Raw genomic sequence first — 53,556 nt, forward strand, 5'->3', positions numbered from 1 at the left:
CCAGCACGCCCCGCACGGTGGTGCGGCTGACCTCCAGCGCCTCGGCCAGCTCGGCCTCCGAGGCGCACCACGGCCCGAGCGGCCGCGCCGCCAGCACGGACAAGCATTGGTTGGTGGCCCGCTTATGGACCGTGTTCGCCCGCATCCCGCCCTCCGGAAGAAAGCGATTCCAGCACGCCGGCTGCGACCCGTCCATCCGCCTTGGTTCGGTTTTTCGCACATAAAAAACCGTTTGACAGGCGGGATGGGGCAGTTCTTTATGCATGATAATACATAAGACCCACCCGGTGAGGACACGCCCTTGACCCCGATCGGCAGCATCTCCGCCTACGCGGCGCGTCGCGCATGAGCGCCGTCCCGACATCCCGAAGGGTCGTCCAGTTCGGCACCAGCCGCTTCCTTCAGGCCCATGCCGACCTGTTCATCCACGAGGCGCGCGAGGCCGGCCAGGCGGTCGGCCCTGTCGCGGTGGTGCAGACCTCAGGCAGCGCTGCCCGCGCCGGGCGCGTCGCCGCCTTCGGGGCGCCGGGCGGCTACCCGGTCATCATCCGCGGCATCGCGGACGGCGTTCCGGTCGAGCGGCAGGTCACCGTCACCAGCATCGATCGCGGGCTCTCGGCGACGACGGACTGGGACGCCGTGACGGCCCTGTTCGTCGAGGAGGCCGAGATCGTGCTGTCGAATACCGGCGATACCGGCTACGCGATCGACCCGGCCGATCGCGGTCCGGGCCTGATCGCGGCGCATCCGCCGGTCTCGTTCCCGGGCAAGCTCACCCAACTCCTGTATCGCCGCTGGCAGGCGGGCGGGCGGGCGCTCACGGTGCTGCCCTGCGAACTCATCAACCGCAACGGCCGGGTGCTCCAGGGCCTCGTCCTCGACCTCGCCCGCGAGGCAGGCCTACCGGAGGCGTTCTCCGCGTGGCTGCGCGAGAGCACGATCTTCACCGATACCCTCGTCGACCGCATCGTCTCGGAGCCGATCGAGCCCGTCGGCGCCGTGGCCGAGCCCTACGCCCTGTGGGCGATCGAGCGCCGGCCCGGCCTCGTGGTCCCTTGCGAGCATCCCTGCATCGTGGTCGCCGACGACCTCGAACCCTACGAGCGGCTCAAGCTCCACATCCTCAATCTCGGCCACACGTTCCTGGCCGAGATCTGGCAGCGCGAGGGCCGGCCTGCCGCCGAGACCGTGCGCGAGATCCTGGCCGAACCGGCGATCCGGGCCCGGCTCGACGCGCTCTATCGCGACGAGGTCGTGCCGGGCTTCTCCGCCCGCGGGATGGGGCCGCAAGCGAACGACTACGTCGCCGCCACCCTCGACCGGTTCCTGAATCCGTATCTCAACCACCGCATCGCCGACATCGCCCAGAACCACGTCCAGAAGATCGAGCGGCGGGTCGACGCCTTCCTGGCCTGGGTCGAGGAGGCGGGGACCAGCCTGCCCGCTCCGGTCCTGCGGGCGCTCGCCGCCGCCTATCCGACGCCGGGCGCGGCATGACCTACCAGTTCGACTTCGCGTCCCTGCTGCCGTACTGGCGCGACTTCGCCGCCGGCGTCTGGCTGACGCTCCAGCTGTCGGGCGTGGCGACGGTTCTGGGTTTCATCGGCGGCGCGCTCTGCGCCATCGCCCGGGCCGACGGGCCGCCCTGGCTCCAGCGGGTCGTCGGCGCCTATGTCGAGGTGATCCGCAACACGCCGCTGCTCGTCCAGATCTTCCTGGTCTATTTCGGCATCGCGGTGCTGGGCCTGCGGGTCGACGCCACCATCGCGGCGGTGCTGGCTCTCGTCGTCAACGTGGTGGCCTATACCTGCGAGATCATGCGCGCCGGGATCGAGAGCATTCATAAGGCGCAGGTCGAGGCCGGCGAGTGCCTGGGGCTCAACCGCCGCCAGATCTACTGGCACGTGGTCTTACGCCCGGCGATCGAGCGGGTCTACCCGGCCCTCGTCAGCCAGTACGTGCTCTTGATGCTCGCATCCTCGATCTGCTCGCAGATCTCGGCCGAGGAGCTGACGGCGGTGGCCAACCGCATCCAGTCCGACACCTTCCGCAGCTTCGAGACCTACATCGTCGTCGGCCTCGTCTACCTCGCCCTGTCCTTCGTGGTGCGCGGAGCCTTCTGGGGCTTCGGGCAACTCGTCTTCACCCGCCGGCGCAAGCTCGGCACGGCGCTCTAGCGGGGAGGGGATCGATGCCCACTTTCGGACCCCAGCACCTCTGGTTCCTGCTCCAGGCCGCCGGCTGGACGCTGGCGCTCTCCGCCATCGCCTTCCTCGGCGGCGGCCTCCTCGGATTCGGCGTGGCACTCGCGCGCATCTCCCGCAACCGCGTCCTGCGCGGCCTGGCCACGGCCTACGTGCAGGTGGTGCAGGGCACGCCGCTCCTGATCCTGCTGTTCATGATCTATTTCGGCCTTGCCATCGCGGGCTTCGACCAGCTGCCGGCGCTGATCGCGGCGGGCGCCGGGCTCACCATCTACGCCTCGGGCTTCCTCGGCGAGATCTGGCGCGGCTGCATCGAGGCGGTGCCGAAGACCCAGTGGGAGGCCGCCGAGTGCCTGGCCCTGTCGCGCTGGCAGCGCCTGACCCGGGTGGTGCTGCCGCAGGCGATGCGGCTCGCCACCGCTCCGACGGTGGGCTTCTTGGTCCAGATCGTCAAGAACACCTCGCTCGCCTCGGTCGTCGGCTTCGTGGAATTGTCGCAGGCCGGCAAGCTCATCAACAACTCGATCTTCCAGCCCTTCATCATCTTCGTGACCGTGGCGCTGTTCTACTTCGCCATCTGCTATCCGCTGTCGGCCTGGAGCCGCGGGCTGGAGAGGAGGCTCAATGTCGGCCGTCGTTAAGCTTGCCAACGTCCACAAGAGCTTCGGCCCGCTGAAAGTCTTGGACGGCGTCTCGTTCGAGGTCGGCCGCGGCGAGGTGGTGGCGCTGATCGGCCAGTCCGGTTCCGGCAAGTCGACGGCGCTCCGCTGCATCAACGCGCTCGAGACGATCGAGGAGGGGGCGATCGAGGTTTGCGGTCACGCGATCCATTCGCCCAACCTCGACAAGCGGGCGCTGCGGCTCTCGGTCGGCATCGTCTTCCAGAGCTACAACCTCTTCCCGCACCTGACGGCCCTTCAGAACATCATGCTGGCGCCGACCTGCGTGAAGGGCCTCAAGCGGGCCGAGGCCCGCGACCTGGCGATGGCGTGCCTGACCCGGGTCGGCTTGGCCGAGAAGGCCGAGCACTATCCCGAGCAATTGTCGGGCGGGCAGCAGCAGCGGGTCGCCATCGCCCGGTCGCTCGCCATGCAGCCGCAGGTGATGCTGTTCGACGAGGTCACCTCCGCCCTCGACCCGCAGCTGACCTCGGAAGTGCTGAAGGTCATGGAGGATCTCGCCCGCGGCGGCATGACCATGATCCTGGTCACCCACGAGATGGGCTTTGCCCGGCGCGTCGCCGGCACCGTCATCTACATGCGCCAGGGCCGGGTCTGGGAGACCCTGGCCGGCCGCGACCTCGACGACCCACGCACGCCCGAATTGCGCGACTTCGTCGGCAGCGGGCTGTGATCAAGAAGGAGTTTTGGGGATGAAGCGCAGGACCTTCCTGGCCGGCGGCCTCGCGGCCGCGTCCACCCTGGCGATGCCGGCGCTCGCCGACACGCTCGACACGATCAGGAGCCGCAGGAAGCTGCTCGTCGCCCTCGATCTCGGCTCGCCGCCCTTCGGCATGACCGATGCCGCGATGCAGCCGACCGGCTCCGACGTCGAGACCGCCCGGCTGCTCGCCGCCGACTGGGAGTTGCCGCTGGAGATCGTGCAGGTCACGAGCCCGAACCGGGTGCCGTTCCTGCTCACCGGCAAGGCCGACATGGTCATCGCCTCGTTCAGCGTGAACGAGGAGCGCCAGAAGGTGATCGACTTCTCGGACCCCTACGGGGTGATCCAGGCGGTGATCGCCGGCCCGAAGGACCGCGAGGTCAAGGATTACGCGGCCGTCGTCGGCAAGCGCCTCGGCACCACCCGCGGCAGCACCAACGACAAGGAGGCGACCAATCGCGCCCAGGGCGCCCAGATGGTGCGCTACGACGACGACGCCACGCTCATCACCGCGATGGTCTCGGGCCAGGTCGACATGGTGGCGACCTCGCCGCAGGTCATGAACACCGCCAATGCACGCAAGCCCCCGGCGCCGTTCGAGACCAAGATCGTGATGCGGACGTTCCCCTACGCGATCGGCATCCGCAAGGGCGAGGGCAAGCTCCAGACGGCGCTGAACGAGTGGGTGCACAAGAACCTGCGCAACGGCAAGCTCAACACGATCTACAAGACGTACTACGGCAGCGACCTGCCGCCCGAGATGCTGGCGTAGTCGAGAGGGCACTTCCACTCCCCAGGCGATCCCGGGCTTGCCCGGTATCGCGGCAAGTTGTGGGGAGGGGTTAGGGGTGGGGGTGGTGCAGAAGGCACCGCTGAGCCTTATCCGGCACCACCCCCACCCCCTCACCCCTCCCCACAAGGGGGAGGGGAGAAGCCTCATCTTCGCACCACCAGCCCTTTCCCAAATCTCTACCCTCGAAAGACCCATCCCATGAAGGTGCTCCTCTGCGACGAGCCGGGCCGGCTGCGGCTGACCGAGCGGCCGGAGCCGGTCCCGGCCGAGGGCGAGGCGCTGGTGCGCATCCGCCGGGTCGGCATCTGCGGCACGGATTTCCACATCTACCAGGGCAAGCACCCGTTCCTGCAATATCCGCGGGTGATGGGCCACGAGCTCTCCGGAACGATCGAGCAGGCGCCGGCCGGCAGCGGCCTCACGGCAGGCCAGAACTGCTATGTCGTGCCGTATCTCTCCTGCGGACACTGCGTCGCCTGCCGCAAGGGCGTCACCAATGCCTGCCAGAACATCAGCGTGCTCGGCGTCCATTGCGACGGCGGCATGGCCGAGTTGATCAGCGTGCCGGCGCAGAACGTGGTGCCGGTGGGTGATACCCCGCTCGACGATGCCGCGATGATCGAGTTCCTGGCGATCGGCGCCCACGGGGTGAAGCGCGGCGGCATCGCGGCCGGGGATCGGGTGCTGGTGGTCGGGTCCGGGCCGATCGGCATGTCGGCGGTGATCTTCGCCAAGGCGCGCGGCGCCCACGTCACCGTCATGGACCTGCGCGAGGACCGGCTGGCCTTCACGCAAGCTTCGCTCGGCGCCGACGCGCTGCTTCTCGCCAACGACGAGGCCGAGGCGAAGGCGGGCGCCGCCACGTCCGGCGACTTCTACGATTGCGTGATCGACTGCACCGGCAACCGCGCCGCGATGCAGCGCGGCTTCGGCTTCGTCGGCCATGGCGGGCGCTACGTGCTGGTGAGCGTGGTGCGCGACGACATCGTGTTCTCGGACCCCGAGTTCCACAAGCGCGAGACCACCCTGTTCGCCAGCCGCAACGCCCAGCCCGACGATTTCGCCGAGGTGGTGCGCCAGATGCAGGCCGGCCGGGTGCCGACCCAGGCGCTCCGCACCCATCGCGGCGCGCTGGCCGACGGGCCGGAGCTCTTTCGCGACTGGCTGCGGCCGGAGGCGGGGGTGATCAAGGCGATTCTGGAACTCTGACCGACCTGCACCGCAGAGCGCACTTCCATCCCACCCGCGACCTCATCCCGAGGTGCGGGCGGGATGGGCCATGTCGATCGGTGAAACAGACTCTCAACCCAGGTGAAGGCACCGGCCCGCGCCTTCGGGCATGCCGGCGGCATGGACCGACGACACCTCGCGACCGGAGACGGCCGCCTCTCCCCCTCCGACCTGCGCCTCTGGATCGTGCTGGCCATGGCGCTGGTCTTTCTGGCGCTGGGCGGCGTCTTCCTGGCGGCGCCCGCGCTCGGCGCGCTGATCTACGGCGTGCCGGAGCCCGAAGGGATCGGCCGGACTTATCTCAGGGCGATCGGCGCGCGGGACGCAGCCCTGGCGCTCCATCTCGCCGGCCTCGGCCTGCTCTCGACCCGGCGCGCCGTGATGATCGTGCTGGCGGGAAGCCTCGCGATCCCGGCCTGCGACCTCGCCCTCATCCTGTCCGCCGGCACGGCGGCCTGGTGGCAGGTGGCCCTGCACGGGATGAGCGCCGGGGTGCTGGCGGTCATCGCCCTGTGGATGCTGGCCCCGGCGCCCCGCCAGGATCACTCCGCGTAATCCGGCTCCTCCCGGTCGAGCCGCCGGCGGATCGAGGCGAGGTGGAGGCGGGCCGATTCCGGATCGCCCTCGCGCATCTGGCGGGAGGCCGCCTCGGCGATGGCGGACGCGACCGGCAGGACCGAGCGGCCGGTCGAGAGGGCGAGCACCTGCACCTCCGCGGCACGCTCCAGGTAGTAGAGGTCGTCCCAGGCCTCCGCGATGGTGGGGGCGAGCACCATCACGCCGTGGTTCTTCATGAACACGATGTCGGCCTCGCCGACGCTGTCGGCGATGCGGTCGCCCTCGGCGGAATCGAGGGCGAGCCCGTTGTAGTTCCGGTCGAAGGCGGTGCGGCCGTAGAACTTGAGCGAGGTCTGCCCGGCGAAGATCAGCGGATCGCCCTCGGTCATCGAGAGGGCGGTGGCGTAAGGCATGTGGGTGTGGAACGCCACCCGCGCCCGCGGGATGCGCTGGTGCAGGCGGGCATGGATGTAGAAGGCGGTGGCCTCCGGCTGGCCCTCGCCGGAGACGACGTTGCCGTGGAAGTCGCAGACCAGGAGCTTCGAGGCGGTCAGTTCCGCGAAGGCGTAGCCGTAGGGGTTGACGAGGAAGAGGTCGTCGTAGCCCGGCACCATCGCCGAGAAGTGGTTGCAGATGCCCTCTTCGAGGCCGTGGCGCGCCGCCATGCGGAAGCAGGCCGCCAGATCCTCCTTGGCGCGGCGCACCTCGGGCCCGGCGAGGTCGGGCTGGTTGAGGCCGTCCGGAATCCGCTCGCCGGCCGGCGCGCCCAATGCGTGAGCCATGATGTGCGTGTCTCCTTCGTCGCGGCGGATCCTGGGGAAGCCGGCCCCGCTTGTCCATGAGGATCGAGGCTTCACGAGGCCTCGGAGCGTGTTCGATCGGGTGCACCCGTCGATCTGGCACCGACATCGCCACCTCACCCCATCATCCTGGGGCCGCGCAGCGGAACCCGGGAGCCATAACCGCTGACGATGCAGGATGAAGCGGAATGCGTACCGCCTTTCCCTTCCACGTCGGCGGCTCTGGATCCCGGGCTCCCGGCTGCGCCGGGGCCCAGGATGACGATGGAGGGTTCAAGGTCGGTCCCCTCGATCGAACAGGCCCTCGGACGATCAGCGCGCCTTCACGTGCTCCAGCAGGGCAGGGGTGGCGTAGCCGTCCGCCGGCAGACCGGCGGCGATCTGGTAGCGCCGCACCGCCTCGCGGAGCTTGGGGCCGGCCCTTCCGTCGAACGGGCCGTCGTAGAGCGCGCGGGCGGAGAGCCCGCGCTGGAGCGCGGTGAGCCCGGCCTGGTCGAGGCGCGGCCCGGTCGGCCAGGGCGCGGCGAGCGGCGGTCCGCCGGCGATCCGGTCGGAGAAGTGGCCGACCGCGAGCGCGTAGGAATCCGAGGTGTTGTAGGCGCGGATCGCCTCGAAATTGGCGGTGATCAGGAAGGCCGGCCCGCCGACGCCGCCAGGCAGGAACAGGCTCGCCTCGCCCTGATCGGGCAGGGGCGCGCCGTCGAGGGTCCGCACGCCGCGGCCGGCGAAGTCTGCGAGCGGTCCGCGGTAGCGCGCGAGGTCGAACCCTGCCGGCAGGGTCACGGCGACGCCCCAGGGCAGGTCGCGGCGCCAGCCGGCCTGGTTGAGGAAATGCGCGATCGAGGCGAGCGCGTCCGGCGCCGAATCCCAGATGTCGCGCCGCCCGTCGCCGTCGAAATCAACCGCCGCCTTCAGGTAGGCCGAGGGCAGGAACTGCGTCTGGCCCATCGCGCCGGCCCAGGAGCCGCGCATCCGCTCCGGCGTCACGTCGTGGTGCTCGAGGATCTCCAGAGCGGCCAGGAGTTCATCGCGAAAAAGCTCGCCGCGATGGCGCGCCTCGGCCAGGGTGGCGAGCGCCCGGATCACCGGCATCGTGCCGGCGCTGGCGCCGAAATCCGATTCGATGCCCCAGAAGGCGAGCAGGACCGGGCCGGGCACGCCATACTGCGCCTCGATCGCCGCCAGGGTCTCGGCGCGGCGCGCGGCTTCCGCCCGTCCGCGGGCGATGCGGCCGGGCGAGACGGCGCCGGTCAGGTACTCCCAGACCGGGCGGCCGAACTCGCCCTGGCGGCGCAGGCGCGCCAGCACCGCCGGGTCCGGGGTGACGCCCCGGAACGCGGCGTCGAAGGTCGCCCGCGACACCTTTCGCGATTGGGCCGCCGGCCATAATTCCTCGACGAAGGCCCGGAAATCGCCCGCGCCGACGGGCGCGGCGAGGACCAGGACGGCGCCGAGGGCCAGAACGCTGCGCAGGACGAACCGGGTCTGGGGCATCGATCAGACCCGGTTGCGCCGGCCCAGAGCCTCTTCCCAGGCCAGCGCCTGGGTGACGATCTCGCGCAGGTCGTCGTGCTGCGGCACCCAGCCGAGTTCGGCCCGGATCCGGTCGGCTCCGGCGACGATCCGCGACGGGTCGCCGGCCCGGCGCGGCGACAGCTTGACCGGGAAATCGACGCCGGAGACCGACTTCACCACGTCGATCACCTCCAGCACCGAATAGCCGCGGCCGTAGCCGCAATTGAGCGTCAGGCTTGTCCCCCCTCCGCGCAGGTGGTTGAGCGCGACGAGGTGGGCTTGCGCCAGGTCGGAGACCTGGATGTAGTCGCGCAGGCACGAGCCGTCCGGGGTCGGATAGTCGGTGCCGAACACTTCCAGCTGGCCGCGCTTGCCGAGGGCGGCTTGCGTGGCGACCTTGATGAGATGGGTGGCGTTGGGGGTCGACTGGCCCGAACGCCCGCGCGGATCGGCGCCCGCCACGTTGAAGTAGCGCAACACCACGGTGCTGATGCCGTGGGCGCGGGCGGCGTCCTCCAGCATCCACTCGGTCATCAGCTTCGAGCGGCCATAGGGGTTGATCGGGTTCGGCGTCAGGTCCTCGGGCACCGGCACGACCGACGGCTCGCCGTAGACCGCGGCGGTCGAGGAGAAGATCACGTGGCGCACGCCCGCGCCGATCGCCGCCTCGATCAGCGCGCGCGACTTGACCGTGTTGGCGAGGTAATAACCGAGGGGATCGGAGACCGAATCCGGCACCACGATCTTGGCGGCGAAGTGCGCGAGCGCGTCGATCTTGTGCCGGCGGATGGTCTCGGCCACCAAGGTCTGGTCGGCGACGTCGCCGCGCACCAGCGTGACTTCCGGCGGCAGCGCCCAATCGAAGCCGGTGGAGAGATCGTCGAGGACCACGACTTCCTCGTGTCCGGCGTCGATCAGGGCGAGCACCATGTGGCTGCCGATATAGCCCGCGCCACCCGTGACAAGTACCGCCATTCCGTCCGCTCCCCGGCGTGAGACGGGTTGATCCATATCCCGCAATGCTTCAGCGTCAATTAAGCTGTCCGGTGGCAAGGGTGCCCGGGGGAGGATGTCCGCCGGGCGTGAGATGCCCGGGGATGGCCGTCCCCGCCGGGCGGTCCGGCAGCTCCTCGGTGTTCACTGGATCACGCACGATGAAACGCATTCGCAAAGCCGTCCTCCCGGTCGCCGGTCTCGGCACCCGTTTCCTGCCGGCGACCAAGGCGGTGCCCAAGGAGATGCTGACGGTCGTCGATCGTCCGGTGGTCCAGCACGTGGTCGACGAGGCCCGGGAGGCGGGAATCGAACATTTCATCTTCGTCACCGGCCGCGGCAAGGCGGTGATCGAGGACCATTTCGATATGTCCTACGAGCTCGACCGCACGCTGCAGGAGCGCGGCAAGACGGAGGCCTACGAGGCTCTGAAGAAGGACCTGCCCGCCGCCGGCCAGACCAGCTTCACCCGCCAGCAGGAACCGCTCGGCCTCGGCCACGCGGTGTGGTGCGCCCGCGAGATCGTCGGCGACGAGCCCTTCGCGGTGATCCTGCCCGACATGCTCAGCCGCGGCAGCATGGTGCAGATGCTCAAGGCCTACGAGCAGCACGGCGGCAACATCATCGCCGTCGAGGAGGTCGCCCCCGACCAGACCCACCAGTACGGCATCGTCAGCGTCGGCCAGGAATACGGCGACACCTTCGAGATCACCGGCATGGTGGAGAAGCCGGCGAAGGGCACCGCGCCGTCGAACTACATCATCTCGGGCCGCTACATCCTCCAGCCGGAGATCTTCTCGATCCTCGAGCGCGGCGAGCGCGGGGCGGGCGGCGAGATCCAGCTCACCGACGGCATGAAGCGCCTGTCGGAGACGCAGAAGTTCTACGGCATGCACTATCGCGGCAAGACCTACGACACCGGCTCGAAGCTCGGCTTCCTGGTCGCCAACCTCGCCTACGGCCTGGAGCGGCCGGAGCTGCGCGACGCGCTCAAGCAGGAGATCGAGGCGCTGCTGGCGAAGGGCTGACGCGGATCCGGCCTCCCCCCGCACCTGAGCCGGGGGCGAGGCCGCTCTCCTCTGTTCGCCCTATTCGTCGTCGAACCAGTTGCGGCCCGGCTCGATGCAGCGATAGCCGACGAGGCATTCCGGCGTGTCGCGGGTCGGCACGAAGGCGTTCTTCGTAATCTGCGTCGGCTCGCAGAAGCTGCGGTCGCGCACGAAGCGGTCATAGGCGTAGCCGCCGGTGCCGAGCACCGCCGCCCCTTGCGCGGCGAGAAAGCCCCGCGCTTGGCCGCAGGTCATCGCGAGCGTCGAGGGACGTCCTTGCGCGAGCGCGACGGTGGGGACCGTCGCGAGGGCAAGGGCGGCGAACGGAATCAGGACTTGTCGACGATCGGCGGACACGCACGGCGCTCCCGGGGGCAGGAGCGCGGCCAACGCCCGGGGGCCCGGCTTCGATCCACCGCCCTACTGCGTCAATTGCCCCACGCTCAGGATCGCCCCCATCACCGAGATGATCAGCCCGCCGATCAGCCCGCCGATCGCCACGGTCACCAGGGGGGTGAGCAGGGCGAGCAGCCGGTCGATGCGCTGGCGGGTCTCGGTCTCGTGCATCTCGGCGGCGTGGATCAGCACGCTGCCGAGGCGGTTCACCTGCTCGCCGCTCGCGATGAGATTCAGGGTCGAGGCGGCATAGGGCTTGAGCGAGGACAGACCGGAAGCGAGGCTGCCGCCTTCCGCCAGCCGCCGTCCGGCCTCGTCGAGGGCATGGCGAAACACCCGGTTGCCGGCGAGCGGCCGCGTCGCCGCCACCGCATCGGGGATCGGCACCTCGGCAGTCAGCAGGGTGCCGAGCACCCGGCAGAACCGGCCGCACTCGATGCCGACCACGATCTCGCGCACCAGCGGCAGGCGGAGCGCCAGTTGCGCGCGGGACGCCGCGAAGCCGGGCGTCCGCCACGCCCGGGCAAGCCCCAGGATCAGGAGCGCGAGGCCGCCCAGGAGGAACGGCCAGGTCGTCGAGAGCGTCTCGCCGAGCCAGGCGGCGGCGCGGATCGCGAAGGGCGGCGCCTGGCCGCTGCCCTCGAAGAGCGGGGCCAAGGCCGGCACCAGCACGCCGACGATCATCGCCACGGTACCGATCGCCATCGCGACGAGGAGCGCCGGGTAGATCATCGCCGAGATCAGGTGGCGCTTGACCGCGTCGCGGCGCTCGATCGACGCGGTGAGCGAGCCGACCACGTCGACGAGGGTACCGGTGGCCTCGCCGGCACGCACGATGTCGACCATGTCGCGCGGGAAGGCCTGCGGATGGGCCGCCATCGCCCGCGACAGGGAGGCGCCGGCCACGACCCGTTCCAGGAGGTCGGAGAGGACGGGCTTCAACGCCGGCCCGGCCTGGCGCTCGACGAGGCGCAAGGCCTTGTCGACCGTGAGCCCGGCGCCGACCAGGGTGCCGAACTCGCGCAGGAACGCGACGCGGGCGGCGTCGTTGACGCGGTCGCGCCCGAAGAGGTCGCGGCGCCAGAACGGCGCCGGGCCGGCCGCCGCCTGGGCGATCTCGTAGACCTGGAGCCCGTCGGCGCGGAGCAAAGCCACGGCGCGCTGGCGGGTTTCGGCCTCGATCCGGCCGGCACGGGAGCGCCCGTCCGCGGCATAGGCCTTGTAGGCAAAGCGCGGCATCTACAGCGTTCCTTCCAGCACCCGCCCGACCTCGTCGAGGGTGGTGTCGCCGTCGAGCACCCGCGCCCGGGCGCTGTCGGCGAGCGTCGTCATGCCGGCTTTGCGGGCCCGGTCGGTCAGGGTCTGCTCGTCGGCGCGAGTGGCGATGAGCCCGCGCAACTCGCCGTCGAGGGTCATGATCTCCGAGGCGACCATGCGGCCGCGATAGCCGGTGCCGTTGCAGGCCGGGCAGCCGCGGGCGCGCTTGAGGCTCAAGGGGGCGTCGGCCGGGACGCCGAGGCGCAGGCGCTCCTGCGGGCTCGCCGGAATGGCCTCGGCGCAGGCCCCGCAGAGCCGGCGCACCAGGCGTTGCGCCACCACGCCGTTGAGGGTCGCGGCGATGAGGTAGGGCTCGATGCCCATGTCCATCAGCCGGGTCACCGTGGCGGGGGCGGAGTTGGTGTGGAGCGTCGAGATGACGAGGTGGCCGGTCAGCGCCGCCTGCACGGCGATGCGGGCGGTCTCGCCGTCGCGAATCTCGCCGACCATCACCACGTCCGGGTCCTGGCGCAGGATCGAGCGGAGCGCCGCCGCGAAGTCGAGGCCGATGCCCGGATGGGCCTGGACCTGGTTCACCCCCGCCATCCGGTACTCGACCGGATCCTCGACGGTGACGACCTTGAGGTGGGGGCCGTTGATCCGGCGGAGCGCCGCGTAGAGCGTCGTGGTCTTGCCCGAGCCGGTCGGGCCGGTGACGAGGACAAGGCCGTTCGGCCGGCCCGTCATCGCGGCGATCTCCTGGATCGCCGCCGCGTCGAAGCCGAGCGCGGAGAAATCCTCGACCCGGCGCGAGCCGTCGAGGACGCGCAGGACCACGCTCTCGCCATGGGCCGTCGGCAGGGTCGAGACGCGGATGTCGACCTCCTGGCCGCGATCGGGGGCCTGCATGCGCCCGTCCTGGGGCAGGCGCCGCTCGGCGATGTTGAGGCCGGCCTGGATCTTGATGCGGGTGGTGAGCGCGAGCTGGACCGATTTCGGCAGCCGCTCGGATTCGACCAGCACGCCGTCCACGCGGTAGCGCACCCGCATGTCGGCTTCCTCCGCCTCCAGGTGGATGTCGGAGGCGGACAGTTCGAAGGCCTTGCGCACCAGCCGGGCGGCGAGCCGGACGATCGGCGCCTGGCTCGCCACGTCGGCGAGCCGCGCGAGGTCGTCGTCGCTCCCCGCCTCGCCCTCCTCGGCGACGTCGCCGTAGACGGCGCGGTGGGCCCGCTCGAAGCTGCCCGGGCCGACGAGGCGGAAGGCCACCCGCCGGTCGACGAGGTGCTCCAGCGCCTGCCCGGTCTCGGGCTCGAACGGATCGACGAGGGCGACGACGAGGCGGTCGGGCTCGGCGGCGAGCGGCAGCACCCGGGCGCGGGCGCAGTAATCGGGCGAGAGCAGGTCGGCCAGAACCGGCTCGCCCGGCAGATCCTCCTGGCGCAGGATCGGCAGGCCGGTCGCCTCCGAGAGGGCGGTGACGAGCGTCGCCTCGTGGACGAGGCCGAGTTCGGTGAGCAGCAGGGGCAAGGGGCGTCGCCCGGGCCCGTCGAGGGCGGCGAGCGCCCGCTCGTGGCCGGCTTCGTCCAGCACCTCGCTCTCGGCGAGCCGGTCGACGAAGGCGCGCAGGTCCGCGGTGCGGCTGCGGGCCGCGTCGCGCCGGTCGGCCCGCGCCCGCCGCGGCCGGGTCTTGCCCGCCCAGATGCTCAGCATCGTCCTGCCCCAGAGAAGACACGAGAGAAGTGGATCCGGCGCCGCCCCGCCGGGGCCATTCTCGCGCGGCGTCCTTAAGCGGACGGAAATATCGCTGCGTTAGACCGGTCCGCGACGCCCCCCGACGACTGCGCGGGCGCCGGAGCCGACCCGTCTTGCGTGCGCCATCCGCCTCGTCTCCAGGCCTGCTCTCGTCCAAGGGCCTCCTCTCGTCGCTCGAAGCCTCGTGGCGCCAGGGCGTCGATGCCGCCTCCCATCTCCTCGGCCTGACCGAGGCCCGCACCGACCGCGAGCCGGCCGTGCTGACGCTCCGGCTCGGGGCGCCGCACGAGGCCGGCCTGACGGTCGTCGACCGGCGCGACGGGCCCGACCGGACCTACCGCCTCGACCTCCAGGCCGACGACCTGCCTGAGCAGATCGCCGCCATCCGGGGCGGCCGGCCGGAGGGTCGGGCGAAGGTCGTCGTCGATCCCGCCGCCTGCTTCATCCGCACCCTCGACCTGCCGAGCGCCGCCCTGCCGCGGATGCGCGCGGTGCTGGCGCAGGAACTGGAGGCCGCGACCCCGTTCCGCGCCGATCAGGTCTTCAGCGACTGGTACGTCGAGGGCGAAGACCCGGAAACCCGCACCCTGCGGGTGCGCCACGTCGTGCTCAAGCGCGCCCGCCTCGGCCCCGTGCTGGCGGCTTTGGCGGGGGCGGGTCTGACGGCGAGCGTCGTGGCGGTCGGCCCGGCGGAGGACCGGACGATGCCGGTCGACCTCCTGTCGAGCGGGCACCACGCCCTGCCGGGCCTCTTGCGCAGCAGCGGCAACCTCGCTCTCGTGGCGGCGACCGGCCTCTTTCTCCTCGGCGCCTTCCTGGGCCTGCGCCAGCACCAGGCGGCGACGCTCGCCGCCCTCGACGACGCCTTCGCGACCGCCCGCCGGGCGGCGTCCTCCGGCCTTCCGCCCGCGGTCCAGGCCGGCGCCGCCGCGATCCTGGCCGAGCGCGGCCTTCCGCTCGCGCGGATCTGGGATGCGGTCGCGGCCGCCCTGCCGGACACGGCCTCGGCGCAGTCCTTGCGCCTCACCCGCGAGGGGATGGAGCTGACCCTGCTGGCGCCCGACGGGCCGGCGGTCCTCGCGGCTTTGGCGCGCCTGCCGGGTTTCGGCGCGCCGGAGCTGCGCCAATCCTCCCCCGTCGAGGGCGGCCAGCACCTCGTCGTCGCGCTGCCGCGCCGCGTCGCGGGAGCCCGGCCGTGAGGGCGGTCCTGCCCGCCGCCGGGCGGCCGCTGCTCCTCGGCCTCGCCGGTCTCGGGCTGGCCGCCGCCCTCGGGACGGGGCCGGTGCTCGACGCGCTGGCGGCGCAGGACGACATCGCCATGGCCCGCGACCGGCTGGCCCGGGCGCAGGCCGCCGCTCTCGCGCCCCCGGCGCCGGCGCCCTTGAGCGCTGCGGACGAGGCCGGCCTCGTCGCCGCCTTCCAGTCCCGCCTCACCGCGCTGGTGGCGGAGCGGAGCGTCGCATTCGACGGGGCCGGGATCCAGCCGGACCTGAGCCGACCGACGCTGCCGCGCCTCTCGGCCTCCTTACGCGGCACCGCGGAGGGCCTGCACGGCCTGCTCGACGCCCTCGAGACCGGAATCCCGCTGGTCGTGCTGGAAGAGGCCGAGATCAGCGTCGAGCGCCCGGCCGATCCCGAGATCGGGCGGGCGACCGTGCTGCGCCTGACCCTCACGGCCCGCGGCGTGCTGCCGCCCGCCCCGGCCGCCAAAGCAATCCCGTGAGCAAGACCACGCCGTGACGGAGCGCGCCGTGAGACGGACCGTCCCCCATCTGCGGGCGACCCTGGCGGCGACCGGGCGCGGACCCCGCATCGCCTGCGGGCTCGCCGCCATCGTGATGCTCGGGGCGTTTGCCTGGCCGATCGATGGCGGGCCCGCGCCCCTGCCGCGCCGCGCGGTGGCCGCGATGCCGCCGACGGACGAGACCGCGTTGCAGCGCCCGCTCTTCGATCCCGGTCGGCGTCCCTGGACCGCCCGGGGCCCGCGCGACATCCTCTTCGGCGATCCGCCGCGGCCGGTCCTGACGGTGCGCGGCATCCTGCTCGACGGCGCGGTCGCCCGGGTGCTGATCGACGACGGCAGCGGCAGCCAGGCCTGGCTCGCCCGCGGCGAGGGACGGGGCGACTGGCGGGTCATCGCGGTCGGGCGCGACGAGGTCACCCTGGTCCAAGGCGAGCGCCGCTATGTCGCGACCTTCCTGGGCACCCCGACGACCCTGCGGCCCGTGGGCGCGAAGCCGGTGACGGAGGCGGGGCCATCCTTGCGGCGGTGAGGGCTGGGGGGCACACGCCTGATTTTCGAAGAGGATCGTCCTCGAACAACCCTGCGCAGCGGGGAGCGTCGACCACGAAATAGTCTGTTCGAGACTTAACGCTCGGGGCCGTCGCAGGTCAAAGGAGAGCGTCTCTCTCGATCCCGGACCCTACCGAGACCATCCCCCTCAATCCAGCATCCGCCGCAAGATTCCCTCCGGGCCCTGATGCGCCGCCGGCAGGGGCGGGGGCGGCAGGACCGGGCGCACCGGCATCATCGTGCGGAACTGCTGGCGGAAATCCTCGGCGATGCGGTCGGCCTCGGCGGTGCCGCGGATCACCCGGGGGCGGATGAAGACCAGGAGCTCGGTCCGGACCCGCTGGTCGACCCGATTGCGGAAGGCCGGGCCGATCACCGGCAGGTCGCTCAGGACCGGCAGGTTCTCGTTGGTGATCTGCGCCTTCTCCTGCACCATGCCGCCGATGGCGAGGCTGTGCCCGTCCCGCACCGCGACGCTGGTGGCGACCCGGCGCTGGCGGATCGTCGGCGAGTCGATCGTCGAGGTCGTGGTCGGGACCACGTCGCTGACCTCCTGGTTGATGTCGAGCACGACGAGGCCGTTCTTGTTCACCCGCGGCGTGACCGACAGGATCACGCCGGTATCCTTCATCTCGATCTGGTTGAGGATCGGCGCCCCGGCGACGAGGGCGCTCTGGCCGGTCTGCTTGATGATCGGCACCTGGTCGCCGACCTGGAGCTTGGCGGTGCGGTTGTCGAGCACCGTGATGTTGGGCGACGAGATCACGTTGACCCGGGTCACGCCCTGGAGCGCGTTGAGCACCACGTTGAAGTCGGTCCCGGCGAGCAGGTAGTTGAAGCCCGGCACCCCGCGCATCGCCGCGGTGATCAGGCCCGCGGTGCCGTTCGTCACCGCCGCCTTGTCGGTGTCGGTGCTCGCGAGGTTGAAGCGGTCGCCGCGGTTCTTGAGGAACCACTGCACGCCGAAGGCCAGGCTGTCGTTGAGTGTCACCTCGGCGATGACCGTCTCGAGCAGGACCTGGGTCGGCATCGCGTCGAGGCGGCCGAGGATGCGCAGGATCTTGTCGTACTGGTTGCGCGTCGCCGAGATCACCAGGCTGTTGTTGGCGTCGTCCGCCACGATGCCGATGGCGTCGCGCCGCATCCCGGCGCCGCCGCCCGCGAAGGTCGTGTCGAAGCCCCCGCCGTAGCCGCCACCATAGCCGCCCCCGCCATAGGCGCCGCCACTGGAGCCACCGCCGAACAGGCCCCCTCCGCCGGCACCGAGCCCGCCGGACATGCCGCCGAGGCCCGCCCCGCCGGCCCCGGCCTCGCCGGCGGATCCGCCCGAGGCCCAGCCCGAGGTCGAGGGCGAACCGCCTCCCGGCCCCCCGCCGCTGCCCGGGACCCCGGCGCCCATGCCGCCGGATCCCATGCCGCCGGATCCCATGCCGCCGGATCCCATGCCGCCGGCGCCCAAACTCCCAGCGCCCAAACCTCCGGAACCGCCCATTCCGCCGAGGCCGCCGCCCATGGCGGCGTAGCCGCCGGACGCTCCCCCGTAGCTGCCACTCATGCCGCCGCTCATGCCGCCGCCATATCCGCCCATGCCGGACATGCCGTAGGCGCCGCCCATCTCCGACATCACCACGCCCTGGAGCACGGCGGCGAGTTCCTTGGCGGAGCGGTTCTGGATCCGGTAGACGAAGAGCTGGCGCTCGCGGTCGGCGGCCAGGGTCTCGAGCTGTTCGAGCAGCGCCCGGGCGCGGTCGAGATAGGCGGCGCGGGAACTGACCACCAGGATCGCGTTCAGCGCCTCGTTGGGGATGAAGCGGATCACGTCGCCGGTGCCGGCGGTCTCGCCGCCGAAGATCTGGGTCAGGTCGCGGGCGAGCGCCACCGGGTTGGCGCTGCGCAACGGCACCATCGCGGTCGACATGCCGCGCATCCAGTCGACGTCGAACACCGCGATGGTCTGGCGCAGCACCCGGATCTGGTTGGCGTCGCCGGAGAGGATCAGCAGGTTGCGCGCCCGGTCGGCCCGCAGCACCACCTCGCGCGGCGCCACCGAGCTTAAGATCGCCTGCATCTCGGCGGCCGAGATCCAGCGCAGGGGCACCGCGACCGCCCCCGATTCGGCCCCGACGCCCTGGACCGGCCGGACCTCGGTGGTCGCGCCGCCCGCGGGCACGATCTGGACGCTGCGGCCGTGGCGGCGCAGGGACAGGCCGCGGCTCGCGAGCGCGGTCTCGACCATCCGCAGCAGGGCCTCGCGGCTCACCGGCCCGCCGGTCTGGAGCGTGATGGTGCCGGAGGCGCGCTCGTCCAGGCTGTAGCCCCAGCCGAGCGTGTCGGCGAAGACCGCCTTGGCGGCCACCGGCAGCGGCACCTCGACGAGGTTGAGGCTGACCGGTCCGCCCGCGATCGGCTCCCGGGCCGGGGCCTCGCCGCCGATCAGGCGGTCGTCGCCGCGCATCACCAGGGCGCCGGTGTCCCGCGGATCGGACGGCCCGAGGGGCTCGGCGGCGCTCGCGGTCAGCGGCCAGCCGCAGGCGAGCGCCAGGGCGAGGACAGGCGCACCCTTGATCATCACCCCGCCGTCCCCATCACCCGCTCGTCGATGGAGCGAACGTTAGGAGAGCTATGGTTAATGGGGGGTTGAGGACGGGGCGGAGACCGGGTTACGGCCATGTCCGCGGACCGGATATGCAGCCTGCACGTGCAGCAGGCCGGAGCGATTCCACGCCCGGCCGGCCGATCGGCATGACGTCGGCAATGAACGCCGGACCGAACCGGCCGGATCGACCGCGGAAACGACCGGTCTAGACCGCACCGGCGGCGCGACCGACTGCCGACGCCGCGCGATCGATTGCCGGACGGTCATGGAATGTCACCCGGATACATAACCGGAGACATGGCACGCGCTTCGGACGACGGGGGCGGGCCCGCATCGTCCGGACGCCGTATCATACGCTTTCCGATTGATCGCTTCGCGATGCGGAAAGCGGCTTCGCTCAGGCGCCGCGCGGGCTGATGATACGGGATCCGGAATTGATCTTCCGGATCCCGTATCAGTTGCTCGCCACGTCGGCCTGGTCGCCGGTCCCGCCGGCCTTGCCGTCGGCCCCCAGGCTGTAGACCTCGAACGGGGTGCCGGCCATTCCGGGCGAGCGGTAGAGATAGGCGTGGCCCCAGGGATCGGTCAGGCCGCGGGCGTCGCGCACGTAGGGGCCGCGCCAGCCCGCGCCGGTCGGCTGCACCAGGGCCTGCAGGCCCTGCTGCGACGTCGGATAGGCGCCGAGGTCGAGATAGTAGAGCTCGACCGCCTGGGCGATGTTCTTGACCTGGATGCGTGCCGTCTCGCCCTTGGCGCGGCCGAGATACCCGAGCACCTGCGGCGTCACCATGGTGGCGATCATGCCGATGATCGCCAGGACGACCAGGAGCTCGACCAGGGAGAAGCCGGCCTGCCCCCCGCTCCGGTCTTCGGAGGGAGTCATACGATTTCCGGCTGATCGCTTCGCGATGCGGAAATCGGCTTCGCTCCGGCGTGTGAAGCGAAGCTTCACCGCCGCGGGCACGTGATACGAAATCCGGAAGTGATCTTCCGGATTTCGTATCACTCGCGTCTCGCCGCGATCCGGCATGGTTGTGATGAGCATCGTGCGGCCTCGGGGCAGACGGACAATCGCCCAGCAAGGTGCCGTCTCTTCGTAAAGAAGCCCTCACTGCCGGTCCTGACGGAGCGGCGGACCGCCGCGGGAGTCGGACTTTGTTATCCAATTCCGGCCAGGATCGGCCCGCGTGAGGCGAGGCCTTGGGGCATGCCGTTCGGGGCGAGAGCCTTTCGGTCCACGGGAAGGGCAGGGGAGACGCATGAACCGCTCAGCCGACCACGCGGCCCGCGCCGGTGGCCGCCGCCGGCGCGGCCAGGGACTCGCAGGGGCGGCGATCGCGGGGTCGGGGATTGCCGGGCTCTCGCTCGCGGGCCTCCTCGTCCTCGGCGGCAACGCGCTCGCCGCAGAGCCGCTGAGCGTCCCGCTGCCGGCACCGTTCCCGCCGATCCGCGTGCTGACGCTGCTCGTCGCCGTTCACCTCATCGGGCTGTCCTTCGGCCTCGGCGGCGCGACGATGCTGGATTTCTGGATCCTGCGCTGGATGCGCTGGGGCAGCCTGCCGGGCGAGATCGCCCGCATCTTCCTGTTCGTCAGCAAGGTCGTCACGGTCGGCCTCGGCCTGCTCTGGCTCTCGGGGCTCGGCTTCCTCGCCGTCTACGCGGTGGAATCGCCGGAGAAGTTCGGCAACCCGAAGCTCCTGGCGAAGATCGCCGTCGTGGCGGTGCTGACCGTCAACGGCCTGCTGATCCACGCCATGGTGCTGCCGGGGGTGCTGCGCGACATCCGCCGGCCGATGCTCGACGGCGTGTCGGGCGTGCGCACCGGCATCTTCCTGGTCTCCGGCGCGATCTCCGGCGTGTCCTGGTACACCGCCTTCGCCCTCGGGCTGATGCGCGAGCTGAACGGCGTCGTGCCCGCCGGCCTGCTCCTCGCCCTGTGGCTCTGCGCCGTCATGGCGGCCTCGCTGGCGGCCTATTTCTACTGGCTGCACCTGCGCGAATGGACGGTGCGCCAGGCGATGCGGGCCGCTTCGGCGCCGGCCTCCGTGCCGGCCCGGGAACCTGCGGCGGTGCCGCCGCCCGCGCCGGCGGAACGGCTGACCGAACCCGCGATCCGCTCGACCGAGCCCGCGGCACTCTCGGTCGAGCCCGTCGCCGAAGCGGCGGCGGCGTCCGCCATGCCGCCGCCCGTGACGCCCCCGCCCGAGGCCGTGGAGCCGGCGCGCCCGGCCGCCCCGGCGCGGATCCCCGCGGACCGGATCCTCGCCCTCACCCCGGCGGCGCCCCGGGCGCGCCCGCCCCGGCGCGCCTGATGTCCGACGTGCTCCTTGCCGGCGCGGTGCTGCCCGCCCTGCTGCCGCTGCCGCTGACCCTGCCGGCGAGCCTGATCGACCTGCGGCGCCGCATCATCCCGGACGCGCTCACCCTCGCGCTCCTGGTCCTCGGCCTCGCTGTGGCCGGCTGGCGGGACGGGATGACGGGGATCGGGCTCGGCCTCACCGAGGCCTGCCTCGCCTACGGGCTGTTCGGGGGATTGCGCGCCCTGCACGCCCGGGCGAGCGGCCGGATCGGACTCGGCCTCGGCGACGTGAAGTTCATCGCGGCGGCCGCCGCCTGGACCGGGTTGTCCGGCCTGCCGGTGCTGATCCTGGCGGCCAGCCTGTCGGCGCTGGCCGCGGTCGGGCTCATGGCGCTCGCCGGGCGGACGGTCTCGCGCGGGACCGCCCTGCCGTTCGGCCCGTTCCTGGCGCTCGGCCTCCATGCCGCGCTCCTGCACGCCGCCCTCCCGATCGGGCCGGCCGGCTGATGCGCGGCGGCGACGGCAGGGGCGGGGGAGAGGCGGGGTTCACCCTCGTCGAGATGCTGGTGACGATGGCGATCCTGGGCCTCGCCGCCGGGGTCGCGTTCCAGTCCCTCGGCCCCGGCGCCCTCGATCGGCGCACCCTGCTCGTCTCCGAGACCGTCGCCGCCGAGATCGGCCGCCTGCGGGCCGAGGCGATCCGGACGGGCCGGGCCGGGCGTCTCGCCTTCGAGCCGCAGGCCCGGCTCTTCCTCAGCTCCCGCCCGGGCGCGGTCCCGATCCCGGTCGGCGGCCTGTCGGTCGCGGTCGAGCCCGGCCCGGTCGGCCGGCCGGTGCCGGGCGAGTTGCACCTCCTGCCCGACGGCAGCTCGACCGGCGGACGGATCCTGCTCGCCGCAGGGAGCGCGCGCCGGATCCTCTCGGTCAGCGCGCTCACCGGCCGGGTGCGCCGGGAGGACGGGCCATGAAGGAGGCCATCGCGGCGCGGCTCCGACGGATCGTCCGGCGCGCCGGCACGCGGGACGAGGAGGGCTTCACCACCGTCGAGGTGCTGGTGGCGTTCGGGATCGCCGCCGCCGCCACGATCATGGCGTTCCAGATCGCCGGCACCGCGGCCGCGGCCGTCCGGCGGATCGAGGCACGCCGCGTCGCGGCCGACGAGGCGGAGGGCGTCGTCCTGCGCCGCCTCGCCGAGGGCCCGCTGCGGCCGGGCCTGGCGCGGGGCGTCTTCTCGGACGGCACGCCCTGGACGCTCGCCGTCACCGACCTGCGCCCGGCCCTCGGCCTCGGCCGGGTGCCGCCGCTCTGGCAGGTGCGGGTGACGGGGGCCTCGACGGTGCCGCTCTACGCGACGCTGATCCCGGAGAGGCAGGAATGAGCCGGGAGCCGCCCGACGCCGAAGCGCGGCAGGCCGGGTTCACCCTGGTCGAGACCCTGGTCTGCCTGGCGCTCGCCGGGCTGATCGGCGTGCTCCTGCTCAACGCCGTGCGGATCGCCGGCGGGGCCGCGGCCGCGGCGGCCCGGGCGGCGGGGACCGAGGAGGTGCAGTCGGTCCGCGACCACCTGCGGCGCACCCTCGGCAGCCTGGCGCAGAGCCGCCCCGACGGCAAGAGGCCGACCCTGCGCGGGGGCCCGGACGGGCTCGTCGCGGTGCTCGCCCCCGACCAGACGCTGGAGCGCCCGACCGAAATCGCCGTGACCCTGGCACGCGTGCCCGGCGGGCCAGGGGCCTTCGACCTCCTGGAGAGCCGCAGCGAGGCCGAGGCGCTGCCGGGGCAACCCCTGATGCCGCGCAGCGAGGCGATCCTCGGGCGGATCGCCGGCCTCGCGCTTCGCTATTACGGCGCGCCCAGCCGCGGCGCCCGGCCGCTCTGGCTGCCGGCCTGGTCGCGGCCGGACCGGCCGCCGCTGCTGGTCGAGATCCAGGTCGCCTTTCCTCCCGCAGACAGCCGCCGATGGCCCCCCCTCGTGATCGCCCTGGATTCCGGCCCGTGAGCGCCCCGGGCGAGCCCCCCTCCGACGAGGGCGAGGCCGGCTTCGTGCTCCTGTCGGTGCTGGCGATCTTCATCGTGGTCGGTGCGGTGCTGGCGGCGGCGATCCTCCAGGTGCGCTCCGCCACCGGCCTCGCCCAGGCCCGGGCCGAGGCGGTGCGGCTCCAGGGCGAGGCGGACGGAATCGCCCGCCTGATCGCCTACCGGCTCGATCTGGGCCGGACCTATCGCCAGTCCAGCGCCGGCCTGCCGGAGGACGGCACGGTGACCGCCTGCCCGCTGGCGCCGGGGCGCAGAGCGCTCCTGTCGCTCCAGGACCAGGGCACGCTCATCGACCTCAACGGCAGCCCGCGCCCGGCGATGGAGGAGGCCTTCCGGCTCCTCGGGGTGTCGGACCGGGAGGCACTGGCGCTCGGCGCCGAGATCGTCGATTACCGCGACCCGGACGACGCGCCGGAGCCCAATGGCGGGGCGGAACTGCCGCAATACCGCGCCCGGGGCCTGCCCTGGGGGCCGCGCAACGCCCCCTTCGCCAGCATCGACGAGATCGACCGCCTGCCCTCGATGACGCCCGCCATCGCCGCCCGCCTGCGACCGGTGCTGACGGTCTACAACGAGGGCGGCCGATTCGACCTCGCCGCCCTGGTGCGGCGGGCCAACCCCTCGGCGATCCGCTCGCTGCCGGGCTCCGCCGGCCCGGTCCCGTCGCCCCGGCAGGTCTTCCGCCTCTCGGTCGTCGTCGAGGCGGGCCGCGCCCGGGCCGGGCGCTCGGCGATCCTCAACCTCGGCGGCGGCAGCGGCTTCCTCGTCTGGCAGCAGACCGTCGCGGCGGACCTCGTCGCCGGCACCGGTCATCCCGCCTGCGCGATGGTGGCGGCGGCCCTGGGATCGGCTCCCTGACGGCCTCGCGCAGTTCCCGCCCCTGTCCGAGAGGAAGCCGCACGAATCGCCTGACCGTCACCCACGGTCGGCCAGGATCGGATTGGCCGGGACGCGAGTTGAGCTTGAGACGGGTTGCAAAAGACCACCTCGGAGACGACAAGGAGCAGGGTGCGATGACGGAGACCGTGGCGGTTCCCCGATGCCCGGACGTGGTGCTGTCGGATTTCGGGAGCTTCTTCGAGGAGCACCGCCGGCGCCGCGAGGCCTACGTGGCGCCGGCCGCCCAGGACGAGGCGCCGCTCTCCTCCGAGGACGCACGACGCGTCGCTCTCCTGCGCGACATCGCCGCCGAGGTGCTGCAGGCCGCAGCCAGCCAGCTCGCGCCCTATGGCGTGCTCATCGAGCGCGGGCCGTCCTTGCGCGGCCGTCCCGATTTCGAGCAGGCCTACACCCAGTTCATGCTGATCAACCGGAATACCGGCCAGGCCTCGGACGTCTACGTGATGAGCATCACGGATGCGGGCTACTTCCTGGCGAGTGCCTGCGACCCCCGCCTCGACCACGACCATCTCGACCGGCAGGTGACCCACTGTGCCGCGAGCGCCCTGAACTGCGACGTCGTCGCCCGGGTGATGAAGGACGCCATCCTGCACGTTGCCTGATCCTCGGCCTGATCCTCGGCGCGCCTCCCGCGGCGGCGGGCGGGACCGCGCTGGCTCGGGCGCGCCCGAAACCTCCCCTTAGGTTTTTGTTCCAGCGCGGCAGTGCAAAAAAGGCGGCTACAAATCCCTCTTGACCATCCCCGCGCGGAGGGGCAGCATAGTTCCCGTCGAGACCAACTCGAGGAGGTAGCCATGAATTCTCAAGGTTGCAGCCCTCACGCGACACATACTGATGCCGGTGATCAGGAAACTCCGCCGGACTACTATCGACAGGGATAGTGGCTTCAGGGCGGGCTAGAATACGGTACGGGGCCGAGACGGCCATCACCATCGTACCGTGCGAAACACCCCGCGAACCCTGAAACGTGGACCCTGCCTCTTCAAGGCTCGTCGGTGCGCCGGCGGGCCTTCGTCGTTTCGAGCCCGGCGGCAGGCACCGACCACCTCATGTCGCAGAGAAAGGCCGAATCGGTCTCGGGCGTGGGCAACTTTAATCTTTCGTTAGGTTCCGTCTCGACCTAAAAAATCGAAAGCAGCCGGCTACGAATACCCCTTGACCACTCCCGCCGGGAGGCGCAGCATAGTCTTCATCGAGACGAACTCGAGGAGGTGGCCATGAATTCTCAAGGTTGCAGCCCTCATGCGACTCACACCGATGCCGGCGATCAGGAAACGCCACCCAATGTCGATCGACAGGGATAGTGGCTTCAGGGCGGGCTGAACTACGGTACGGGGCCGAGACGGCCGTCATCATCGTACCGTGCGGCAAAACCCGCGAACCCTGAAACGTGGACCCTGCCTCTTTAAGGCTCGTCGGTGCGCCGGCGGGCCTTCGCTGTTATAGGCCTTGTGCAAGCCCTTACCTGCCTCATGCCGCAGCGAAAGGCCGAATCGGCTTCAGGCGTCAGAAGTATTAATCTTTCGTTAGGTTCCATCTCAACCTTAAAAATCGAGAGCAGTCGGCTACGAATTCCGCTTGACCACTCTCGCCGGGAGGCGCAGCATAGTCTTCATCGAGACGAACTCGAGGAGGTGGCCATGAATTCTCAAGGTTGCAGCCCTCATGCGACTCACACCGATGCCGGTGACCAGGAAACGCCACCGAATGTCGATCGACAGGGATAGTGGCTTCAGGGCGGGCTGACATGCGGTACGGGGCCGAGACGGCCATCATCAACGTACCGTGCACGACCACCCGCAAACCCTGGGACGTGGACCCTGCCTCCTCAAGGCTCGTCGGTGCGCCGGCGGGCCTTCGTCGTTTTCGGGTTCGCCGCCGCCATGGTAGGGCTGTCCGAGGAGGACCCTTGATGTCATTCGACCGTTCCCGCCGCGGCAGCGACCCCCGGCAAGCCGCCGAGGCCGCGTTCCGGGCCGTGACCCGTAAAGTGCCGGAGGGCTCAGGCCCCGAGGGCAAGGCAGCCGATGGCAAGGCGACCGACGGCAAGCCGAAGCCCGCCGCGAAGGCGGCCGTCCCGGGCGTGCGCGAGACCGTGTCCTTGCGCCTCGACCGCGACGTGCTCGACCACTTCCAGGAGGACGGGCCGGGCTGGCAGGAGCGCATCAACGCCGCCCTGCGCAAGGCCGCGGGTCTCTGATGTGAGGCGGCTGAGCCTCGCGGCCTCGCTGCTGCTCCTCGCGGTACCGGCGCAGGCGCAGGGCGGGCTTGTGACCAACCCGTTCGCGTCGAACTATCCCTCGGTGCCGATCCGCGAACGGGTCGCCCCGTCGCGTCTCAGCGCAGGAACTGACCGAAGGCCCGCGGCCCGTCCGAGGTCTTCACCAGTCCGGTCACCGTCAGGGCCGTGGCATCGATCACCGTGAGGGTGTTCGATTCCCAGTTCGCCACATAGACCGTCTTGCCGTCCGGGCTGGCCTGGATACCCTCGGGGTATTCGCCGACATCGAGGCGGGGCCCCGGCGCCAAGGTGGCGGTATCGAAGGTACTGACCGTGCCGCCATATTGGTCGGTGACGAAGGCCCGGCCCTGGGCGAGCGCCACGGCGTAGGGCCGCTCGCCGACCTTGACCCGACCGATCTCCCGGTGCGCCGCGATGTCGACCACCGAGACGTCGTTCGAGCCGACATTGGCGGAATAGGCCCGCTTGCCGGCTGCGTCGATTGTGACCCCGAACGGCCGCGTGCCGACCGGGATCGTCGCCACCCGCTGCCGCGTCGCGGTGTCGACCAGCGAGAGCGCGTCGTCGTCCCGGTCCGCCGCCAGCAGGAACGTCCCGTCCGGCGTCACCGCGATGCCCGAGGGCGAGGTGCCGACCGGGATCTCGGCCGCGACCGACAGGGTCTTCGGATCGACCTCCCAGAGACGCTTGGCGTACCAGTCGGCGACGTAGACCGCGCCGCTCACCGGGTTCACCCCGACCCCGAGGGGGCCGCCGCCGAGCGGGACGGTGCGGGCGATCCGGCGTGCGGCGGCATCGATCACGACGAGCGCCTTGCCCTCCGGCGCGGTGACGTAGACGGAACGTCGGTCCGGCGACAGGGCGATGCCGGCCGGTGCGCCCTTCACGGGGATCGTCGCCACCACCTTGCGGGCGTCGAGGTCGACCACGTCGACCGTGTCGGAATTCTGCGCCGTAACGAAGGCCTCCGCCGCCCGGGAAGGGACCGGCATGACGCCGGCCCCGACGAGCAGGCAGAGCCCGGCGAGATGCCGGGCTCGCCTCACGAGTTGCCCTTCTCGATCTTCGCCTTCAGGTTGTCGAGGCCGGCGCGATACAGCTCCTTGACCGCCTTGATCGCCGCCTCGTCGCTCAGCTCGGGCGGCGGGTCGTTGTTCATGTAGCCGCGATAGAACGCGCCGTCCCACACCACTTCCGACGCCTTGCCGCCATCCGCCGGCTCGACCTTGATCGTCGAGGAGTAGTTGTTGACCGGCAGCACCTTCACGTCGACCTTGTCGATCCGGTACGACAGGCTCTTCTGCTCGGCCGAGTACTTGTAGAGCTCCTCCTCGACCGTGGCACCGCCCTTCAACGTGAGGGTGCGGGTGGCCTTGACCTCGTTGCCGCCCTTGCCCTCGGTCTTCTCGACCGGCGGCAGCCAGCTCATGTCCTGGAAGTTGCCGACCACGGCCCAGACCTTGTCCGGGCTGGCATTGATCGTAACCTTCTCCTCGACCTTCTTGCGGGTCGGGCCGTGGGCCTGGGCAGCGGGGGCCGCCGCGAAGGCGGCGACGAGGGCCGCCGCGATGATGCGCTTCATCGGATCTCTCCTGTTCACGCGTTCTTACGCGTCATCGACCGCGAGGGACGCGGCGGCCGCCTGCGGCAGGGCGGCCACGACCTTCGCGGCGATCCAGTTCCAGGCCTCGCGCTCGGCGGGCCCGGCCGTCTTCTCGACGGCGATGCGGTGGTGGTGCAGCTCGGCCAGCACCGTCTCGGGGTTCAGCATGTGCAGGCGCGTCGACAGGATCGCCGCCTCCAGCACCGCGTTGACCGCCCGGTTGTGGCCGAGGAACGGCCGGTGCGCCTCCGCATGCACCACCCGGCCGCGGAAGCGCGGGCGGACGGGATCGTCGCGCACCTCCACGACCTGCAATTCCATGTGTCCGTAGGCCTCGGCCAGCCGCGGCACGGGAATCGTGCGGCACGGCACGGTCGGCCAGTCGCGCCGGCCGGTGACGCAGCCGGCGATCACCCGCACGTCGGCCGGTGCGGCGGCGGCGAAGAACGGCTGCGCCTCCAGGTTGGCGATGGTCGGCGAGGGCCGGAACGGCGCCACCCAGAAATCCTCGCCCTCCCGGATCAGCCCGAACGGCACCAGGTGCAGGGACCCGTCGGCGGCGAGGGTCGTCACGATGGTCTCGAGGATCAGCGGCACGTGTCTAAGGCTTCCCGCTGTGGCGCGTATGGCCCGGGGCCTTGAAGCGCGTGGTGTCCTCCACCTCGGCATCCATGGCGCAGCCCCATTCCAACGCCTCGTCCTGCACGTAGCGCTTGCCGAGCCGCCAGGCCAGTTCCGCCTTGGTCAATTCGCCGCCGAGATAGAAGGCGTGGGCGCCGTCGGCCTCGACGCCGAGATCGGGGAAGAACGCCATCGCATCGCGCCCCACCTTGTGGATGTCGCGGTTGTAGATGTGCACCCCGTCCTCCGCGACCGCGACCCGGTAATTGGGGTCGCGCACCTCGGCGGCCAGGGCCGCGATCTCCTCAGGGGTCTGGGTATAGGGCCGCTTGTCGTGGAGGGCGAGGAGGGCGCGGCCATAACCTTTGGGCAGGGCGGCGTCGGCCTTGGCCGCGTACATCACCCGGCGGGCGGCATCGTGCTCCTCGACCGTGCGGCGCGTGTGGTTCGAGACCTGCACGATCAGCACGTTGCCGATCGACAGTTCCGAGCACACCCCCATCAGCAGGGCCGTCACCCCGAGGCTGTCGGCCTCGGTGAGCTCGGTCAGGTTGCCGGTCCCCATCATCATGGCGATGTCGGGGTGGCGCCGCCGCGTCTCGTGGTAGCGCACCAGGGAGGCGGCGAAGCCGAAATGGATCGGTTCGAGGATCGGGTCGGCGATGAAGGGCTTGCCCGCCCGCTGCATCCGCTCGATCGCCCGGTCGAGGGAGGGCAGGTCCTCGGGGCGCATCGGCACCAGAACCGGCACCGCCTCGGTCTCGAAGGCGAGGTCCAGGGTCTCCTCGTTGAGGCTGAGCAGGAAATCGGCGCCCGCCGCCGCGCCCTGGCGCAATTCGTCGGCCGAGAACGAATCGACGCTGACCCGCAATCCCTCGGACTTGAGCAGCCGCACCGTCTCGCCGAGATGCGGGAAGGGGGTGTCCGGCAGCCCGCCGAGATCGATGACATCGGCCCCGCGCCGGGCGAGGTCCTTCGCCCGAAGCAAGATCTCCTCGGGCGTGAGCCGCGACGCGTCGACGATCTCGGAGAAAATCCGCACGTCGTGGCGCGAAAGATCCACTTTCCGCCCGGCGAGTCCGAGGAAGACCGGCAGGTCGACGATCTCGTCCGGCCCGCGCTCCACCGGCAGGCCGAAATGCGCGGCGAGCGCCGCCGGATCGGCCCGGCAGCGCCCGGGCAGGATCACCCGCGTCGCGCCCTCCGGCATCGTGACCCGGCGGCGGATGATCTCCTCCGTCATCAGCGCGGCGACCTTCACGCCGGCATCGGCGATGGTCCAGGCGAACCGCTCCGGCGGCAGGCCGGCGGCGATCTTCTCCAGCCGCGCCTTGGCGAGGCGCCCGGTGACGAAGACGAGATGCTCCCTCACGCGGCGCACTCCGCCAGCGCCTCGCGGCACGGCCGGTCGCCGCCGGGGCCGCGCAGCACGATCCGGCCGGGGAAGCGGGCGGCGAAACCCGGAAAGGCGGCATCGACCAGCCCGGCCCGAGCCAGCTCCGCCGGTCCGGCCCCGGGCGCCGGATCGGCGGATTTCACCAGCAGGCAGGTGCCTGCGCCGAGGCGCGTGGCGAGCCAGAGCGCCAGGCTGTCCGATGTCACGTCCCAGCTCTCCGGGATGTCCGGATGGCCGTCCTTGAGCGCCGACGGGTCCCAGACCGGTACGCCGCCGGCGGCGAGGGTTCCGACGGGATCCGGCGTCACCCGCAAGCGCGGCTCCAGCGCGGCGAAGATGCGCGCCATGCCCGCCATGGCCTCGAGGGCGAGCCGGTGGGCGAGGGGGTCCGGAAAGGCGAGGGCCGTCTGCGTCGCCCGCACCGCTTCGGCCAACGCGCCGCCGCCCGGCACGATCGCCACCGGCCCCTCGGCCCCGTCCGCCAGGTCGCCGAGCAGCCGGCACAGCCGGGCCCGATCGGCCACGAGGCTGCCGCCGACCTTCACGACGGCGAGGGCTTGGCTCATGCGTCGTGCCCGGTGCATGCAGGATTGTCCGAAACGATCGAAGGATGCGGCATCTCCTCGCCGCGGGAGAGCGGGTTGCAGGGTGCCGCGTCGAAGATGGAGCGGCGGCCGGCGAAAGCCAATGCGTCGGCCGTCGCGCGCAGCCGCGACTGCAGATCGGCGGCCCGCCGCGCGACCGCCTGCCGGGCCGCGCCCGCATCCGCCCCCTCGGCCAGCACCGTGCAGATCGGCGCTCCCGCCTCGACGCGGCTGCCGGCCGGCGGGCGGTCCATCGCCCAGTCGGGCCAGTCGAAGACCGGAACGGAAGGAACCTCCGTCCCGGCATACAGGATCTCGGTCGCGGCGGCGCCCGGACGAATCGAGCGGTGCTCGGGCAGCCGGCCGTCGGCCGCCGCCAGATGGGCGGAAAAGAGCGGCTGGGCCGCGCGGTCGAGCACGTCCAGGGTGGCGCCGGGACGGGGATTGACCTCGAGCAGCCACCAGGCATCGCCTTCGACCAGCAGGTCGGCGCTGACGAGACCGCGCAACCCCGTCGCGGTGACGAGGGCCGCGAGCGCCCGCTCGGCTCCATCCCGTACCGCGGCGGGCAGGACGGCCGGTCCGGCGGCACCGGCATAGCGGAAGGGGCGGCCGGTCCCGGGCGCCGTCCATTGCTCGGTTACCGCCAGCACGGCGATGCCGCGTCCATCCGCGAGGGCGTTGAGCGAGCGGGGCAGGCCCGGCACGCGGCGCTGGAGATAGGCTCCCGCCGGGAGCCGGCCCGGAGCGGCCGGGCGGATATGGCCGCCTCCGGACCCGCCGCGCCGCTTCGTGAGCCAGGATTCGGGATCCGGCACCGGTGCCGAGGAGATCTCCGGATGCGGGATGCCGAGACGCCCGCACAGGGCCGCGAAGCCGGCCGGGTCCTTGAGCGCCGCGACGGCATCCGGCGCGGCGCCGATCAGCCGGAACCGCCCGGCGAGCCGCCGCATCAGCCCCGGCGCACCCTCGAAGCCGGAGCCGAGGACGAGGCCGATGGGGGCGACCGCTTGGCTTGCGAGGTCCGAGAGTGCCGCCTCCACGCTCCCGGCCCCCGGCCCGGCGCCGAGGCGGCCGGAGACGCGGCGATAGCCGGCGGAAAGCAGCCGGGTATCCGCGTCGCCGAACAGGTCGGCGACGAAGGGGCGGTAGCCGGCCCGCCGCGCCGCGGCGGCGAGCGCCCGGCCCGACTGCGCGGCGATCAGGACCGCGTCGGCCGTCACGCCGCCGCCTGGTCGGCGATCTCGACGGCGAGCCGGTAGGCCTCGCGGAAATCGAGGACGAGGGGCTGGTCGGCCTGGAGCAGGCGGCGGAACAGGCCGGCCTGGGTCCCGTACTTGACGTTGCCGATGGCGAGCGCCCCGATGCCGACGCCCCGCCCGCTCGGCAGGGGGACGGCGTCGGCGTTGACGTCGATCCCGGCGATGCCGGCCGGCGGCACGGCGTTGACGTCCGCGGCGACGAGGAGGCGGCCGGCCTGGGTCAGGTCCTCGGCGCTCAGGACCTGCACGCCCGCCGCAGCCGCGGAGAGGATCACCTCGGCGTCGCGCGCCGCCGCGAGACGACCCTCGGGCGTCGAGCCGTCGGCGGCCTCGACGGCGACGCCGAAGCGCGTGCGCATCCCATCGGCGATCGTCGCCACCCGCTCGCGGCCGTTATAGCCGACGATGACCGGCTGCGCGCCCTCCTGCGCGGCGATCACCGCGGCGCAATAGGCGACGACGCCGGTGCCGCCGTAGATCGCGACGCGCTTGCCCCGCAGCTCCTCGCCGAACCTCTCCCGCAAAGCCTTGCGGGTGCAGGCCACCATGGCGGCGCCGGTGGTGAAGGAGCCGGCCGGATCGGCGAAGACGTGGTTGGCGAAGGGCGGCACGAAGGCACCGGTCGCGGCATCCACCATGTCGAGGGCGGCCTCCGCGTTCTTGCCGCCGATGAAGATCGCCGTGCGGGTGCCGTCCTGCGGCGCGCGCGAGAAGATCGAGTCCTGGACCAGCGGCACCACCTCGCCGGGCTCCACGCTCGTATAGGTCGAGACGACCTCGAACCCCGCATCCACCGCCATGTTCACGTCGAACGGGCTCATGTGCTTGAGTGGGGTCAGCATGTGCAGGATCGAGCGGGCCATCCGGCATCTCCTGAAACGCGGCGGCCGCCCGCCGGCGACCCGATTCGCGCGTGAAGCTTCAAGGTTCGGTGCCACCTTTACGCCCGCAGGCCCCACCTGTGGCCTGGACGTTGGTGGCAATTGCGGCAAGGAGCCCGCCGCTCCGGTCAGTCGATCTCGGCGCCGCGGTTGCGCCCGCGGGCGATGCGGATGCTCAAGGCCGGGTGGCGGGCGCTCAAGGACGCGGCCAGCGCCCTGGCCTGCGCCTCGTCGCCGGTGAGCGCGAAGCCGGTCGGCCCCCAGGAACTCTGGCCGAAGCCCGGGATGCCGGCCGCCTCGACGTCGGCCAGCGCCGCCGCCACCGCCGCGCTGGCGTAGCGCCCGCCCTGGTGGGGGGCGAAATAATCGCCGATCCGGCGCTGGATCCCGGTGATCCCGGCGCCGAACCGCGCCACGTCCCCCGTGACGACCGCCGGGAGCACCTGCATCAGCACCGTGCGGCAGATCTCGGCCGCCTCCGGCGCGGGAAAGCGGGGGAGTTCGCGGAAGGCCCGGCGCTCCTCGGCCCCGTGCACGCCCGTGCGGCCGGAATCCAGGATCAGCACCACCCGCCAGGCCTCCGGGAAAGGCAGCCGCGCGATCACCGGCGGCGGAGCCTCGCTGTCGTCGCGGCCGCCATCGACGATCAGGCCGCCGGTGACGAAGGCGGCGAGGCCGACGCCGGACCGGTTGCCGCGATCGAGGGCATCGGCGAAGGCGGCAGGAGAAAAGGGCGCGCCGTGGAGCGCGGCGAGCGCCGCCGCGACCGAGAGGGCGAGCTGCGTCCCCGAGCCGAAGCCCGCATGGGCCGGGATCACGTCGGCGAGGTGGAACGCCCCGGTCTCCGGCACGCCGAGGTGACGGGCGGCCAGCGCCGCATAGGTGCGCACCCGTTCGCACTCGGCCTCGATGCCGGGCGTGTCGGCCCCGGTGACGGTGAGGCTGTCGGCCCGGGCGGCGGTGAGGTCGATGCCGGGGGCATCCAGGCCGAGCCCGATGCTGCCGAAGCGCCGGCCGAGCCCGCCATGCAGGTCGAGGAAGCCGAAATGCAGCCGGGCCGGCGCACGCACCCGCACCGTCGCCCGCGCCGTTGCCATCCCGTGCGCCAAACCGGCCTCGCTTCCTGACCCGACCGGGCGGCGCCCGCAGGGCCGTCCGAATCCTCGGGGCCGGACTGTCCCACACCGTCCGCCGGCTGGGCAACTCGCGATCGGCGGATATGTGCCCGCCGGCCGGGCGCGAAGCCGGACTTTCGGGGGACTTGCCTGAGCGGGCGCCCGGGTGCAACCGTCTCCCGCGAACTGCGTAGGGCAGGAGCGGGCGAGGGCGGATGACGGCCTGGATCGATGGACGGGCGGTGACGCGGGACGAGGCCGTCGCGGCCGCCGCCGCGATGCTGGCAGGGGCGCGAAGCCCGGTCTTTGCCGGCCTCTGCGCCGAGGCGGCCTCGGTGCAGGCGGCCTTCGACCTCGCGCGCGCAATCGGCGCTTCGCTCGACTCCGCCGCGGCGCCCTCCCTCTACGCCGATCTCGGGGCGCTGGCCTCCGGCGGCGCCATGACCACCACCCCGGCCGAGGCGCGTGGGCGGGCCGATGTCGTGCTGGCGCTGGGCGCCGCGCCGTGGGCCTCCGAGTCCTTGAGCGAGCTGGCGGCGGACGGACCCGTCCGCGGACGGGCATCGGGGCGGCCCCGCGCCGTCCTCGCCCTCGGCGGGCCGGGCGATGGGGCCGTGCAACACGTCGCCTATCCGGCGGGCGAGGCCGGGCTCGCGGCGGCGATCGGTTTGCTGCGCGGCCTCGTCGCCGGCCGCATCGCCGGTCCCCATCCGCTGGCCGACCTCGCGACGCGCCTGCGCGACGCGCTCTACGGCGTGATCGTCTACGACCCCGCCGAGATCGGAGCCCTCGGGGCCGAGATGCTGAACGGCCTCGTCAAGGATCTCAACGAGACCACCCGCTGCTTCGCGCTGCCCCTCGGCGACCCCCACCAGGGCCGGGCCGTGGCACAGATCGCCGCCTGGAGCACCGGCCAAGGGCCGCGGGTCGGATTCGGCCGCAGTCGTCCCGAGCACGATCCCTGGCGCTTCGACGCCGCACGCCAGGCCGCGGCAGGGGAGGCCGATGCCGCGCTCTGGCTTGCCGCTCTGCCGGCACCCTTGCCGGACTGGACCCGCACGGTGCCGACCGTGGCGCTCCTCGGCACGCCGAAGGGCGACGAGGCGAAGGTGGTGATCGGCGTCGGCGTGCCGGGCGAGGCCTTCGGCGCCGCCCTGTGGCACCCGCGCCGCGCCGCGATCGCCTGGCACGAAGCCGACGCGCCGGCACCGGGGACAGATTCCGCCGCCACGATCCTCGCCGATCTCCAGGCCCGGCTCTCTTACACCGTCAAGAATCCTGCCAAGAACCCGGAGCGTTCCGCCTCATGCTGACCCGCATCGCCGGCGGCCGGGTGGTCGATCCGACCGCCGGGCGCGACGCCATCGGCGACGTCTGGATCGAGGACGGCCGTATCGTCGCCCCCTCGGACCGCGCGCCCGACCGCATCATCGACGCCGCCGGCTGCATCGTCATGGCGGGCGGCGTCGAGGTCCATTCGCACATCGCCGGCGGCAACGTGGTGCTGGCGCGCCTGCTGCTGCCGGAACTCGGCGTCTCGGAACCCGGCGCGCCGAACCCGCACGGCTCGGGCCGCGATGTCGGCCTGCTCTACGCCCGGATGGGCTACACCACCGCGGTCGAGCCGGCGATGCCGCCGGTCAACGCACTGGCGACCCAGCTCGAACTCGACGAGATCCCGCTCCTCGACCGGGGCGGGCTGTGCGTGATGGGCAACGACGACCAGTTGCTGCAATTGCTGCGCGACCGCGAGAGCGCCGACGCGGTGCGCGACCTCGTGGCTTTGAACGTCGCGACCTCGCGGGCGCTCGGCGTCAAGGTGATCAATGCCGGCGGCGCCGACGCCTTCAAGGACGGGGCGGTCCGCTTCTCCCTCGACGACGAGGTGCCGGCCTACGGGCTGACATCGCGACAAATCCTCAACGGGCTCCTCGACGCGGTCGAGGCCCTGAAGGTCCCGCACCCGCTGCACGTCCATTGCAGCAATCTCGGCCTGCCGGGGGCAGACGACAGCCTGATCGAGACGCTCGAGGCGGCGGAAGGGCGGCGGATCCACTTCGCCCACGCCCAGTTCTACGCCTATGCCGCGATCGACAAGGACAACCCGCTGACCGGCGGCTTCCAGTCGGCCGCGCCGCGGATCGCCGAGGCGCTGGCCCGCCATCCCAACGCCACCCTCGATATCGGCCAGGTGGTGTTCGGCCAGACCGCGACGATCTCGCTCGACATCCTGCGCCAGTTCTCCGGCCGCAAGGCGGCGAGCCCGAAGAAGTGGATCGTCAATGCGGGCGACGCCGAGGGCGGCGGCATCGTGCCGTTCCGCTACCGCGACCGCGGCCCGACCTCGTCGCTGCAATTCGCCATCGGGCTCGAGCTGATGCTGCTCTCGCCCGATCCGGAGCGCACCATCCTGACCACCGACCACCCCAATGGCGGACCGTTCACCGCCTATCCGCGCATCCTGCACCTGCTGATGGACAAGGAGGCGCGGGATCGCGAGGTCGCCGCCCATCCGAAGGTGGCAGCCGAGCGCTCCGGCCTCGCCGCCATCGAGCGCGAATATACCCTCACCGAGGTCGCGCAGCTCACCCGCTCGGGCCCGGCCAAGCTTCTGGGCCTCACCGACCGCGGTCACCTGCGCCCCGGGGCGCGGGCCGACATCGCGGTCTACCGCGACCAGCCGGACCGGACCGCGATGTTCGCCCGCGCCCACCGTGTGCTGAAGGACGGCGCGGTGATCGTCGAGGACGGCGAGGTCGTCGCCTGGACGCGCGGTCATACGCTGAGCCTGTCCGTCGAGGCCGATGCCGGCATGGCGCGGCGGACCGATTCATATCTGCAGGGCCGTTTCGGCGCCGGTCTGTCCACCTTCACTGTGCCGGACGCGGCCTTCCCCGATCGTGAGGTGTTCGAGGCGGTGTCATGCCGGACCTGATTCTCAACGGTATCCGGGTCGAGGACACCTTCGCGGAGGCCTTCGACATGGCGGCCACCGCCCTGGTGCTGACCGCCGAGACGCCCGAATGGGCGACGATCGCCGCGACGACCATGACGGGCTTCGCCACCTCGGTGATCGGCTGCGGCGCCGAGGCCGGGATCGACGCCGTGCTCTCCCCCGACGAGACCCCGGACGGGCGCCCCGGCATGCGCGTGCTGCTCTTCGGCTTCGATGCCGGCGGCCTCAAGGACCAGCTCCTGCGCCGGGTCGGGCAATGCGTGCTGACCTCGCCGGGCAGCGCGGTCTTCGCCGGCATCGCCTGGGATGACCCGAACGTGGGCAAGGCATTGAAGCTCGGCGGCGCGATCCGCTATTTCGGCGACGGCTTTTCCACCGCCAAGCGCGTCGCGGGACGGCGTTACTGGCGCACGCCGGTGATGGACGGCGAGTTCCTGTGCGAGCACTCGGTGCCGACGATCAACGGTGCGGTCGGGGGCGGCAACCTGCTCTTTCTCGGCCGGCGCTTCGCCGACACCCTGCGGGTGGCCGAGATCGCGGTCGCGGCGGCGCGCACGATCCCCGACGTGATCCTGCCCTTCCCGGGCGGCGTGGTGCGCTCCGGCTCCAAGGTCGGCGCGCGCACCAAGGGCATGATGGCCTCGACCAACGACGCCTATTGCCCGACCCTCAAGGGCCGGGCCGGCTCGGCCCTGCCTCCGGAAGTCGACGTGGTGCTGGAGATCGTCATCGACGGGCTGTCCTCGGCCAGCGTCTCGGCCGCGATGCGGGCCGCCCTCCACGCCTCGACCGAGGCGGGAGGCGATCTCGGCCTCGTCGCCGTCACGGCGGGCAATTACGGCGGCAATCTCGGGCGCCACCACTTCCACCTCCGGGACCTGCTCGGAGAGGCCGCATGAGCACCCTGACCCTCCGCGAGGCGCCGCCGGAGCGCCTGGATCTTGCCGGCCTCACCCCCGCCGCCCTCGCGGGCCTGTCGGAGGCGGAGGCCGCCCGGCTGCCGGTCGGCACCAGCCGCTGCGGCCTGACCCTCGGCGATTGCTTCACGATTCACCTCGACGGCTCGGACGAGTTGCGGATCGTCGGCGCCACCGAGCGGCTCGACCGGGTCGGCGCGGGCCTGTCGGCCGGGCGGATCGTGGTCGAGGGCGATGTCGGCCAGCGCCTCGGCGCCGGCATGACCGGCGGCACCCTCACCGTCAGCGGCTCGGCCGGCCCGTTCGCCGGGACGGCGGCCAAGGGCGGCACGATCCGCATTGCCGGCGATGCCGGCGAGAGCGCCGGCGGCGCGCTCCACGGCGCGGAGGCCGGCCTCGACGGCGCGACGCTGATCGTCGGCGGCACGGCCGGCGACCGCCTCGGCGACCGGATGCGGGCCGGGCTGATCCTGGCGACGACCGCCGGCGCCCATGCCGGCGCCCGGATGATCGCCGGCACGATCGTGGCCGAGGCGATCGGCGACCATCCCGGCTATGGCATGCGCCGCGGCACCCTGGTCGCCGCCCGCCACGGCGCCCTGCTGCCGACCTTCGTCGAGACCGGGCGGCAGGACCTCGTGGTGCTGAAGCTGCTGGCGACCTCGCTCAAGGCCCTGGCCCCGGAGGCGGCCGCGCTCCTGCGGGCGCCGATGCGCCGTTACGGCGGGGATCTCGCCACTCTCGGCAAGGGCGAGCTGTTCACGCCGGTGGGGTGAGAGCCGCATTGAGGCTACCCAGGTTCAGGCCCGATGGTTACCGCCTGAGCCCTCCCCCGCAGAGGGGGGAGGGCTCAGGCGCGGCGACCGTCGTGTCCGCACCGGGACACCTGCTGTGCCGCGTGTTGTGGGAGCCTGGGAGGAGGCGGAGGGTGTCAGTCACGTCGCCGAGGAAGCCCCCCCCTCACAACCGCGCCTGGATTTTCTTGGCGATCACCCCCAGCCGCTGTTCCAGCAGGGTCGGCACCTCGCAGACATAGGTCAGCGACTGGCTGCGCTCCTGGAAGATGCGCTTGTCCCAGTTGAACCGACTCTCGAGCTCGGTCAGCTCCTTGGTCTCGGGCACGTCCGGCGCGGTCTTCACCTCGCTGATCTTCCCGGCCTCGTCGCGGATGCGCTCGGCCATCACCCGCTGGCCGCGGGCGTAGCGGCCGATGCCGGCCACGACCTTGTCGCGCTCGCCGTTCAGCACCTCGAACACGCCGGCGAAGACGCGGGTCAGGCGGGCGTCCTTGTCGGCCTTGTCGAGCTTGGCCACGAAACCGTCGAGGAGGCCGTCGACCTCCTCCAGCGGCAGCCGGCGCGACCCGATCTTCTGCGCGAGCAGGGCGGCGTCGGTGTCGTTGCCCCAGTCAGTCAGCGCCTGGCTCGGATCGGGCCCGGTCCAGACCGCGCCGGGGCCGAGCGTCGAGACCTTGCGCTGGGCGCAGGGCCAGTCGGGATCGGGCTTGGGCTGCGCAAGGGCCGGCACGGCGCCGAGGATCAGCAGGGTGGCGAGGGCGGAACGGAGCATCATGGACATCTCTCTCACAGGCGGTCAGCCCGCATCCCCGGCCGGGCCGCCGCGCCGGGCGAGCAGCCCGCGGCCGGGATCGTAGGCGGCCACCGCCATGACGAAGAAGGCGAGTCCGGTCCCGACCACGACCGCGCAGGAGACCGGGTTGAAGGCGCCGTAGAGCGCGAAGCGCACCAGCTCGACGGCGTGGGTGAACGGGTTGATCTGGCAGATCCAGTAGAGCGTCGCGCTCGATTCGTTGATCCGCCACAGCGGGTAGAGCGCCGAGGAGGCGAAGAACATCGGGAAGATCACGAAGTTCATCACGCTCGCGAAGTTCTCGAGCTGGCGCACGAGCGACGACAGGAACAGCCCGATGGCGCCAAGCATCAGCCCCGCGGCGAGGAAGGCCGGCAGGGCATAGAGATAGCCCATCCACGGGATGTCGGTCTCGAAGAAACTCGCGACCGCCAGGAACACGTAGGCCTGGATCAGCGAGACGATCACCCCGGCGATGAGCTTGGCCAGCAGCAGGCTCCAGCGCGGATAGGGGCTGGTGAGCAGCACCCGCATCGAGCCGACCTCACGGTCGTAGACCATCGACAGCGAGGATTGCATGCCGTTGAACAGCTGGATCATCACCGCCAGCCCCGGCACCACGTAGACCTCGTAGAGGACATACGTTTCGTAAGGCGGCGTGATCGACAGGCCCAGCGTGTTGCGGAAGCCGGCGGCGAAGATGAACAGCCAGACCAGCGGCCGTACGAGCGCCGAGAAGAACCGCTCCTTCTGGTTGAAGAAGCGCAGCAACTCCCGACGGACGATGCCGGCGAGCGCGATGAGGTAGCCGCCGGCATCGAGCCGGCCGCGCACCGGGGTGAGGGTCGTCCCGGCGCTCATGCCACCTTCCTCGGATTGTCGCCGCGCTCCGCAGTCATCTGGCGGAACGCCGTCTCGAGGGAGCCCGAGGGCTCGCTCAAGGTCCCGGCGAGACCGCGGGCGACGATGCGGCCGCGATGCAGCACCACAACCCGGTCGTCCGCGTCGATCTCGTCGAATATGTGGGTGGCCCAGAGCACCGACAGCCCTTCCTCCCGCACCAGCGCCCGCACGATGGCGACGATGTCGGCGCGGGATTCGAGGTCAAGGCCGACGGTCGGCTCGTCGAGGAGCAGGAGGTCGGGGGCGTGGATCAGCGCCCGGGCGATCTCGATTCGCCGCGACTGGCCGCCCGACAGGGTGCGGATCTTGTCGTCGCGGCGCTCCGAGAGGCCGATGCGGGTCAGAAGCGAGTCGATCCGGGCCAAAGCCGCCTTGCGGGGGATGCCGTGGAGCGCCGCGTGGTAGAGCAGGTTCTGGCGCACCGTCAGGTCGGTGTCGAGGGTGCGGGCCTGGAATACCACACCGAGGCGGGCCAGCGCCTGCGAGGGTTCGCGGTTCAGGTCGTGCCCGAGGAGCGAGACCCGGCCGGCCTGGCTGGCATAGAGCCGGGTCACCACCGAGAACAGGGTGGTCTTGCCGGCCCCGTTCGGCCCGAGCAGCGCCACGAAGGTGCCGCGCGGCACCTCGAACGACACGTCGTCGAGCGCCGTGCGGGCGCCGAAGCGATGGCTCACGCCCTCGACCGCGAGGGCCGCGCTCATCGGCTCATCGCCTTGCGGGCGTCGCGCACCGCGTCGAGGCACTCGTCGTATTCCTTCTCGCCGAGTTCCCGCTCGGCGATGCGCAGCTCTTTCCGGAGGGTCTTGGCGACCGGCTCGGGCGGCGATTTCGCCAGTTCCGCCTTGATCGTCGCGATGCCGTCCCGGCACGCGGCCGCATCGTCGGCGCGGGCGGGCAAGGCCGTCAGCAGGAGCAGGGCGGCGAGGGCGAGACGCATCCTTGGGGTTCCTCCGGTCGTGTTGGCGTCGATGTAGGCCGGGCTGGCGAACCCGCAAACCCCTGTCACTTCACGATGAAGCGCCCGGTCATGCCCCGGCTCTCCAGCCCCTGGACCGACCACGGGAACTCGCCGGCCCGCACCGTCACGAACTCCACCGCGATCGTGCCCTGGTCGTCGAATTCGAGGTGGTGCGGCGGCCCGGCCATGTGCACCTCGAGGTGGTTGATGACGATCTGGTTCATCCACACGCCGCGGAAGAACTCGCTGGCGAAGAACTTGTACTCCTTCTGCCCCTTGGCGACGATGCGAAGACGGTAGGACTTGCCGGCCTCCATCTCGATGTCCTTCACCGGCACGGCATAGTCGTTGTCCTCGGCGCCCAGCACCAGATCGGGCAGGTCGGTGCGGCCCTTGGTGAGGTCGTGGGCGGAGGAGGTGGTGGCGAGGAGGCTGGCCGCGAGGGCGGCGGCGATGAGAAGGGCGCGCATGATCTGTCCGGGTGAGAAGTGGGGCTCTCCCCCCTCTCCCGAGTGGGAGAGGGGCCGGGGGTGAGGGTGCTACGGTTCCGCAGAAGGCTCAGACCGTTCCGCCACCGGCACCAGACTCAGCGTTTCACGCGGAAGCGTGTCACCCTCACCCCTACCCCTCTCCCACTCGGGAGAGGGGATCCCGCGCCTTTTCAGGACGCGGCTCACGATTTTTACTGCGGCGAGACCGCGACGCCCCAGGGGAGAAGCCCGACCGGGATGCTCTTCGTCACCTTCGACGCCTCGACGTCGATCACCGAGACGTCGTTCGAGGTGCCGTTGGTCGAAAACAGCAGCTTCTGGTCCGGCGTGAAGGCGAGTTGCCACACCCGCTGGCCGACCGGCAGGTATTTCTGCACCTCGTAGGTCTTCGCATCGACCACCGCGACCCGGTTGGCCGGCCCGAGGGCCACGAAGGCCTTGGTTCCGTCCCTGGTCAGGCGGATGCCGACCGGCTGGATCTGCTCGTCGGTGATCCCTGCGATCTTGAAGGTGATCTTCTTCACCACCTTGCGGGTCTCGACGTCGATCACCGAGACCGTACCGCCGACCTCGGCCGAGACCCACAGCCACTTGCCGTCCTGGCTGAACTCGGCGAAGCGGGGCCGCGCATCGACCAGCACGTTGTCGATCACCTGGAAGGTCTTGGTGTCGATGAAGTGGGCCATGTTGGTCGTCTCGGAGGTATTGACCAGGATCGACCCGTCCGGACTCAACCCCATTCCCTCCGGCTCGACGCCGACCGGCACCTCGGCCACCACCTTGTTCTTCTCGATGTCGAGCACCGTGACCTGGCTGTCGTCCTCATTGGCGATGTAGAGCGGGTTGCCGGAAGGATGCGCGATGAACTGCTCCGGGTCCGGCCCCGAGCGGAGCGAGCGGACGATCTTGCCGGTCTTGGTGTCGAGCACGTCGATGCGGTCGTCGTCGCTGGCGCAGACGTAGAGCAGGCTCCCATCCTTGCCCACGGTGATCCCCCGCGGCCGCCGCCCGACCGGCCAGGTCGCCGTGACCTTCAGGGTCTCGACGTCGATGACGCTGACCGAGTTGCCCTTCTCGTTGCTGACGTACACGGTGGTGGCGTGGGCGGGTGCTGCAAGAAGAGCAACCGCAAGGGCTGCGGCTTGCGCCGGTCTCATCCGGTGACGGCTCATTCGTCCTCCCTTCCGGCCGCGCTCTTCGCCCACGGTCCGTCTCTGGTCGCGCTCGTTGCTCTTACCTGACCCGCCGCGCCGCGGCGGGCGAGACCGACTTATGGCCGGGTCACGACTTCGCCAGCCTGCACTGCGTCTCCGGCAGGTCCACCCCCAGCGTGTCGAGCGGCGTGCGCTGGTGCAGGTAGCCCTGCTCCGGCGCCACCGCCACCAGGGCCTGGGGCTGCACCAGCAGCATCGGCTGGCGCAGCTGATGATCCCAGGGGCGGAAGCTCAAGGCCACGCCCTTGTAGCCCGGCAGGGTGAAACCCGGATCGGCGATCGCAGCGCTCAGCGCCGCCGGATCGGTGGTCTTCTTCTGGAAGGCGGCCTCGCCGACCGCCCGCACCGACGCCCAGACCTGGTAGTCGAGGGGGCGCATCAGCCGGCCGGCGAGGCGGCGGAAGCGGTTCTGGGCCTGGGCGGCGCCCCAGACCTCGAGCGTCGGGTGCCAGGTGGTCGGGACGAGCCCCTGCGTGCCGACGACGGGCCGCGGATCGACGGTGTGGAACGGCACGTAATCGCCGAAATCGCCGGCTTCGTCGGCCACCACGGCGACGTCGTAATCGAGCCCGCGGGTGAAGACGAGGGCCTCGGCCCGGGTCGGGGTATCGCCCCGCGCCCGCGCCAGGGGGCCGAAGGTCCAGGGCCGCTCGGCGCTGATCTGGAGCCCGAACTTCTTCGCCGAGCGCTTCATCGCCTCGGCCCACAGCTTGTCGCCGTCCTGCGGACCTGTGATCAGGAAGAGCTTGCGCCAGCGCATGAAGGCCAGGAACTGCGCGAGCGCATCGGTCTGCATCGCCCGGCTCGGGGCGACGTGGAACACGTCGGCCCGGCAATCGGTGCCGCGCAGGCGGTCGTCGGGGGCGGCGGCGTTGAACAGGGTGACGCCCGACCCTTTGAGGGCGTCGGCCACCGCCAGCACCTCGTCGGCGGAGAGCGCCAGCACGATGAAGCGCAGGCCCTTCGCCACGAGCCCTCGGGCGGCCTCGACCGGGCTCTGGGGCGGCGCCTCGCCGGGGGCGGCGGTGCCGAGCGCCACCGCGTCGAGGGCGTAGCTCTGGCGCACGAAGCGGCCGGTCGTGGTGTTGTCCTGGATCGCCAGCTTGGCGCCCGCCAGCCCCTCGTCCTCGGGTGCGGCCTGGGCGTCGTACGAGGAGGGGGCCGGAGCCGGCCGGTAGACCAGGCCGATGCGGATCTCGGATGCCTGCGGTGCGGCGGCTTGCGCCTGCGGGGCGGCCGCTTGCGGCGGGCCCGGAGCCTGCGCGAGAGCGGCCGGGGCCGCCAGACCGGCGAGGAGCCCGAGGGAGGCGAGGGTGGCCTTGCGGAACTGTGCCATGCGGCAGGCACGCTACCAGGGTTTCTCGCGCGGCCTCAACGTCTGTTCGATGAGGATTTCGTAAGACGCCATCCCACCCTTGCCGATCCTGCCCCAAAAGTCCGAACACGGCTCGCGGGGGAGCGCGTTGCGCATCCCCGCGCCGGCATGCGAGGGTCGGGCGATGTCGTTCCTTCGCGCCCTTCCCGCTCTCGCGGTCCTGCTCGTCGGCCTGCCGGCTGCCGCCGCGCCGAACGACGTGGCGGTGTTCGGGATCGAGCTGGCGGAGCCCGGCACGATCGGGCCGCGGCCGCTGAAGCCGCAGGATGCGCGACGCCTGGGCCTGGCCACCGATGCCCTGCGCCGGGAGGTGGCGAGCCGCGGTCTCGACCCCGTCGATCTCGCGCCTCAGGCCACCGCGATCCGGCGCGACGCGCCGTTCTACAAGTGCGAGGGCTGCGCCGAAAAAATCGCCCAGGCGGCGGGGGCGGCGCTCGTCATCTACGGCTACGTCCAGCGCAGCGCGCCGCAGGTGCTCAACCTGACCATCACCGTCACCGAGGCCGGAAGCGGCAAGGTGCTGCGCGGCGGCCAGGTCGTGATCCAGGGCGACACCGACGACACCTGGCTCCATGGCGTGCGCTCCCTGGTGAAGAACCGCCTCTTCGCCGAGCCGCTGCCGAACCGGTCCTGATCCCCGTGCCCGACCACTCTTCTCCCCGCGTCCGCCTCCTCGTCAGCGTACGCGACGCCGCCGAGGCGGCGCTCGCCCGCGACCACGGCGCCGATCTGATCGATGCCAAGGACCCCGACCGCGGCGCCCTCGGGGCGCTTGCGCCCGACACCGTCCGGGCGATCGCGGCGGCCTCGGGCGACCGGCTGACGAGCGCGGTGGCGGGTGAGCCGCAGGACGGCCGCGAGGCCTCCGCCTGCCTGGCGGCTTTGGCCGGCACGGGCGTGCGCTACCTCAAGATCGCCTGGGCGCCCGGGCGTGACGCGACCGGCCTGGTCCTGCCCGCCGGCCTCCCGGTGATCGCCGTCCTGTTCGCCGAGGACGGGCCGGCAGGCGCCGACGTGCCGGCGCTCGCTGCCGCCGGCTTCTCCGGCGCGATGATCGACACCAGAGCCAAGGACGGCCGGCGCCTCACCGACCACTTGTCCGTGTCGCAGCTCGCCGGCTTCGCAGCGTCGTGCCGGGCGCACGGCCTGCTCTCCGGCCTCGCCGGCTCGCTCGCCCTCGACGACATCCCGGCACTCGCGGCGCTCGGGCCGGGCTATCTCGGCTTCCGCGGGGGGCTGTGTGGGCAGGGGGACCGGACAGGCCGCCTCGACCCGGCGCGGATCGCGGAAGCGGTGCGGCGTCTGGCGGCGATCGTGCCTTGTACCGAGGCGGCGTAGGCGTGCCGGGGCGGGATGGGGGTGCCCGGGGAAAGCCCTTCAAAGATCGATCGCGGGATCCCCTCTCCCGTGTGGGAGAGGGGCAGGGGGTGCGGGTGGAGGCGGCGCCGCAAAAGGACTGAACCGTCTCGCTGCCAGCACCACGCTCGGAGTTCTGCACTGGAGCGCGTCACCCTCACCCCCGATCCCTCTCCCGCACGGGAGAGGGGAGACGCGCCATTCCTCTCGCCGGACAGACTTGCTGTTTCTGGGGAAGGGACGGAGTGAGGAGTCGGACTCTCTGTGCCCGCGCTCCGCACTTGATCCTGAGCCGTCCCACCCTCACGCTGCCTCCTCTCCCACGCGGGGCGGGGGAACCCCACGTTTCGTTCGTCACCCCACGGGGCCTGTCCAAGACCCCGACCGATCATACCGGGGCATCCTCCGACCCCGGACCCGAGGGAGTCATCCATGAGTTCATCCGCCGCCCCGTCCCGCCCGAGCGTGAACGCGCTCGCCGCTCCCCTGGTCGAGGCCCTGGCCGCCGATGCCGCGAAGCTCCGGCTCGCCGTGACGCGGGCGCCGGACGGGGCGCGGCTGATCGATGCCGGGGCGGGGGTGCGCGGCTCGATCGAGGCCGGGCGGCGCATCGCCGAGATCTGCTTAGGCGGCCTCGGCACCGTGACGGTGAGCCCCGCCGGCCCGCTGGAGGCCTGGCCCTTCACCCTGACGGTGCACAGCGCCGACCCGGTGCTCGCCTGCCTCGGCAGCCAGTATGCCGGCTGGAGCCTCGCCGACGAGGAGGGCGATTCGGGCTTCTTCGCCCTCGGCTCCGGCCCCGGCCGGGCGGCTGCCGCCGTGGAGCACCTGTTCGAGGAACTGGCCTATCGCGACGAGGCCTCGCGCATCGCCCTGGTGCTCGAATCGGGCAGCCCGCCGCCGGCCTCGGTGACCGCCAAGGTCGCGAGTGCCGCGGGCGTGGCGCCGTCCGACGTGACCTTCGTCTACGCCCCGACCCAGAGCCTCGCCGGCGCGACCCAGGTGGTCGCCCGGGTGCTGGAGGTGGCGCTGCACAAGGCGCATTCGGTCGGGTTCGACCTCAATGCCATCGTCGACGGGCTCGGCGCCGCGCCGTTGAGCCCGCCGCATCCGGACTTCATCCAGGCGATGGGCCGCACCAACGACGCGATCATCTATGGCGGGCGGGTGCAGCTCTTCGTCGAGGCCGACGATGCCGACGCCAAGGGACTGGCCGAGGCCCTGCCGAGCACCACCTCGCGCGACCACGGTGCGCCCTTCGCGGAGATCTTTTCCCGCTTCAACGGCGATTTCTACGCCATCGACAAGCACCTGTTCAGCCCGGCCGAGGTGATCGTGACCTCGCTGCGCTCCGGCGCCAGCCACCGCGCCGGCCGGTTGGTGCCGGAGTTGGTGGCGCGCTCCTTCGCTTGAGAGAACCGATCGATGCGGATCGGGCTCGCGGCCGATAACGGCGCCTGGCACAAGGCCCGGCTGCTGACCGCCCTGACGGATCTCGGCGCGGCGCCGGTCCTGTTCTCGCTGGCCGACGTCACGATCGAGACCGGATATCCGGAGCCCCTTCGGGTGCCGGGCTTCGGCGGCGACCTGCCGGACGGGGTGCTTCTGCGCACCATCGCGGGCGGCACCTTCGAGGCGACGACGATGCGGCTCGGCGCCCTGCACGCGCTCGTCGCCGCCGGCACCACGGTGTGGAACGGGCCGCAGGCCATCGAGCGCTCGGTCGACAAGGCGATGACGAGCCTGCTGCTCGCCCGCCACCGCATCCCGACGCCGGAGACCTTCGTGCTCTCGCGCCGGGACGCCGCCGCCGAGGTGGTGGCCCGTGAGGCGGGTCCCGGGCGGCCGCTGGTGCTCAAGCCTCTGTTCGGCTCGCAAGGGGAGGGGCTGCAGCTCATCTCACGGCCCGACGAGCTGCCGCCGGAGGAACTGGTCGGGCGGGTCTACTACCTGCAACGCTACGTCGCCCGCCATGACGGGGCCTGGCAGGATTACCGGGTCTTCGTCTGCGCCGGCCGGGCCATCGCCGGGATGATCCGCCAGGGCGACGGCTGGATCACCAACGTCCATCGCGGCGGCCGGCCGCTGCCCTGGCGCCCGCCGGTCCGGGCGGTGGCGCTCGCAGAGGCGGCCGCCGACGCGGTGGGATGCGGCTACACGGGAATCGACCTCGTGGAGGACGGGGAGGGCGGCTTCCAGGTGCTCGAGGTCAACAGCATGCCGGCCTGGTCGGGCCTGCAGCAGGTCACACCGGTCGACATCGCCCGGGAGGTCGCGGCCGGCTTCCTGGCGGCGGTCCGGGCGGGGCGGACGCCGCGCCTCGTCGCCGAGGGGGCGTGATGCCGGCCCTTGCCCCGCCGGCCCTTGCCCCGGCGACGATCGCAGAAGCCTATCTCGCGGCCTGCCGGGCGGAACTGGCGGCGATCAAGCCCGGCAACGTCCACGTCCACGCCGCCGGGCACCGGATGAGCGTCGCGGATTTCGAGGCGAGCGCCGCGCTCTCCGCTCCCCCTCTCACGGCGCCCGGCGCCCGGGTCGGGGCGCGGATCGAGGCGGCGGTGACCGCCACCCGCGCAGGCGTCGGCCAGAACACCAATCTCGGCATCGTGCTGCTCTGCGCCCCGCTGACCGCCGCGGCCGAGCGGCCCGGGCCGTTGCGCGACGACCTCGGTTGCGTGCTGGCCGGGCTCGACGCGGCGGACGCCGCCGGCCTCTACGCGGCGATCCGCCTCGCCAATCCCGGCGGGCTCGGCAGTGCGGCGCGCCACGACGTGACGGCCGAGGGCCCGCCGCCCCCGTTCCTCGCCGCCATGGCGGAGGCGGCCCCGCGCGACCGCATCGCGCGCGCCTACGTCACCGGGTTCGAGGACCTGTTCGCGATCGGTCTCCCGGCACTGGCGGCGGCCCGTGCCCTCGGCCTGCACGAGCCCTGGACCACGACGGCGGTCCACCTCGCCTTCCTGACCGGATTCCCCGACAGCCACATCGCCCGCAAGTTCGGCGCGGCGACCGCCGAGCGGGTGCGGGCGGAGGCCGCTTCCGCCCTGCGCGGGCTGACCCTGGGGGAGGGCGCGCGGGCGGCTCTGCTGGCCCACGATTCCGCACTCAAGACCGCTGGGTTCAACCCCGGTACCAGCGCCGACCTCACGGTGGCGACGCTGTTCCTCGACGCCGTGCAGCGCCTGAAGGACGGAGAGCCCGCGCAACCTGCCAATAAGTCTTAACCCAGACCCGGCTTTCCTTCCGTCGCCGGGCGCAAAATGGCCCAATGTACCGGTCGAGCCGGCTTGTTCAGGGTTCGGCGGCGCTGTAGGGTCCGCCCGCCATCCAGAGAACCGGTTCGGCTCGCGCTGAACGCCGACAGCAAGGATGGCGGTGCTGCGCCGCACTGTTCCGGCGGCCGGCTAACCTTATCGATATTTGGGAGAACCCCCACATGGCGACGATCAATAAGGTGATGGTGGGCGAGGCCCTCGTCGGTGACGGCAACGAGGTCGCCCATATCGACCTCATCATCGGCCCGCGCGGCAGCGCCGCCGAGACGGCGTTCTGCAACAGCCTGACCAACAACAAGCACGGCTTCACCAGCCTGCTCGCGGTGGTGGCGCCGAACCTGCCGTGCAAGCCCAACACCCTGCTGTTCAACAAGGTGACCATCAACGACGCCCGCCAGGCCGTCCAGATGTTCGGCCCGGCCCAGCACGCCGTCGCCAAGGCGGTGCAGGATTGCGTGGCCGAGGGCATCATCCCGGCCGCCGAGGCCGACGACCTGTACATCCTGGTCGGCGTGTTCATCCACTGGGAAGCCGCGGACGACGCCAAGATCGAGAAGTACAACTACGAGGCCACGAAGCTGTCGATCGAGCGCGCCATCAAGGGCACGCCGACCGCCGCCGAGGTCACGCAGCAGTACAAGACCGCCCAGCACCCCTTCGCGGCGAACGTCGCCTAGACAGGAAACCGTCCGGAACAGCCAGCGGCACCTCCCCCGCCGCCCCCGCCGCCTCCGCCGCAGGGACTGTTCCAGCGACTGGCCTCCATCTTCCTCGGACGCTGAATGCAACATCGGGAGGGCCCTTACGGGGCCCTCCCTTCTCGTTTGCAGGTCCTCGCGGTTCAGGCCCGCAGCCGCCCGTCATGGATCGCGCTCGCCACCAGCACCCCGGCGGCGCCCGCCGCCTCCAGCACCGGCAGGTCCTCCGGCCCGCGCAGGCCCCCGGCTGCGTAGAAGGCCGTGTGAGGCGATCGCGCCTTGAGGGCGCGTAAGGTCGCGAGATCCGGCCCCGCACCGCTGCCGACCCGCGACAGGGTCATCACGATCACCTCCGGCGGCCAAGCCGACGGGTCCACGTGCAGCTCGGCCGCGCCCATCGGCACGCCATCGCGGCTGTCGAGGGAGAGTATCGCCCGGGCGCCGATCCGACGCACCAGCATCGCATCGGCCTGGCTCTCGCTGCCGAGCACCGGCCGGCCTGAGCCCGCAGCCAGGAAGGCCGCCACGCCCTCGTCGGTCGAGAAACCTGCATCGACCCAAAGCTCCACCCCCGGGCAGGACGCCGTGATCGCCCTCAGGGAGTCGAGGTCCGGCGGCGTCCCGTCCATGATCGCGTCGAGATCGGCGACGTAGAGCCGGCGCGCCGGCCAGGCTGCGAGGAGGCCGCGCGCCACCTCGGCAGGGGCGGGGCTGCCCGAGAGCGGCGTGACGATCGGCGCGTAAGCCTCGCGGTCGCCGGCGCGCGCCCGCACCACCACGCCGCCGCGCAGATCGAGGACCGGCACCACCTCGGTCCGGGTTGCGGAAGCGGGCCCGCTCATGCCACCCCGCCCCGATCCATCCCGTGCGAGACCCGACCGTGACCCATCTCCATCCCTCCGCCTCGCTCCGTCGCGTCATCGGCTGGGACCTCGGCGGGGTCCATGTCAAGGCGGCGCTGGTCGAGGATGACCGCGTGCAGGCGGTGGTCCAGGCGCCGTGCCCGCTCTGGAACGGCCTGCCGGCGCTGGATGCCACCTTCGCGGCCCTGCCGGACTGGACCCGGGAACCCGCCCGTCACGCGGTGACGATGACCGGAGAGCTGACCGACTGCTTCGCCGACCGCGCCGACGGCGTGGCGCAACTCGCTGCCTGGGCCGCCAGGACCCTGCAAAGCGAGGTGGCGGTCTATGCCGGGCGGGCGGGCCTCGTCGCGCCCGACGCGGCCTCGGCCCATGCCGCCGACATCGCCAGCGCCAACTGGCACGCCACCGCCGCCCTGGTCGGAGCCTTACGGCCGGACGCGCTCCTCGTCGATATCGGATCGACCACCGCCGACCTGATCCCGATCCGGGGCGGGCAGCCCCGCGCCCTCGGCTACAGCGATGCCGAGCGGCTCGAGACGGGGGAGCTGGTCTATACCGGCGTGGTCCGCACGCCGCTGCTGGCCCTGTCGCAGACCGCGCCGTTCCGCGGCCGGCGCACGGCTTTGATGGCGGAGTGCTTCGCCACCACGGCCGACGCCTACCGCCTGCTCGGGCTGCTGCCGGAGGCGGAGGACCAGCAGGACAGTGCCGACCTCAAGGGCAAGTCCATCCCCGAGACCGAGATCCGCCTCGCCCGGATGATCGGCCGCGACCGCCACGAGGGCTCGGAGGAGGACTGGGTGCGACTCGCGGGCTTCTTCGCCGAGGCGCAGCTGCGTCTGCTGCACGATGCCGCCGGCCTGATCCTGTCCCGCGGCGAGCTGTTCGAGACGGCGCCGATCGTGTACTGCGGCGCCGGCCGCTTCGTCGCCACGCGCCTCGCCGCGCGCCTCGGACGACAGACGGAGGACCTGGCCGACCTGATCGCGCCGCGTCTCGCGCCGGAGGCCACGGCCTTCGCGTCGACCTGCGGGCCGGCGGTGGCGGTGGGGGTGCTGGCAGCGGGATGAACTGGTGATACGGCGTCCGGAAGGAATCCTCCGGAAGCCGTGTCACTCTCAGCTTACAGCAGAGCAATCCCCTCAAACAGGCTGTCAGGTCAGAACCGCCGCGCGAGGGCGGCCCCGAGACCATCCTCGCGCGCACCGAGCCACGGCATGCTGATCGGGCTGTCGACGAGGACGAGCAGGGTCCGGCGCAGGAGCCGGTCCAGGGTCTCGGGCCCCCCGACCGGGCCGAGCCCGACGCCGTTGAGCCGGTCGTCGAGTTCGCGGGTGGTGCCGAGGAAGCCCATGGCCCAGCCGTCGAAGCGGCGCTCGGCGGTGAAATCCATCTCGATCACCGCCAGGGTGTGATGGCGCCGATCGGCCAGGATCGATTCGAAGATCGGCTGGACGCCGGATCGCGGGCCTTCCAGCACCTGGAAGAAGCCGAGGCCGGTATAGACCAGGACGCCCGAGACATCGGCCGCCCGGTTGCGCTGCCGGGCCGTGGCGAGCAGGTTCGCGATATGGCCGTGGCTCAGCATCACATCCGCCGGATGCGCGGCGGCACTCTTGTAGATGATGCGGAAGATGTCCTCGGACATCCGATTCTCCGGGCAGCGACTCGACCCTGAATAGGCCAAACGATGCGGGTCGCGATAGCGCCCGGACACACAACCGGAAGAATTCTGCGTCAGGGCCTCTACCCAGGATGGAATTCCCAGGCCGAACTCAGCTGCGCCAGCGCAGTTCCCGCGGCTCCAAGGGATTGACGAAGGCGGCCCCGGCCTCGCGGGCGCGCAGGAACTCGCGCTTGAGGCTGAAATACCATTGCGACTGCACGTCGCTCTCGCCCATCAGCACCATGGCGGGCTTCCGGTCGAGGCCGCGCTGGGCGATCTGGAGCACGTCCCGGTCCTGGCCGAGGAACTGGCGCATCAGCGGCCGGGCGACGGGCTTGAGCAGGTTGAGCGCCGGAATGTTCCAGTACATCGCGTTGATGAGCGCGGTGCGCCCGTTCGCCAGCGGCGCGGCGAAGGTGTAGTTGGCCAAGCGCTTCTCGCCGGCGGTGATCCGCTCCAGCCGCACCCCCGGCAGCCGGAACTCGATCTCGACCTCCGGGATCGAGCCGAGCAGGCGGTAGGCGAGGGAGGCGGTCTTCGCGGTGTGGCTCGTCATGGTGAAGCCGAAGGGCGAGGGCGCGAAGTGCTTCACCTTCTCCTTCATGGTCTTCGACGGGCGCCACCACCAGGAATCGTGCACGTAGGCGACGTGGGCCGGATCGACGAAGCTCAGGGCGACGAGGTCGAACGAGGCCTCGACCTCCAGGATCTCGACGAGCTGGCCGCAATACTTGAACTCGACCTCCGGGATCGGCGGCGCCGCGTCCGGGTTCGCACCCGCGGGATTCGCGCTCGCATGGATCCAGATCAGGCCGGATTTCTCGGCAATCGCGAAGCGGGCGAGGCGGACCGAGGCGAAGTTGGCGTCGTCCCGGCGGGCGAGGGCCGGAATCGCCGCGCAGGCGCCGTCGGGCCGGAACTGCCAGCCGTGGAACGGGCAGACGAGGTTGCCGTCGACGATGCGGCCGGCCGAGAGCGCCATGCCGCGATGGGGGCAGCGGTCGCGCAGCGCGAACAGCGCACCCGATTCCTCGCGCCCGACCACCACGGCCTCCTCGCCGAGGCTCACAGACCGCATACCCCCGGGCCGCAGGCTGCGGCTCTCGCCGACGCAGTACCAGACGTCGTCGAGCGCCCGGCGGATCGGATCCCCTGTCATGCCTCGTCCACGGCCTTCGATCTCATCGGCCCCGTGTCGAGGCCGGCGCAACGTCCTTACCCGATCCGGCGGGTCCGTGAAGCGGCCGGAAGCGCGCATCTCCCCTGCGGCGAGGAACGGGAAGCGGGGCGGTTCGTTACCGTGACGACGGTGCCGCAGGGCGAGCGCACCCTATATCCGCCCACGGCCGCATGGTCGCGGGCGCCACCATGAGCCCTTGACGGAGGATGACACGATGAGCCTGCTCGGGACGATCGTCAGCAAGATCCTGCACCCCTTCGGCGGCGGCGACGCTCAGGCGCAGACGTCGGACGCGCCGAAGACCGACACCTCCACGGGCGGCGCACTCGGCGGCGGCTCGGACGCGTCTTCGG

58 protein-coding genes (2 of these 58 cut by a window edge) are annotated in these 53,556 nt (G+C 71.8%); 31 read left to right on the forward strand and 27 right to left on the reverse strand.

The window, feature by feature from the left end; genetic code table 11:
* Positions 1–145, reverse strand: partial view of a GntR family transcriptional regulator gene (locus AC3AOF_RS21185; RefSeq protein ID WP_236989012.1) — the 5' portion only. The gene continues 773 nt to the left of window position 1, outside the view; only the first 145 of its 918 coding nucleotides appear in the window; its start codon is at positions 143–145; its stop codon lies off the left edge, out of view.
* Between the two features lie 200 nt (positions 146–345).
* On the opposite strand from AC3AOF_RS21185, the gene AC3AOF_RS21190 reads away from it, so the two are divergent.
* From AC3AOF_RS21190 to AC3AOF_RS21220, 7 genes are all read left to right on the forward strand, one after another.
* On the forward strand, positions 346–1,497 hold the full coding sequence (locus AC3AOF_RS21190) for a mannitol dehydrogenase family protein (protein WP_488346412.1): 1,152 nt from the start codon (positions 346–348) through the stop codon (positions 1,495–1,497).
* Positions 1,494–2,177 (forward strand): amino acid ABC transporter permease, encoded by a 684-nt coding sequence (locus tag AC3AOF_RS21195; protein WP_236989010.1) that lies wholly within the window; start codon positions 1,494–1,496, stop codon positions 2,175–2,177. The genes AC3AOF_RS21190 and AC3AOF_RS21195 overlap by 4 nt, the downstream gene beginning before the upstream one ends.
* A gap of 14 nt (positions 2,178–2,191) precedes the next feature.
* Positions 2,192–2,845, forward strand: a complete 654-nt coding sequence (locus AC3AOF_RS21200) for an amino acid ABC transporter permease (protein WP_236989009.1) — start codon at positions 2,192–2,194, stop codon at positions 2,843–2,845.
* A complete protein-coding gene (locus AC3AOF_RS21205; protein ID WP_488346413.1) occupies positions 2,829–3,557 on the forward strand; it encodes an amino acid ABC transporter ATP-binding protein in 729 nt (242 codons plus the stop codon). Before AC3AOF_RS21200 ends, AC3AOF_RS21205 begins: the two co-directional genes overlap by 17 nt.
* A 19-nt stretch (positions 3,558–3,576) precedes the next feature.
* Positions 3,577–4,359: a transporter substrate-binding domain-containing protein gene (locus AC3AOF_RS21210; protein WP_488346414.1), complete on the forward strand. Its 783-nt coding sequence runs from the start codon at positions 3,577–3,579 to the stop codon at positions 4,357–4,359.
* Between the two features lie 219 nt (positions 4,360–4,578).
* Positions 4,579–5,589 (forward strand): zinc-binding alcohol dehydrogenase family protein, encoded by a 1,011-nt coding sequence (locus tag AC3AOF_RS21215; RefSeq protein ID WP_488346415.1) that lies wholly within the window; start codon positions 4,579–4,581, stop codon positions 5,587–5,589.
* Positions 5,590–5,691: 102 nt separating this feature from the next.
* Positions 5,692–6,165 (forward strand): DUF4267 domain-containing protein, encoded by a 474-nt coding sequence (locus AC3AOF_RS21220; protein ID WP_488346416.1) that lies wholly within the window; start codon positions 5,692–5,694, stop codon positions 6,163–6,165.
* On the opposite strand, the gene AC3AOF_RS21225 is transcribed toward AC3AOF_RS21220, so the two are convergent.
* The 3 genes from AC3AOF_RS21225 to galE form a co-directional block, all read right to left on the reverse strand.
* Entirely contained in the window at positions 6,153–6,950 is a 798-nt protein-coding gene (locus AC3AOF_RS21225; RefSeq protein WP_236989004.1) for an aldolase, read from the reverse strand. The genes AC3AOF_RS21220 and AC3AOF_RS21225 overlap by 13 nt on opposite strands.
* 330 nt (positions 6,951–7,280) lie before the next feature.
* On the reverse strand, positions 7,281–8,462 hold the full coding sequence (locus AC3AOF_RS21230; RefSeq protein WP_236989003.1) for a lytic murein transglycosylase: 1,182 nt from the start codon (positions 8,460–8,462) through the stop codon (positions 7,281–7,283).
* 3 nt (positions 8,463–8,465) lie between these two features.
* On the reverse strand, positions 8,466–9,458 hold the full coding sequence (gene galE / locus AC3AOF_RS21235; RefSeq protein ID WP_236989002.1) for a UDP-glucose 4-epimerase GalE: 993 nt from the start codon (positions 9,456–9,458) through the stop codon (positions 8,466–8,468).
* A gap of 179 nt (positions 9,459–9,637) precedes the next feature.
* Here galE and galU point away from each other — a divergent pair, with 179 nt between their 5' ends.
* Positions 9,638–10,504 carry a UTP--glucose-1-phosphate uridylyltransferase GalU gene (galU, locus tag AC3AOF_RS21240; protein ID WP_236989001.1) on the forward strand — a complete coding sequence of 289 codons (867 nt, stop codon included), beginning with the start codon at positions 9,638–9,640 and terminating at the stop codon, positions 10,502–10,504.
* 60 nt (positions 10,505–10,564) lie between these two features.
* Here galU and AC3AOF_RS21245 read toward each other — a convergent pair whose 3' ends face one another.
* The 3 genes from AC3AOF_RS21245 to AC3AOF_RS21255 all read right to left on the reverse strand — a co-directional run bounded on the left by AC3AOF_RS21245 (position 10,565) and on the right by AC3AOF_RS21255 (position 13,891).
* Positions 10,565–10,882, reverse strand: coding sequence for a hypothetical protein (locus tag AC3AOF_RS21245; RefSeq protein WP_488346417.1), 318 nt, complete (start codon positions 10,880–10,882; stop codon positions 10,565–10,567).
* A 63-nt stretch (positions 10,883–10,945) separates the two neighbouring features.
* Complete coding sequence (locus tag AC3AOF_RS21250) at positions 10,946–12,160, reverse strand: type II secretion system F family protein (RefSeq protein ID WP_488346418.1); 1,215 nt, start codon at positions 12,158–12,160, stop codon at positions 10,946–10,948.
* Entirely contained in the window at positions 12,161–13,891 is a 1,731-nt protein-coding gene (locus tag AC3AOF_RS21255; protein WP_488346419.1) for a GspE/PulE family protein, read from the reverse strand. It abuts the gene before it with no gap.
* A gap of 155 nt (positions 13,892–14,046) precedes the next feature.
* On the opposite strand from AC3AOF_RS21255, the gene AC3AOF_RS21260 reads away from it, so the two are divergent.
* From AC3AOF_RS21260 to AC3AOF_RS21270, 3 genes are read left to right on the forward strand one after another with little or no spacing between them, the layout of a single operon-like run.
* Complete coding sequence (locus AC3AOF_RS21260; protein WP_488346420.1) at positions 14,047–15,132, forward strand: hypothetical protein; 1,086 nt, start codon at positions 14,047–14,049, stop codon at positions 15,130–15,132.
* Positions 15,129–15,656, forward strand: coding sequence for a GspMb/PilO family protein (locus AC3AOF_RS21265; RefSeq protein WP_488346421.1), 528 nt, complete (start codon positions 15,129–15,131; stop codon positions 15,654–15,656). Before AC3AOF_RS21260 ends, AC3AOF_RS21265 begins: the two co-directional genes overlap by 4 nt.
* A 28-nt stretch (positions 15,657–15,684) precedes the next feature.
* A complete protein-coding gene (locus AC3AOF_RS21270) occupies positions 15,685–16,206 on the forward strand; it encodes a hypothetical protein (protein WP_236988996.1) in 522 nt (173 codons plus the stop codon).
* 168 nt (positions 16,207–16,374) lie between these two features.
* Here the strand turns inward: AC3AOF_RS21270 and gspD are convergent, their stop codons facing one another.
* Both gspD and gspG read right to left on the reverse strand, forming a co-directional pair.
* Positions 16,375–18,795 (reverse strand): type II secretion system secretin GspD, encoded by a 2,421-nt coding sequence (gspD, locus tag AC3AOF_RS21275; RefSeq protein WP_488346422.1) that lies wholly within the window; start codon positions 18,793–18,795, stop codon positions 16,375–16,377.
* Positions 18,796–19,276: 481 nt separating this feature from the next.
* Positions 19,277–19,705 (reverse strand): type II secretion system major pseudopilin GspG, encoded by a 429-nt coding sequence (gspG, locus tag AC3AOF_RS21280; protein WP_236988994.1) that lies wholly within the window; start codon positions 19,703–19,705, stop codon positions 19,277–19,279.
* A gap of 376 nt (positions 19,706–20,081) precedes the next feature.
* On the opposite strand from gspG, the gene AC3AOF_RS21285 reads away from it, so the two are divergent.
* The 8 genes from AC3AOF_RS21285 (at position 20,082) to AC3AOF_RS21320 (ending at position 26,254) form a co-directional block, all read left to right on the forward strand.
* Positions 20,082–21,134 (forward strand): hypothetical protein, encoded by a 1,053-nt coding sequence (locus AC3AOF_RS21285; protein WP_236988993.1) that lies wholly within the window; start codon positions 20,082–20,084, stop codon positions 21,132–21,134.
* Positions 21,134–21,628 (forward strand): prepilin peptidase, encoded by a 495-nt coding sequence (locus AC3AOF_RS21290; protein ID WP_236988992.1) that lies wholly within the window; start codon positions 21,134–21,136, stop codon positions 21,626–21,628. Before AC3AOF_RS21285 ends, AC3AOF_RS21290 begins: the two co-directional genes overlap by 1 nt.
* Positions 21,628–22,089 carry a pilus assembly FimT family protein gene (locus AC3AOF_RS21295; protein ID WP_236988991.1) on the forward strand — a complete coding sequence of 154 codons (462 nt, stop codon included), beginning with the start codon at positions 21,628–21,630 and terminating at the stop codon, positions 22,087–22,089. The genes AC3AOF_RS21290 and AC3AOF_RS21295 overlap by 1 nt, the downstream gene beginning before the upstream one ends.
* Positions 22,086–22,499, forward strand: a complete 414-nt coding sequence (locus tag AC3AOF_RS21300) for a type II secretion system protein (RefSeq protein WP_236988990.1) — start codon at positions 22,086–22,088, stop codon at positions 22,497–22,499. Before AC3AOF_RS21295 ends, AC3AOF_RS21300 begins: the two co-directional genes overlap by 4 nt.
* Entirely contained in the window at positions 22,496–23,116 is a 621-nt protein-coding gene (locus tag AC3AOF_RS21305) for a prepilin-type N-terminal cleavage/methylation domain-containing protein (RefSeq protein ID WP_236988989.1), read from the forward strand. The genes AC3AOF_RS21300 and AC3AOF_RS21305 overlap by 4 nt, the downstream gene beginning before the upstream one ends.
* Positions 23,113–24,012, forward strand: a complete 900-nt coding sequence (locus AC3AOF_RS21310; RefSeq protein WP_488346423.1) for a type II secretion system minor pseudopilin — start codon at positions 23,113–23,115, stop codon at positions 24,010–24,012. Before AC3AOF_RS21305 ends, AC3AOF_RS21310 begins: the two co-directional genes overlap by 4 nt.
* A gap of 155 nt (positions 24,013–24,167) precedes the next feature.
* Positions 24,168–24,656, forward strand: coding sequence for a hypothetical protein (locus AC3AOF_RS21315; RefSeq protein WP_236988987.1), 489 nt, complete (start codon positions 24,168–24,170; stop codon positions 24,654–24,656).
* 1,310 nt (positions 24,657–25,966) lie between these two features.
* On the forward strand, positions 25,967–26,254 hold the full coding sequence (locus tag AC3AOF_RS21320) for a BrnA antitoxin family protein (protein WP_236988986.1): 288 nt from the start codon (positions 25,967–25,969) through the stop codon (positions 26,252–26,254).
* A 137-nt stretch (positions 26,255–26,391) separates the two neighbouring features.
* Here AC3AOF_RS21320 and AC3AOF_RS21325 read toward each other — a convergent pair whose 3' ends face one another.
* From AC3AOF_RS21325 to AC3AOF_RS21360, 8 genes are all read right to left on the reverse strand, one after another.
* Positions 26,392–27,288, reverse strand: a complete 897-nt coding sequence (locus AC3AOF_RS21325; protein ID WP_488349030.1) for a beta-propeller fold lactonase family protein — start codon at positions 27,286–27,288, stop codon at positions 26,392–26,394.
* A 50-nt stretch (positions 27,289–27,338) separates the two neighbouring features.
* Complete coding sequence (locus AC3AOF_RS21330; protein WP_488346424.1) at positions 27,339–27,878, reverse strand: SRPBCC family protein; 540 nt, start codon at positions 27,876–27,878, stop codon at positions 27,339–27,341.
* Between the two features lie 24 nt (positions 27,879–27,902).
* On the reverse strand, positions 27,903–28,496 hold the full coding sequence (locus AC3AOF_RS21335) for a DUF447 domain-containing protein (protein WP_488346425.1): 594 nt from the start codon (positions 28,494–28,496) through the stop codon (positions 27,903–27,905).
* A gap of 4 nt (positions 28,497–28,500) precedes the next feature.
* On the reverse strand, positions 28,501–29,892 hold the full coding sequence (locus AC3AOF_RS21340; RefSeq protein ID WP_488346426.1) for a DUF6513 domain-containing protein: 1,392 nt from the start codon (positions 29,890–29,892) through the stop codon (positions 28,501–28,503).
* The gene (locus AC3AOF_RS21345; RefSeq protein WP_488346427.1) at positions 29,889–30,482 is read right to left on the reverse strand and encodes an amino acid kinase family protein; all 594 of its coding nucleotides are present in this window, start codon (positions 30,480–30,482) and stop codon (positions 29,889–29,891) included. The genes AC3AOF_RS21340 and AC3AOF_RS21345 overlap by 4 nt, the downstream gene beginning before the upstream one ends.
* Positions 30,479–31,723 carry an ATP-grasp domain-containing protein gene (locus AC3AOF_RS21350; protein WP_488346428.1) on the reverse strand — a complete coding sequence of 415 codons (1,245 nt, stop codon included), beginning with the start codon at positions 31,721–31,723 and terminating at the stop codon, positions 30,479–30,481. Before AC3AOF_RS21350 ends, AC3AOF_RS21345 begins: the two co-directional genes overlap by 4 nt.
* Positions 31,720–32,625 (reverse strand): NAD(P)-dependent methylenetetrahydromethanopterin dehydrogenase, encoded by a 906-nt coding sequence (locus AC3AOF_RS21355; RefSeq protein ID WP_236988980.1) that lies wholly within the window; start codon positions 32,623–32,625, stop codon positions 31,720–31,722. The genes AC3AOF_RS21350 and AC3AOF_RS21355 overlap by 4 nt, the downstream gene beginning before the upstream one ends.
* A 146-nt stretch (positions 32,626–32,771) precedes the next feature.
* Positions 32,772–33,740, reverse strand: a complete 969-nt coding sequence (locus AC3AOF_RS21360) for a beta-ribofuranosylaminobenzene 5'-phosphate synthase family protein (RefSeq protein ID WP_488346429.1) — start codon at positions 33,738–33,740, stop codon at positions 32,772–32,774.
* Between the two features lie 233 nt (positions 33,741–33,973).
* Between AC3AOF_RS21360 and AC3AOF_RS21365 the strand changes: the two genes are divergently transcribed.
* From AC3AOF_RS21365 to AC3AOF_RS21380, 4 genes are read left to right on the forward strand one after another with little or no spacing between them, the layout of a single operon-like run.
* Entirely contained in the window at positions 33,974–35,071 is a 1,098-nt protein-coding gene (locus AC3AOF_RS21365; RefSeq protein WP_488346430.1) for a formyltransferase, read from the forward strand.
* Positions 35,065–36,693: a formylmethanofuran dehydrogenase subunit A gene (locus AC3AOF_RS21370; RefSeq protein WP_236988977.1), complete on the forward strand. Its 1,629-nt coding sequence runs from the start codon at positions 35,065–35,067 to the stop codon at positions 36,691–36,693. The genes AC3AOF_RS21365 and AC3AOF_RS21370 overlap by 7 nt, the downstream gene beginning before the upstream one ends.
* Complete coding sequence (fhcD, locus tag AC3AOF_RS21375) at positions 36,681–37,613, forward strand: formylmethanofuran--tetrahydromethanopterin N-formyltransferase (RefSeq protein WP_488346431.1); 933 nt, start codon at positions 36,681–36,683, stop codon at positions 37,611–37,613. The genes AC3AOF_RS21370 and fhcD overlap by 13 nt, the downstream gene beginning before the upstream one ends.
* Entirely contained in the window at positions 37,610–38,407 is a 798-nt protein-coding gene (locus tag AC3AOF_RS21380; protein ID WP_488346432.1) for a formylmethanofuran dehydrogenase subunit C, read from the forward strand. The genes fhcD and AC3AOF_RS21380 overlap by 4 nt, the downstream gene beginning before the upstream one ends.
* Positions 38,408–38,591: 184 nt before the next feature.
* Here the strand turns inward: AC3AOF_RS21380 and AC3AOF_RS21385 are convergent, their stop codons facing one another.
* From AC3AOF_RS21385 to AC3AOF_RS21415, 7 genes are all read right to left on the reverse strand, one after another.
* The gene (locus tag AC3AOF_RS21385; protein WP_488349031.1) at positions 38,592–39,200 is read right to left on the reverse strand and encodes a hypothetical protein; all 609 of its coding nucleotides are present in this window, start codon (positions 39,198–39,200) and stop codon (positions 38,592–38,594) included.
* A 24-nt stretch (positions 39,201–39,224) separates the two neighbouring features.
* On the reverse strand, positions 39,225–40,082 hold the full coding sequence (locus tag AC3AOF_RS21390; protein WP_236988974.1) for an ABC transporter permease: 858 nt from the start codon (positions 40,080–40,082) through the stop codon (positions 39,225–39,227).
* Positions 40,079–40,825 (reverse strand): ABC transporter ATP-binding protein, encoded by a 747-nt coding sequence (locus AC3AOF_RS21395; RefSeq protein WP_236988973.1) that lies wholly within the window; start codon positions 40,823–40,825, stop codon positions 40,079–40,081. Before AC3AOF_RS21395 ends, AC3AOF_RS21390 begins: the two co-directional genes overlap by 4 nt.
* A complete protein-coding gene (locus AC3AOF_RS21400) occupies positions 40,822–41,061 on the reverse strand; it encodes a hypothetical protein (RefSeq protein ID WP_488346433.1) in 240 nt (79 codons plus the stop codon). Before AC3AOF_RS21400 ends, AC3AOF_RS21395 begins: the two co-directional genes overlap by 4 nt.
* A 65-nt stretch (positions 41,062–41,126) precedes the next feature.
* Complete coding sequence (locus AC3AOF_RS21405) at positions 41,127–41,552, reverse strand: cupredoxin domain-containing protein (RefSeq protein ID WP_488346434.1); 426 nt, start codon at positions 41,550–41,552, stop codon at positions 41,127–41,129.
* Positions 41,553–41,764: 212 nt separating this feature from the next.
* Positions 41,765–42,730, reverse strand: coding sequence for a YVTN family beta-propeller repeat protein (locus AC3AOF_RS21410; protein WP_488346435.1), 966 nt, complete (start codon positions 42,728–42,730; stop codon positions 41,765–41,767).
* A gap of 124 nt (positions 42,731–42,854) precedes the next feature.
* The gene (locus AC3AOF_RS21415; protein WP_488346436.1) at positions 42,855–44,123 is read right to left on the reverse strand and encodes an ABC transporter substrate-binding protein; all 1,269 of its coding nucleotides are present in this window, start codon (positions 44,121–44,123) and stop codon (positions 42,855–42,857) included.
* A 163-nt stretch (positions 44,124–44,286) separates the two neighbouring features.
* Between AC3AOF_RS21415 and AC3AOF_RS21420 the strand changes: the two genes are divergently transcribed.
* The 6 genes from AC3AOF_RS21420 (at position 44,287) to fae (ending at position 49,470) form a co-directional block, all read left to right on the forward strand.
* Entirely contained in the window at positions 44,287–44,796 is a 510-nt protein-coding gene (locus AC3AOF_RS21420; protein ID WP_488346437.1) for a DUF3280 domain-containing protein, read from the forward strand.
* Between the two features lie 5 nt (positions 44,797–44,801).
* Positions 44,802–45,500, forward strand: a complete 699-nt coding sequence (locus AC3AOF_RS21425; protein ID WP_488346438.1) for a (5-formylfuran-3-yl)methyl phosphate synthase — start codon at positions 44,802–44,804, stop codon at positions 45,498–45,500.
* A gap of 450 nt (positions 45,501–45,950) precedes the next feature.
* On the forward strand, positions 45,951–46,931 hold the full coding sequence (gene mch, locus AC3AOF_RS21430; RefSeq protein ID WP_488346439.1) for a methenyltetrahydromethanopterin cyclohydrolase: 981 nt from the start codon (positions 45,951–45,953) through the stop codon (positions 46,929–46,931).
* A gap of 12 nt (positions 46,932–46,943) precedes the next feature.
* The gene (locus AC3AOF_RS21435; RefSeq protein WP_236988967.1) at positions 46,944–47,858 is read left to right on the forward strand and encodes an ATP-grasp domain-containing protein; all 915 of its coding nucleotides are present in this window, start codon (positions 46,944–46,946) and stop codon (positions 47,856–47,858) included.
* Positions 47,858–48,742, forward strand: coding sequence for a triphosphoribosyl-dephospho-CoA synthase (locus AC3AOF_RS21440; RefSeq protein ID WP_488346440.1), 885 nt, complete (start codon positions 47,858–47,860; stop codon positions 48,740–48,742). Before AC3AOF_RS21435 ends, AC3AOF_RS21440 begins: the two co-directional genes overlap by 1 nt.
* A gap of 212 nt (positions 48,743–48,954) precedes the next feature.
* Positions 48,955–49,470 (forward strand): formaldehyde-activating enzyme, encoded by a 516-nt coding sequence (gene fae, locus AC3AOF_RS21445; RefSeq protein WP_139033699.1) that lies wholly within the window; start codon positions 48,955–48,957, stop codon positions 49,468–49,470.
* 164 nt (positions 49,471–49,634) lie between these two features.
* On the opposite strand, the gene AC3AOF_RS21450 is transcribed toward fae, so the two are convergent.
* On the reverse strand, positions 49,635–50,333 hold the full coding sequence (locus AC3AOF_RS21450; RefSeq protein ID WP_488346441.1) for a HisA/HisF-related TIM barrel protein: 699 nt from the start codon (positions 50,331–50,333) through the stop codon (positions 49,635–49,637).
* A gap of 38 nt (positions 50,334–50,371) precedes the next feature.
* Here AC3AOF_RS21450 and AC3AOF_RS21455 point away from each other — a divergent pair, with 38 nt between their 5' ends.
* A complete protein-coding gene (locus tag AC3AOF_RS21455) occupies positions 50,372–51,427 on the forward strand; it encodes a hydantoinase/oxoprolinase family protein (protein ID WP_488346442.1) in 1,056 nt (351 codons plus the stop codon).
* Between the two features lie 89 nt (positions 51,428–51,516).
* On the opposite strand, the gene AC3AOF_RS21460 is transcribed toward AC3AOF_RS21455, so the two are convergent.
* The gene (locus tag AC3AOF_RS21460) at positions 51,517–52,005 is read right to left on the reverse strand and encodes a BLUF domain-containing protein (RefSeq protein ID WP_488346443.1); all 489 of its coding nucleotides are present in this window, start codon (positions 52,003–52,005) and stop codon (positions 51,517–51,519) included.
* 127 nt (positions 52,006–52,132) lie between these two features.
* The gene (locus tag AC3AOF_RS21465) at positions 52,133–53,182 is read right to left on the reverse strand and encodes a Rieske 2Fe-2S domain-containing protein (protein WP_488346444.1); all 1,050 of its coding nucleotides are present in this window, start codon (positions 53,180–53,182) and stop codon (positions 52,133–52,135) included.
* 235 nt (positions 53,183–53,417) lie between these two features.
* Between AC3AOF_RS21465 and AC3AOF_RS21470 the strand changes: the two genes are divergently transcribed.
* A protein-coding gene (locus AC3AOF_RS21470) for a DUF3597 domain-containing protein (RefSeq protein ID WP_236988961.1) crosses the window boundary here: on the forward strand, positions 53,418–53,556 show its 5' end (the start). The gene runs 284 nt beyond the window's last position; the window shows 139 of its 423 coding nt (coding positions 1–139); its start codon is at positions 53,418–53,420; its stop codon lies off the right edge, out of view.

This window comes from Methylobacterium sp. 142-1Y (genome assembly GCF_057747795.1).

Coding starts and splice junctions, on each gene's coding strand:
- AC3AOF_RS21190 (WP_488346412.1), top strand. CDS start 346: ATGAGCGCCGTCCCGACATCCCGAAGGGTCGTCCAGTTCGGCACCAGC.
- AC3AOF_RS21195 (WP_236989010.1), top strand. CDS start 1,494: ATGACCTACCAGTTCGACTTCGCGTCCCTGCTGCCGTACTGGCGCGAC.
- AC3AOF_RS21200 (WP_236989009.1), top strand. CDS start 2,192: ATGCCCACTTTCGGACCCCAGCACCTCTGGTTCCTGCTCCAGGCCGCC.
- AC3AOF_RS21205 (WP_488346413.1), top strand. CDS start 2,829: ATGTCGGCCGTCGTTAAGCTTGCCAACGTCCACAAGAGCTTCGGCCCG.
- AC3AOF_RS21210 (WP_488346414.1), top strand. CDS start 3,577: ATGAAGCGCAGGACCTTCCTGGCCGGCGGCCTCGCGGCCGCGTCCACC.
- AC3AOF_RS21215 (WP_488346415.1), top strand. CDS start 4,579: ATGAAGGTGCTCCTCTGCGACGAGCCGGGCCGGCTGCGGCTGACCGAG.
- AC3AOF_RS21225 (WP_236989004.1), bottom strand. CDS start 6,950: ATGGCTCACGCATTGGGCGCGCCGGCCGGCGAGCGGATTCCGGACGGC.
- AC3AOF_RS21230 (WP_236989003.1), bottom strand. CDS start 8,462: ATGCCCCAGACCCGGTTCGTCCTGCGCAGCGTTCTGGCCCTCGGCGCC.
- galE (WP_236989002.1), bottom strand. CDS start 9,458: ATGGCGGTACTTGTCACGGGTGGCGCGGGCTATATCGGCAGCCACATG.
- galU (WP_236989001.1), top strand. CDS start 9,638: ATGAAACGCATTCGCAAAGCCGTCCTCCCGGTCGCCGGTCTCGGCACC.
- AC3AOF_RS21250 (WP_488346418.1), bottom strand. CDS start 12,160: ATGCCGCGCTTTGCCTACAAGGCCTATGCCGCGGACGGGCGCTCCCGT.
- AC3AOF_RS21255 (WP_488346419.1), bottom strand. CDS start 13,891: ATGCTGAGCATCTGGGCGGGCAAGACCCGGCCGCGGCGGGCGCGGGCC.
- gspD (WP_488346422.1), bottom strand. CDS start 18,795: ATGATCAAGGGTGCGCCTGTCCTCGCCCTGGCGCTCGCCTGCGGCTGG.
- gspG (WP_236988994.1), bottom strand. CDS start 19,705: ATGACTCCCTCCGAAGACCGGAGCGGGGGGCAGGCCGGCTTCTCCCTG.
- AC3AOF_RS21285 (WP_236988993.1), top strand. CDS start 20,082: ATGAACCGCTCAGCCGACCACGCGGCCCGCGCCGGTGGCCGCCGCCGG.
- AC3AOF_RS21290 (WP_236988992.1), top strand. CDS start 21,134: ATGTCCGACGTGCTCCTTGCCGGCGCGGTGCTGCCCGCCCTGCTGCCG.
- AC3AOF_RS21295 (WP_236988991.1), top strand. CDS start 21,628: ATGCGCGGCGGCGACGGCAGGGGCGGGGGAGAGGCGGGGTTCACCCTC.
- AC3AOF_RS21300 (WP_236988990.1), top strand. CDS start 22,086: ATGAAGGAGGCCATCGCGGCGCGGCTCCGACGGATCGTCCGGCGCGCC.
- AC3AOF_RS21305 (WP_236988989.1), top strand. CDS start 22,496: ATGAGCCGGGAGCCGCCCGACGCCGAAGCGCGGCAGGCCGGGTTCACC.
- AC3AOF_RS21315 (WP_236988987.1), top strand. CDS start 24,168: ATGACGGAGACCGTGGCGGTTCCCCGATGCCCGGACGTGGTGCTGTCG.
- AC3AOF_RS21320 (WP_236988986.1), top strand. CDS start 25,967: ATGTCATTCGACCGTTCCCGCCGCGGCAGCGACCCCCGGCAAGCCGCC.
- AC3AOF_RS21325 (WP_488349030.1), bottom strand. CDS start 27,288: ATGCCGGTCCCTTCCCGGGCGGCGGAGGCCTTCGTTACGGCGCAGAAT.
- AC3AOF_RS21330 (WP_488346424.1), bottom strand. CDS start 27,878: ATGAAGCGCATCATCGCGGCGGCCCTCGTCGCCGCCTTCGCGGCGGCC.
- AC3AOF_RS21345 (WP_488346427.1), bottom strand. CDS start 30,482: ATGAGCCAAGCCCTCGCCGTCGTGAAGGTCGGCGGCAGCCTCGTGGCC.
- AC3AOF_RS21355 (WP_236988980.1), bottom strand. CDS start 32,625: ATGGCCCGCTCGATCCTGCACATGCTGACCCCACTCAAGCACATGAGC.
- AC3AOF_RS21360 (WP_488346429.1), bottom strand. CDS start 33,740: ATGGCAACGGCGCGGGCGACGGTGCGGGTGCGTGCGCCGGCCCGGCTG.
- AC3AOF_RS21365 (WP_488346430.1), top strand. CDS start 33,974: ATGACGGCCTGGATCGATGGACGGGCGGTGACGCGGGACGAGGCCGTC.
- AC3AOF_RS21370 (WP_236988977.1), top strand. CDS start 35,065: ATGCTGACCCGCATCGCCGGCGGCCGGGTGGTCGATCCGACCGCCGGG.
- fhcD (WP_488346431.1), top strand. CDS start 36,681: ATGCCGGACCTGATTCTCAACGGTATCCGGGTCGAGGACACCTTCGCG.
- AC3AOF_RS21380 (WP_488346432.1), top strand. CDS start 37,610: ATGAGCACCCTGACCCTCCGCGAGGCGCCGCCGGAGCGCCTGGATCTT.
- AC3AOF_RS21385 (WP_488349031.1), bottom strand. CDS start 39,200: ATGCTCCGTTCCGCCCTCGCCACCCTGCTGATCCTCGGCGCCGTGCCG.
- AC3AOF_RS21390 (WP_236988974.1), bottom strand. CDS start 40,082: ATGAGCGCCGGGACGACCCTCACCCCGGTGCGCGGCCGGCTCGATGCC.
- AC3AOF_RS21395 (WP_236988973.1), bottom strand. CDS start 40,825: ATGAGCGCGGCCCTCGCGGTCGAGGGCGTGAGCCATCGCTTCGGCGCC.
- AC3AOF_RS21400 (WP_488346433.1), bottom strand. CDS start 41,061: ATGCGTCTCGCCCTCGCCGCCCTGCTCCTGCTGACGGCCTTGCCCGCC.
- AC3AOF_RS21405 (WP_488346434.1), bottom strand. CDS start 41,552: ATGCGCGCCCTTCTCATCGCCGCCGCCCTCGCGGCCAGCCTCCTCGCC.
- AC3AOF_RS21410 (WP_488346435.1), bottom strand. CDS start 42,730: ATGAGACCGGCGCAAGCCGCAGCCCTTGCGGTTGCTCTTCTTGCAGCA.
- AC3AOF_RS21415 (WP_488346436.1), bottom strand. CDS start 44,123: ATGGCACAGTTCCGCAAGGCCACCCTCGCCTCCCTCGGGCTCCTCGCC.
- AC3AOF_RS21420 (WP_488346437.1), top strand. CDS start 44,287: ATGTCGTTCCTTCGCGCCCTTCCCGCTCTCGCGGTCCTGCTCGTCGGC.
- mch (WP_488346439.1), top strand. CDS start 45,951: ATGAGTTCATCCGCCGCCCCGTCCCGCCCGAGCGTGAACGCGCTCGCC.
- AC3AOF_RS21435 (WP_236988967.1), top strand. CDS start 46,944: ATGCGGATCGGGCTCGCGGCCGATAACGGCGCCTGGCACAAGGCCCGG.
- AC3AOF_RS21440 (WP_488346440.1), top strand. CDS start 47,858: ATGCCGGCCCTTGCCCCGCCGGCCCTTGCCCCGGCGACGATCGCAGAA.
- fae (WP_139033699.1), top strand. CDS start 48,955: ATGGCGACGATCAATAAGGTGATGGTGGGCGAGGCCCTCGTCGGTGAC.
- AC3AOF_RS21450 (WP_488346441.1), bottom strand. CDS start 50,333: ATGAGCGGGCCCGCTTCCGCAACCCGGACCGAGGTGGTGCCGGTCCTC.
- AC3AOF_RS21460 (WP_488346443.1), bottom strand. CDS start 52,005: ATGTCCGAGGACATCTTCCGCATCATCTACAAGAGTGCCGCCGCGCAT.
- AC3AOF_RS21465 (WP_488346444.1), bottom strand. CDS start 53,182: ATGACAGGGGATCCGATCCGCCGGGCGCTCGACGACGTCTGGTACTGC.